Below are 54569 nucleotides of genomic sequence, written 5' to 3'. Positions count from 1 at the left end.
GCAGGCTTACTGCTTCAGTTCGGCGTAGTCGCCCTTGGCGTCCCACTTGTAGACGACATAGTCGATCGCCTTGATGTCGCCCTTGGCGTCGAAGGCCAGCTTGCCGAGCACGGTGTCCCATTCGCCGGCCTTGATCACGTCCATCACCTTTTTGGTGTCGGTGGTGCCGGCCTTGGCGACGGCCTGCGACCAGACCTGGAACGCCGCATAGGTGTAGAGCGTGTAGCCCTCGGGATCGATGTTCTTGGCCTTGAAGCGGTCGACGATCGCCTTGGCGGTCGGCTTGTTGCGCGGATCGGGACCGAAGGTGAACAGCGTGCCTTCCGCAGCCGGGCCGGTGATCGAGGCGAACTCCTTGTCGTTGATAGCGTCGCCCGCCATCAGCACCGTCTTAAGGCCCTGGTCGCGCATCTGGCGCACGATGAGGCCGGCTTCCTGGTGATAGCCGCCCACGTAAACCAGATCGATATTGTCGCGCTTCAGGCGCGAGACGATAGCATTAAAATCCTTGTCGCCCTTGTTGTAGCTCTCGAACATCTTCTCGGTAACGCCGGCCTTGTTCAGCGCCTTCCTGGTCTCGTCGGCGAGGCCTTTTCCATAGGTCGTCTTGTCGTTCAGGATCGCGATATTCTTGCCCTTGTAGTTCTTGGCAATGTACTCGCCGGCGACAAAACCCTGCTGGTCGTCGCGGCCGCAGACGCGTAGCACATTGGCGAGCTTGCGTTCGGTGAATAGCGGATTGGTCGAGCCCGGTGAGATCTGCAGCACATTGCCGTCGGCATAGGCTTCGGATGCCGGGATCGACGAGGACGAACAATAGTGACCGGCGACGAACGGAATGCGCGCGCTGGCGAATTTCTCGGCGATCGAGCGCGCCTGCTTGGGATCGCAGGCGTCATCACCGACCTGCAGCGCCAGCTTCTTGTTCAGCAGGCCGCCGGCGGCGTTGATATCGGCGACGGCGAGTTCGGCGCCATTCTTGAACTGGCGGCCGAAGGCGGATTCGCTGCCGGTCATCGATGATGCGACGGCGACAGGAATATCCTGTGCCAGTGCAACGGACGCAAACGCGATCGAAGCGCCCGCCGTCAGGCCGATGAGTTTGATGAATTTCATAGGAAGTCCCCGTGTTCCGTTCGAATGCAGACAAACGCGACGCCGTGACGGAATCGCGATTGGCGCATCATTCTACCTTCAGAATAGTGTCGATTGTTTGCATCGCTCTGCGTGTTCGATCGTCATGCGATGAAGGATATCGATCCGTCAGCCGTGCCGGCCGCCTTCGAGATAGGCGGAACGGATTTCCGGGGCTTTCAGTAATTCGCTGCCGGTGCCCGACAGGGTGATCAACCCGTTGACCATGACATAGCCGCGATGGGCCAAACGCAGCGCGTGATTGGCGTTCTGCTCGACGATCAGCACCGTCAATCCGTCCTGCTTGTTGAGCACGCGGATCGCATCGAAAATCTGCTTGGCGATCAGCGGTGCCAGACCCAGCGAGGGTTCGTCGAGCAGCAGCAGGCGCGGGCGACTCATCAGCGCGCGGCCGATGGCCAGCATCTGCTGTTCGCCGCCGGACAGTGTGCCGCCGCGCTGGGTCATGCGCTCCTTGAGCCGCGGAAACAGCGCCAACACCTTGTCTAGGCTTTCAGCGCGTTCGGCCGGCGTGCTCTCATTGACGTCGGCGCCCATCTGCAGATTTTCCGCCACGCTCATACGCGGGAAAATCCGGCGGCCTTCGGGTGATTGCGCGATGCGCATGCGCGCGATCTCGTGGGTCGGTAGGTCGGTGATGTCCGTCCCGTCATAGGTGATCACGCCCGAGCGCGCCCGCGGCTTGCCGAAGATCGTCATCATCAGTGTCGACTTGCCGGCGCCATTGGCACCAATCAGTGCGACGATCTCGCCGCGCTTGATGTCGAGATCGACGCCTTTCAGCGCTTCGATCTTGCCATAGGATGCGTGCAGGCCGGCGATGGCGAGCATGGGGGCAGCGCTCACGTCTCGCCCTCCATCACCGCAATGGCTTCCTCTTCATCCGCGCCGAGATAGGCGGCGATGACTTTGGGATTGTCGCGAATTTGCTGCGGCGTGCCGTCGGCGATCTTCACGCCGTAATCGAGTACGTTGATATGGTCGGAGATTTGCATCACGACGGACATGTCATGCTCGATGAGCAGGATCGATGTGCCATGTTCGGCGCGAATCTTCAGCAAGAGCTCATTGAGCGCGGCGCTCTCGCGCGCATTGAGGCCGGCAGCGGGTTCGTCGAGGCAGAGCAGGGCCGGCTCGGTACACATTGCACGGGCGATTTCGAGGCGGCGCTGGTCACCGTAAGGCAGGTTGCCGGCGGCATCATCGGCGCGCTCCAGCAGGCCGATCTGATCGAGCCAATAGCGCGCGAGGTCGATCGCAGCCTTCTCGGCGGCGCGATAGCTGGGCACGCCGAACAGGCCGAGAAGAGTGAAGCCAGAAGCGCGCATCAGCGTGTTGTGCTGCGCCACCATCAGGTTTTCCAGCGCGGTCATGCCGGGAAACAGCCGGATATTCTGGAAGGTGCGCGCGACCTTGGCGATCTTCGAGATGCGGAAGTCGTTCAGCCGCTCCAGCCGCCATTCACCGTCGCTGTGGCGCAGCTTGATAGTGCCGGATGTCGGCTTGTAGAAGCCGGTGATGCAATTGAAGACGGTGGTCTTGCCGGCACCGTTGGGGCCGATCAGCGCAGTGATCTTGCCGCGCTCGGCCGTGAATGAGAGATCGTTGACGGCGACGATGCCACCGAAGCGCATCGTCAGATTCTCGACGCTGAGAATGTCGTTGATATTCATCCGTGCCCCTCTTTGACGAGGTCGGACGAGATCACCGTGTTGCGTTCGAGAAAGACGGTGGGGGCGCGGTGGCCGATCAGGCCGCGCGGGCGCCAGATCATCAGCAGCACCATGGCGCCGCCGAATACCAGCATGCGGAATTGCTCGAGCCCGCGGAACAGTTCGAAGCCGCCGATCATCGCGAGGGCTGCGAGCGCCACGCCGAGTTGTGAGCCCATGCCGCCGAGCACGACGATGGCCAGCACCAGTGCGGATTCGTGGAAGGTGAAGGATTCCGGGCTGATGAAACCCTGACGGGTCGCAAAGAACGCGCCGGCGAAGCCGCCGAACATGGCGCCGGTGGCGAAGGCAGTGAGTTTGGTCGTCGTCGTATTGATGCCGAGCGCACGGCAGGCGACTTCATCCTCGCGCAGCGCTTCCCAGGCGCGGCCAATGGGCAGGCGGCGCAGTCGGATGGTGACCCAGTTGGTGAGCAGTGCAAGCGCGAGGATCAGATAGAACAGGAAGACGATGCGATGGGTCGGTGAGAACTCGATGCCAAGGCGCGCAGCGAGGCCGTCATCGCCGGGCGTCAGCGGAATGCCGAACATCGTGGGACGCGGAATGCCGGAGATGCCGTTGGGGCCGCCGGTGAGGGTCTGCCAGTTGATGATGACGAGGCGGATGATCTCGCCAAAGGCCAGTGTAACGATGGCGAGGTAGTCGCCGCGCAGCCGCAGTACTGGAAAGCCGAGCAGCACACCGAAGAATGCCGCGAGGATACCGGCGAGTGGCAGGCAGATCCAGAACGACAGGCCGAAATTGGTGGCCAGCAGCGCGTAGGAATAGGCGCCGACGGCATAGAAGGCGACATAGCCGAGATCGAGCAGGCCGGCGAGGCCGACCACCACATTGAGGCCCCAGCCGAGCATCACGTAAGTCAGCACGAGAATGCCGAGATCGAGGATGTAACGCTCGTCGTAGAAGATCACCGGGACGAGGAAGGTGAAGATCAACAGCGCCGGCACCAGCGCACGGCCAGCGAAGGAAAATACCTTCTGCGCCGATGGCGGCACGACGCGCACGGTGTCCACTGGACCCCACCAGCGGCGCAGCAACTCCATAACGATACTGCCGCCGAACACCACGGCGACCATGGCGGCGAGATCGCCGAAGCGCGTCCACCAGGTCAGCTGCCCGTCGGAGCCGGCCTCGGTGCGGATGCCGATCATCAACGAGAACAGCACCAGCGCCACCAGTGCGGAGATCACGGCCTTCTTCAGGATGAATGCGGCGTCCGGCCCGCGGGCAGTCTTAGCTTGTGATGTGTTTGCTGCCACTTGGATCCCGTCAGACTTTTTCGACTTCGGGACGGCCGAGCAGGCCGGTCGGCAGGAAGATCAGCACCACGATCAGAATCGAAAAGGCGGCGACGTCTTTGTATTCGGTCGAGAAGTAGGCGGCCCACAATGTCTCGATCAGGCCGATCAGCAAGCCGCCGAGCATGGCACCAGGCAGCGAGCCGATGCCGCCAAGTACGGCGGCGGTGAACGCCTTGATGCCGGCGACGAAGCCCATGAAAAAATCGACCAGGCCGTAATAGAGCAGGTACATCATGCCCGCGACCGCAGCCAAGGCTGCGCCGATCACGAAGGTCATGGAGATGGTGCGGTCCACATCGACGCCGAGCAGTGACGCCATGGTCTGGTCCTGCTCGCAGGCGCGCATGTCGCGGCCGAGGCGCGTGCGCGCGACCAGCCAGGTGAACAGCGCCAGCAGCACGATGGTGGTGATGACGACGATGATCTGGATGTTGGACAAGCGTACGGCGAAACCGTCGGCACCTTCGTGCAGCGTGTAGCCGCCGGTGATGATCGGCGGCACCGGCTTGACGCGGGCGCCCTGTGCGACCTGCGAGAAATTGGTCAGCACGAAAGACATGCCGATCGCCGACAACATAGGCGCAAGGCGGAAGGAGTGGCGCAGGGGACGATAGGCGATGCGCTCGATGGTCCAGCCATAGAGCGAGGTGATTGCCATCGAGACCAGAAGCACCAGCAGCAAGATCACCGGCACCGCGGTAAGGCCGATCGACACCAGGATGAGAAAAGTGATCAGCGCGATGAAGCCGCCGATCATGAAGATGTCGCCATGGGCGAAATTGATCATGCCGACGATGCCGTAGACCATCGTGTAGCCGATCGCGATCAGGCCGTAGATGGAGCCGAGCACGAGTCCGTTGATCAGTTGCTGGGCGAAATAATCCATGCGCTGCCGAATTCGAGTGAGGCGCCACCATGATCCGGCAGCCGGATCATTGCGTCGTTGTATCGTTTTCTAACAGCGGCCATTGGAGGCGGCAACAGGGGCCGGTGCGGCTAAAGTAGCCTGTACATGCTGTTTTTCGCGGCGATTGGCGTCCGTTCACTTGCGCCGCAGCGCACACAAATCCCCGCCTTATTTGCGGCTGTTCCGGTGTCACAGTTGCGCCGTGCAACGGCCTTGCAATCATCACGCGGGAACCGAAACGAAGATCGGGGCTGCACGTTGTCGGGCGTTGAATGGTTCAACACAGGAGATTGAAGATGTCCAATCAGAACCAGCAAAAGCCCGGTCAGCAGAAGCCAGGCCAGCAGAGCCAGAACCCCGGGCAGCAGGGCCAGAAGCCCGGTCAGCAGCAGGGCGGTGGAATGAAGCCCGACCATGAGCAGGACCCCGGCCGGCAGGGCCAGAGATAGGCGGTCAGGCAGACATCAATCGAGATTTGGGTCGTTCTCAGCGACCCATGTGGAAGGCCCCGCCGAAAGGCGGGGCTTTTCGTTTGGCAAGTCCCGATCGTATTCCACCGCCGTTATCCCGGCAATTTTCGAATTAAGGTTACCAATTGGTTTACGTTGTCCGTCTGATTGAACGGGCGTTACGTCGGCGCAGGCGTGCGACTCCTGCGAGTCGCCGGCAGAGCGGTGACGACGTGATGGATCAGAGCAGCGCAGACCAGACCGGAGCCCATCAGGGTGGAACTCTCCAGGCTGGCACGTTTCAGACCGGTACGTTTCAGACTTGGCGGATCAGCACGTTCACGGGCGCGCTGATCGCCTGCTATTTCATCCCGACCTGGACGATCTTCGCGTTCCGCATCATGGTCTCGCCGATCCAGGGCTTCTATGAGCGGCCCAATATTTCGCTGGCGCTGTTTCTCAGCGACTACATGCAATTTTCCAGCATGGGCACGGTGCGCTATGCGTGGCTGCTCGCCGTCGGCAAGCTGACGGTGGTGGCTTTCTTCACGGTATTCCTGGTGTTCATCACGCGCCCGAAAATCCGCAAGACGGGCGGCTGCGACGAGGCGTTGATGATGGCGCTTGGTATCGGTGGCGTGATCTCGTTCGCCAGTATGATGATGGCATCGAAAGTCGGCGAGATCGCCGCGATGCGGCTGCACATCACAGAATTGCTGCTGCTGCTGGGCACCGCGGTGCTGATGGCGATCGAGCCGCCGCTGCGTCGCGCGGCGGGGCAGGAGCTTGATCCCAGGCAGCCGGGCAAGGCAGCCAACGACGCGGAGCTTTTGCAGAAGGTTGCCTAAATAAAAGGTCGCCTAAATGGCCAGCCCGAGCTCCTTGATGATCGCGCCAGCTTCCTTGGTGGCATGATTGGCCGCCGGCACGCCGCAATAGATCGCCTGCTGCAGCAGGATTTCCTTGATGTCGTCAGGTGTGAAGCCGCCTTCGGTGAGCGCGGCGCGCACATGCATGCGGAATTCATCCCACTGGCCGAGTGCGAGCATGGTGCCGATCACCAATACGCGGCGCGTGCGGTCGTCGAAATGCGGCCGCGTCCAGATCTCGCCCCAGGCGTAGCGGCTGATCAGGTCGAGAAAATCCGCATTGAATGCGTTCTTGCCGGCGGCCGATTTGTCGACCCAGGCATTGCCGAGAACCTTGCGGCGTTTTGCGGTGCCTTCGGCGGCGCGCTGTTGCTCGTCCATCTAAGGTCTCCGTTCAGCGCTGTGTCAGGAAGCCGACTACGGCGTCAGTGAATGCGTAAGGCTGTTCGACGTTCGAGATGTGTGCGGCATCCAGGAGCGTCATGCTGGCGCCGGGGATGTTGCTGCGGATCAGTTCACCAGCCGCAACCGGCGTCGCATTGTCCTGACGGCCGGCGATCACCAGCGTTGGGCTCTTGATCTTGGGCAGCAGTGCGCGCTGATCGAGCGTGCTCAGCGCCTCGCAGGCAGCAAGATATCCTTCGACCGGTGAGGCGATCAGCATCGCCTTCATCTTCGCGGTGGTCTCGGGCTCGCGCTCGCGGAAGTCGGCGGTGAGCCAGCCGCCGATGACGGCGTCGGCCACCGCTTTGAGGCCACCCTCGCGCACCGCCTTGATGCGGTTGTGCCAGTTGGTCGGATCCGGATAGTAGCAGCTGGTATTGGCCAGGATGATCTTGTTGAACCGCTCAGGCGCGTGGGCGCCTAACCACTGGCCGACCATGCCGCCCATCGACAACCCGCACCAATGCACCTTGTCGATATTGAGATCGTCGAGGATCGCCAGCACGTCCTTGCCATAGCGCTCCATCGAGGTCGGGCCGTTCATGCCGGACTTGCCGTGGCCGCGCCGATCGTAGCGGATCACACGAAACAGCTTTGTCAGCGCCGGCATCTGCGGCTCCCACATCGCCATGGTGCAGCCGAGTGAATTCGACATCATCAGCGTTGGCCCGCTGTCGCGGCCCTCCACGGAGACATTCAGCAGGCAGCCGTCGGCGTCGATCATGGGCATGGTGTGTCTCCCGAGTTTCTTCTTAATTGAGTGAGGCGAGCTGGCGGTCGATCAGGGCTTGCGAGACGCCCTGATAATCCATCGGCTCGAACAGTTTGGCGATCGCGGCAGCGCTAAGCTGCGCGCTGACCTTGGGATCGGCCGTGAGAATATCGCGCAGATGTTTCTTCTCGGCGACGGCGCGCTTGGTTGCGGCCTCGACCAGATGATGGGCGTCGCTCTTGCCGAGCTTTTCGGCGAGTGCAAAGGTCACGGCTTCCGCCATAATGAGCCCGTTGGTTTCATCGAGATTGAGGCGCATTCGCTCGGTGTCGACCTCGAGTCCTTCGGCGATATCGACAATGGCGGCAAGAGCGCCCGATGTTACCAGCAGGAGCGTCGGCAGCGTCGGCCATTCCGCGTGCCACGGTCCGGCACTGCGCTCGTGATCCTGGATCTGCGCGGCAAAGATCGTTGCAGCCAGATTCGGAGCCATGGTCGCGGCGCCAAGCGCGGAGGCTGATGCCACGGGATTGCGCTTGTGCGGCATGGTGGAGGAGCCGCCGCGGCCTTCACCCGACGGTTCAAACGCTTCGCCGACATCGGTCTGCATCATCAGCGAGACGTCACGGGCGATCTTGCCGCAACTGCCGGACAGGATCGCCATCACTGAAGCCGCTTCGGCGATACGGTCGCGATGGGTGTGCCATGGCGCATCGGGCAGCGGCAGCTGCAATTCCTTGGCGAGCTGCTCTGCAACGACGAGGCCCTTGTCGCCGAGCGCAGCCAGCGTGCCGGCGGCGCCGCCAAATTGCAGTGCGAGACCTTCGGCGCGCAATCGCTTCAGGCGCAGGCGCGAGCGATGCAGTGCCGAGGCATATTCAGCGAGCTTCAGCCCGAATGGCATCGGCAGCGCGTGCTGCAGCCAGGTGCGGGCGACCACAGCGGTGTTGCGGTGCTTGATCGCCAGGGCTGCAAAGCCGGCAATGGCGCGGTCGAGATCCGCGAGCAGGGCGTCGATGGCCGCGCGCAGGCCGAGCATGGTTGCGCTGTCGATGACGTCCTGACTGGTGGCGCCCCAATGCACGTAGCGTGCGGCCTCGGCATCGGCTTTCGCCACTTTGGCGGTGAGCGTCTTGACCAGCGGGATGGCGAGATTGCCGGAACGCGTGGCTGCATCGGCGAGTGCAGCGAGATCGAACTGGTCGGCTTTGCAGGCGGCCTCGATGGCCGTCACGGCGCTGGCGGGAATCACCCCGACTGCGGCCTCGGCCCGCGCCAGTGCGGCTTCGAAGTCCAGCATATGCTGCAAATGGGCGGTATCATCGCAAACCGCACGCATCGCGCGGCTCGACAACAAGGGTGCCAGCAGAGGGGACAGGGATGTGCTCATCTGTGCGGGACCTAACCATTCCGGCGAGAGTCTGCCAATCCCCCGCAATCTTCTTGTCGCCGTCGCCTGTTGCACTGCGAATAGGCATCGCCCCATCTCGCCGGACGGTCTTTCCTTTGCGCCGTCCGTGCATTACTTGGGATTGAGGGTTCAATCCCTTGGGGATGACACCTCAATTCCGGACGGCGACAAATTCAGGAGACAGACCCATGGCCATGACGATGAGCGGTGAAGTCCAGCTTGCCGCGCCCCGCGAAGTGGTATGGGGGAAGCTCAACGACCCCGCAGTGCTGAAGGCCTGTATCCCAGGCTGCGAAGAGCTCGAGACCACAGAGGAGGGGGGCTTCCGCGCCACCGCCAAGATCAAGGTCGGCCCGGTCTCCGCCCGCTTCAAGGGCAAGGTCACGCTGAGCGATCTCGATCCGCCCAACGGCTACAAGATCACCGGTGAAGGCGAGGGCGGCGTGGCCGGCTTTGCCAAGGGCGGCGCTGTCGTCGGCCTGACCGACAAGGATGGCGGCACGCTCCTGACCTACAATGTGGAAGCCCAGATCGGCGGCAAGTTGGCCCAGCTCGGTCAGCGCCTGATCAACGGTTCAGCCAAGAAGATCGCCGACGAGTTCTTCGCAAACTTCGCCAAAGCCGTTCAAGGCTAAGGTGCGGAGCGTCTGATAGCGGCGATCAAGTGTGCTTGATACCGCAGAAAAACACACCAGAGACCGTCCCGACTTGAGGTTGCTCATTGCCGGGATGGGCCATATTATGCATTTGGAATGATTTTAATGACCGTGTCGCCACGCAATGGGACGCGGACCAAGAGAGTGCATATGGCCAAAATCTCGATGATCGTGAACGGCAATCCCGTCACCGGCAATATCGATCCGCGCACATTGCTGGTGCAGTTTCTGCGTGAGAATCTGCGGCTCACCGGCACCCATGTGGGTTGCGACACGTCGCAATGCGGCGCCTGCGTTGTGCATCTCGACGGCAAGGCCGTGAAGTCCTGCACCACGCTCGCTGTCATGGCCGACGGTCACGAGGTGAAGACCATCGAAGGCCTCGCAGCCGATGGAGCGCCGCTGCATCCGATGCAGGAAGCGTTTCGCGAGCATCACGGCCTGCAGTGCGGCTTTTGCACCCCCGGCATGATCATGACCGCGGTGGACCTCGTGCATCGCAAGGGACATGATCTCAGCGATCATCTGATCCGCGAAGAACTCGAAGGCAATCTCTGTCGCTGCACCGGTTATCAGAACATCGTGGCGTCGATTGCAGCCGGCGCCAAGGCGATGGCGAAGTCCGATCTCGCATAACGACGCACAACGATAATCGCGCACCGCGAATCAGGGATCCCCACCCATGTACGAATTCAAATATCATCGTCCGTCGACCGTGCGGCAGGCCGCCAATCTCCTCATCAAGAACGAAGACGCCAAGCTGATTGCCGGCGGTCACACGCTGGTGCCGGTCATGAAGCAGCGTTTGGCGGCACCGCCGCATATCATCGATCTCTCGCATATCGAGGGTGTCGACGGCATCGAGATGAAGGGCCGCTCGCTGGTGATCGGCGCGCTCGCCAAGCATGCCGCTGTCGCGTCATCGCCGATCGTTGGCGAAGCCATTCCGGCACTGGCCGAACTCGCCGGCCTGATCGGCGATCCCGCTGTGCGCCACAAGGGTACCATCGGTGGTTCGCTGGCCAATAACGATCCGACGGCGGACTATCCGGCAGCTGTAATGGCCCTCGGCGCCACCATCACCACCAACAAGCGCAAGCTGAAGCCGGAAGAATTTTTCCAGGGCTTGTTCACGACCGCGCTGGAGGCCGACGAGATCATTACCAAGGTCTCCTTCCCCGTGCCGAAGAAGGCCGCCTATATCAAGTTCCGCAACCAGGCCTCGCGCTACGCGCTGGTCGGGGTGTTCGTGGCGCGTCTGCCCTCGGGCGTGCGCGTCACCGTCACCGGTGCGGGCTCGGATGGTGTGTTCCGCGTCGAGGAGTTCGAGGCTGCATTGCAGAAGCGGTTCTCGCCAAAGGCGCTGGACGGGCTTACGGTGCCGGCCGAGGGCCTCAACAGCGATCTCCATGGCAGCGCCGAATATCGGGCGCATCTGATCGGCGTGCTGGCCAAGCGTGCGGTCGAAGCTGCCAACAACCGGGCCTGATATTTGTCAGGTCCGCACTTTTCCGGATTGGTTCTCTCATGACTAAGCCATCGGCGCTCCCCACTTCCGTCGATGGCATGCTGGAATTGCTGACATCGCGCGGCTATCTCGCCGAGCGTTCGCTGGCGACAGTCACCTATCTCTCGCTGAAAATGGGCCGGCCGCTGTTTCTCGAAGGCGAGGCCGGCGTCGGCAAGACCGAGATTGCCAAAGTGCTGTCGGCCGCGCTCGGCCGCAAGCTGATCCGGCTGCAGTGCTATGAAGGCCTCGACGTGTCTTCCGCTGTCTATGAGTGGAACAGCGCATCGCAAATGATTGCGATCCGGCTGGCGGAAGCTGCCGGCGATACCGACCGTGATCAGCTAGCCAGCGACATCTTCGCCGAGCGTTATCTTATCAAGCGTCCGCTGCTGCAGGCCCTGGAGCCGGACGTCAACGGCGCGCCGGTGCTCCTGATCGACGAGCTCGATCGCGCGGACGAGGCGTTCGAAGCCTATCTCCTCGAAATCCTCAGCGACTTTCAGGTGACCATTCCTGAACTCGGCACCGTGAAGGCGCCGGCGCCACCGATTGTCATCGTCACCTCGAACCGCACCCGTGAAATCCACGACGCGCTGAAGCGGCGTTGTCTCTATCACTGGGTCGACTATCCCAACGCCGAGCGCGAACTCGCCATCGTCAAGTCGCGGGTGCCGGGCATCTCCGCAAAGCTCTCGCAGCAGGTGGTGAGATTCGTGCAGGCACTGCGCGACCAGGATTTCTACAAATCGCCGGGCGTCGCCGAGACTCTGGACTGGGCGACCGCGCTGACCGAACTCGACGCCCGCTCGCTGACGCCTCAGGTGGTGGGCGATACGCTGGGCGCGCTGTTGAAGTATCAGGACGATATCCAGCGCATGCAGGGCGATGCGCTGGCGAAGGTGATCAAGGAAGCGACGAGCGACTAGTTGAAACTCGTCATTCCGGGGCGCGGGCGGCGATAGCCGAACGCGAACCCGGAATCCCAAAGTAGTTGAACACATCGAGGTTCCCCACCACTCCAATTGGAGTGGTTGAGGTTCGGTCGCGCAAGTGGCGCGCCCGTCCCGGAACGACGGAGTTAGGTTTGCCCATCGACCATCTCAACCCACCGACCGGCCAGATGGCAGACAATGTCATCGGTTTTGCGCGTGCGCTCCGCGCCGCCGGGCTTCCGGTCGGGCCGGGGGCGGTGATCGATGCGCTGAATGCCTTGCAGATGATCGAGATCGGCAAGCGCGCTGACGTGTTTACGACGTTGGAAGCGATCTTCGTCAAGCGCCACGAGCACGCGCTCGTGTTCGCCCAGGCCTTCGATCTGTTCTTCCGTGCGGCCGACGAATGGAAGCAGATGCTGGATTCGGTGCCGTTGCCCGACGATGCCAAACGCAAGCCGCCGCCGGCCTCGCGCCGCGTGCAGGAGGCGATGGCGCAGCCGGCGCAGGGCACAGAGCGAGAGGCGCCCCAGGAGCAGGAGATCAGGCTCTCGGTCTCCGACCGAGAGGTTTTGCAGAAGAAGGATTTTGCCCAGATGAGCGCGGCGGAGATCGCCGAGGTCACGCGCGCCATCGCGAATATGCGGCTGCCGCAAGCTGAATTGCGCACGCGCCGCACCCAGCCGGACAAGCACGGCGCGCGGCTCGATCTGCGGCGCACACTGCGTGGCAGCCTGCGCACGGGCGGCGACATCATCGACATCCGCAGGCTAGGCCTGATTGATAAGCCGGCGCCGATTGTCGCATTGCTCGATATCTCCGGCTCGATGAGTGAATATACCCGGCTGTTCCTGCACTTCCTTCATGCCATTACGGACGCCCGCAAGCGCGTCTCGGTTTTTCTGTTTGGCACCCGGCTGACCAATGTGACGCGGGCGCTGCGCTCGCGTGATCCCGATGAGGCGCTGGCCTCGTGCTCGGCCTCGGTGGAAGACTGGGCCGGCGGCACGCGCATTTCCGCGTCGCTGCATAATTTCAACAAGCTGTGGGGACGCCGCGTACTCGGCCAGGGCGCCATCGTGCTGTTGATCTCCGACGGGTTGGAGCGCGAGGCGGATTCGCAGCTGGCTTTCGAGATGGACCGGCTGCATCGCTCCTGCCGGCGGTTGATCTGGCTCAACCCGTTGTTGCGCTTCGACGGCTTCGAGCCGAAGGCGCAGGGCATCAAAATGATGCTCCCGCACGTTGACGAATTCCGCCCGGTGCATAATTTGAGTTCGATCGACGGACTGATCAAGGCGCTGTCATCGGCGCCCCCGGTCCATCACCGCAGCCTGATCCGGCCCGCAGCTTAAGAGAGGCTTCCATGCTCAATCGCGATGAAGACATCCTGCAGGCCGCCGAGGCGTGGCAGAAGGCCGGGCACGGCGTGGCGTTGGCCACCGTGGTTGAGACGTGGGGGTCGGCGCCGCGCCCCGCAGGCTCGAATCTCGTCATCAATGACGACGGCACCTTCCTGGGATCGGTCTCCGGCGGTTGCGTCGAAGGCGCCGTGGTGACCGAGGCGCTCGACGTGATTGCGAGTGGGGAGCCCAAATTGCTCGAATTCGGCGTGGCAGACGAGACCGCCTGGAATGTCGGCCTGTCCTGCGGCGGTACCATCCGCGTGTTCGTCGAGAAGGTGGGCCAGTCGTGAAAGCCGAGACACTTGCCACTCTGAACGCCGAGCGCGCCGCCCGGCGTCCTGTCATTTTGATCACCGATATATCCGACGGAACACAACGCCTCGTGAAGGCCGCCGATTTCGGCGCTGATCCGTTGCATGCCGAGCTCGAGAAGCAGCTCCGCATGGGCAAGAGCGCCATGGTCGAGTCCGACGGTAAGAAGCTGTTCCTCAATGTCTATGCGCCCACTGCACGGCTCGTGATCATCGGTGCCGTCCATATCAGCCAGGCGCTGGCGCCGCTGGCGCGGTCGCTGGATTACGATGTGACGGTGGTCGATCCGCGCACAGCCTTTGCCAGCCCCGAGCGTTTCCCGGACGTGAAGCTGATCGCCGAATGGCCGGATGAGGCGCTGCCGGGCCTCCACATCGATCACTACACAGCCTTCGTCGCCGTGACCCATGATCCGAAGATCGACGATCCCGCGTTGCTGCATGCGTTCGAGAAGAGCTGCTTCTATATCGGCGCGCTCGGCTCGCGGAAAACCCACGCGAAGCGCGGCGACCGGCTGAAGGCACAGGGTGTCAGCGAGGCTGACTTCGCGCGGATCAAGGCGCCGATCGGTCTCAATATCGGTGCTGTTTCGCCATCGGAGATCGCGGTCTCGATCATGGCCGAGATCACCGCCGAACTGCGCATGCCCAAGACGATACCCGCGGAATTGTCCAAAGTGAGCAACCCATGAAGTTCGGTCCCGCCAGTCCGGCGGATGCACTTGGCGGCGTGACCGTCCATACGCTGCGTCAGGGTTCGCTCGTTCTCAAGAAGGGCACCACTATCGGTCCCGATGAAGTCGCCGCGCTGACCGGCGCCGGCGTCAAGGACGTGGTCGTCGTACGTCTCGAAGAGGGCGACGTGTCCGAGGACGTCGCAGCCGCCAGCATCGCGCAGGCAGTGGCGGGCGAGGGCGTCAATGTTGAGCGCGCCTTCACGGGCCGCGCCAATCTGTTTGCGGGGGCGCCGGGCGTGCTGGTCGTCGATCGCGCCATCGTCGATCGCATCAATGCGGTCGATGAAGCGATCACCTTTGCAACGCTGGCGGCCTACAAGCCGGTGGTCGAAGGCGAGATGATCGCGACCGTCAAGCTGATCCCGTTCGGCGTCGCCGGTACGCTGCGCGACGCGGCCGTCCAGGCTGCCTCGGGCGGCGCAATGAGAATCGCGGCTTACACGGTCAAGAAAGTCGGCATCGTCTCGACGCTGTTGCCGGGGCTGTCGCCGAAGGTGATCGACAAGACACTGCGTGTGACCGAAGAGCGCCTTGCGCCTGCTGGTGCGAAGATCATCGCCGAGCGCCGCGTGCCGCACGACGAGAAAGTGCTGGCGAAAACAATCAAGGAATTGCTCGGGCTCGGCGCCGAGCTAGTGATCGTGTTCGGCGCCTCGGCCATTGCCGACCGCCGTGACGTCATTCCGTCGGCGATCGAGCAAATCGGCGGCGCCATCGAGCATTTCGGCATGCCGGTCGATCCCGGCAATCTGCTGCTGATCGGCAGGGCCGGCAACGTGCCGGTGCTGGGTGCGCCGGGCTGTGCGCGATCCCCAGTCGAGAACGGCTTCGATTGGGTGTTGATGCGGCTGCTGGCCGGTCTCAAGGTCACGCGTTCGGATCTCACAGGCATGGGCGTCGGCGGTTTGCTGATGGAAATCGTCACCCGGCCGCAACCGCGCGTGCCCGTCGGCAGCGATGGCAACAGAAACGTCGCCGCCGTTATTCTGGCCGCCGGTCGTTCGACCCGGATGGGGGGGCCGAACAAGTTGCTCGCCGAACTCAACGGCAAGGCATTGGTCCGGATAGTCGCCGAACAGGCGATCGCATCGAAAGCGTCGAGCGTAACGGTGGTGACAGGTCATCAGGCGCCGGAGGTCGAGAAGGCGCTGGCCGGACTCAAAGTCACGTTCGTCTACAACCCTGATTTTGCTGATGGCCTTGCCAGTTCGGTGAAAGCCGGCATCGCGGCGGTCCCGGCCGATGCCAATGGAGCCGTGGTCTGTCTCGGCGACATGCCGCTGATCGATGCCCGCTTGATCGACCGGTTGATCGAAGCCTTCGCGCCGGATCGCGGCAACCTCATCGTCGTCCCTGTAAGCGAGGGCCGTCGCGGTAATCCCGTGTTGTGGTCTCGGCGCTTCTTCAATGAGTTGATGACGTTGGACGGCGATATCGGCGCTCGGCACCTGATCATGAAGCACGCCGAAGCCGTTGCCGATGTGGCGGTCGAAGGTCACGGCGCCTTCCTCGATATCGATACACCGCAGGCGCTGGAAGACGCGCGGAGCGGCTAACGCATGGCGTATGCGGCGGGCCGCCGCATTGCACTTTCGTTCACCAAGTTGAAACGCCCTTCCTTTAGCGTCTGCCTCGATCGACCTCGGGGGAGGGGAAATTGTCACTGTTTGTTGCCGCGCGTCGTCGCGCGATTCTCGCCGTTGCCTTGTTGATGAGCGTCGGTGCCGTGGACGTGGCTTCGGCCGCTGGTGCCCTCGCCGTGGGCAAGTGCGGTGCCTATGGCCAGGCCTTCGACTATCAGGCGCAGGGGGCGGCGCTGGCGGCCGCTAAAAAGCAGTGCAAGGGCGAATGCACGATCGTAACGATGAACCGTGCCTGTGCAGCCTTCGCCGTGGATATGAAGAATCCCTGCGGCGCACACGGCTATGCCGTGGCGCCCCGTATTTCGAGTTCGCTGAACCAGGCGACCAAGAAATGCTATGACTACGGCGGTAAGGAATGTGTCATCCGCGCCTGGGCCTGCGACGCCAAGGGCTAGAGCTCCCCGACAAATATCTCGTTCAATGCGCCTGCGGCAGCTAGACTGCTGCAATGATTCAATTTTTCCGGACACTTCTGAAGTCTGCCGCCGACGCCGATCCGTCCGTTCGCGAATTTCGCAAGGCGCTGAGCCGCGAGATGCTGTTGACCGAACGGTTGCGGGTCAAGACGGTCATTGGCACCGTGGTGATCGTGACGCTGTCGCTGTCCATCGCCTATCTGCTGGCGCCATCGAGCTTCGCGCGCATATCCAACGGCCAGTTCGATCTTAAATCGTCTTTTATGATCACGGGCCCGCTGCTGCTGTTCGAGTTCTTCGTTCTTTACAAGGTCAATCAGCGCATCGCTGCAGGGCAGGATATTGCGCAGGGGCGGCGCTATCTGAGCGCACTCATCGAGACCAGCATTCCAACGGCTGCACTGCATCTCCATATGGGCTGGATGGGGCCGGCGGCGGCGTTGGCATTTGCGGCGCCTTTGTCCTATTTCATCTTCATCATTCTATCCACGCTTCGGCTCGATTTCTGGCTGTCGACATTTACCGGCTTTGTCGCGGCCGCCCAGATGCTCGCGCTGGCCATGCTGTATCATCCGGTGCAATTCGCCTCGGAACCGGCACCGGATTTTGCGTTTCAGCTTATCCGCAGCGCCATGGTCCTGCTCTGCGGTATTCTTGCAGGCGCCGTCGGCTTGCAACTCCGTCGCCAGTTCGAGGCGAGCATCGCGGCAACTTCGGCGCGCGATCGTGTCACCAATCTGTTCGGTCAGCATGTCTCGCCGCAGGTTGTGGAACGGTTGTTGGCGTCGGGAACGAGCTCCACGACCGAGATGCGTCACGTCGCGGTGATGTTCGTCGATATCCGTAACTTTACCGCAGCGACCCGTGTGCATTCGCCGCGCCAGGTGGTGGAGCGGCTCGACGAGACGTTTGCATTGCTGGTCGATGTGTTGGATCGCCATTCGGGGATCGTAAACAAGTTTCTCGGGGACGGATTTCTCGCGCTGTTCGGAGCGCCCATTGAGGATCCGAACGCGGCGCATTGCGCCGTACAAGCGGCACGCGAGATGCTCATAGCTGTCGAGCAAAGCAATCGGGACAGTGAATGGCCCCTGCGCATCGGCATCGGGCTTCATATTGGGGCCGTGATTGCCGGCAACGTTGGCTCCCCGCGCCGCAAGGAATACACCGTCATCGGCGATACCGTGAACTTCGCGGCTCGGCTTGAGGCGCTCAACAAACAGTTCGGCTCGCAACTGCTGATCTCTGCTTCCATACGCGATGCCTTGGGCGACACTTGCAGCGATGCGGAGCTGCTCGGCGATGTGCCGATCCGCGGCTATGACCTGCCGCAGGCGATCTGGCGATTGGGCTGAGTGCTGCGTCAGTTCTCGAAGAATGGCGCGCGGGGCGGTCGCATGACCATGCCGAAGCGCGCATAGACTCCCTGGCGCTCGAAATTGTCCCGCACATGTCCCGCGGCGAATGACCATTCGTAGGGACCGGTGCGCAAGCCAGTCAGATGGCCGCCGATCCGGGTCTGTTGGCTGAAATAGTCATTCGACAGTGCAGCCTCCGGGCCGATCCAGAACAAATCGAACAGGCGCCAGCCGGCTGCAATGCGCGTCGTATAGCCAGTATCGATGGTCGTGCCCGAGATGGCATATTGCAGCATCAGCTCGCGTGTCGGCTCCCACCAGACATCCATCGTGCCCCGCGCGCCGAGCATCGCGCGAAGCCGGGAGCGGCGCTGATCGTGGTAGAAATAGTCGGCTTCCATATCGAGGCCAGCCAATAGCTGAACTTCCAGATTGCCGGTTCGGATGAGGTAGCCCGGCAGGATCGCCGCGCGGCTGATCTGGGTGTAGTCGGAGCGCGTGCCTGTCGTGTAGCGCTCAAGGTTTTCCGACAGAAAGAAACGCAGAATGAAGCCGTCCTTGTTAAGGCCGGCGGGAGCCCATTGCAGCCCCAAATAGGCACCAAGGCTCCAATGCGACGCGTCCACGCCGCCGAAATACATCAGGCGGTCCGGCATGCCTCCGGAGAGAAAATCGAAGGCGCGCCGTTTTTTGATACGCGTGTCGAACAGGGGCGACCAGAAGCTCGATGAGTCGGATGCCGGCTCGATCGTGGCATCGATCTCGCCGACATCCTGAGCCAAGGCTACGCCGCAGGAGTGTGCGGCCGCCGCAACGCATAATGCGCGTAACGCCAGTCCCCAACGCATCGAGCCCCCACCCAACGCAACAGAAACGCAACAAAATAATACAACTTAAGGTAGATTATCTTGGGGATAAGCCGCCGTCCAGTGTGGATAAGTGAGAATCCGAAAAAATCTGCTTGGAGTGATCTAAACGCCGTCAGAGCTGTGGCGGCAGCAGGTTCTGAACCTTGGCGCCTTCGCGCTCCTCGATGATCTCGGCGATCCAGCGCCGATGGCAGTGTTCGTGGTCGCGCTCGTAGCAGAGGATGCAGACCGGTCCGGACTTCGTCACGAGCGCCGCCAGCTCATCCATCTCCTCCCGTGCCTGCGGTGTCTTGAGATGAGCCATATAGATCTTTTCGAGCGCTGCGAGCTTGCCGCTGCGTGCGGCTTCGCGGCCGTCCTTGGGCGTACCCAGTCCGCGCAGATGGATGTAGCCGATGCCGCGCTCGTCGAGGCCGGCGGCGAGTTGATTCTTGGAGAAGCCCGGCCGCCGCGATGCGGCAACGGCACGCACATCGACCAGCAGCTTGACGCCGGCATTTTGCAGTTCATCGAGCACGGCTTTCGCTGGCGTCTGCTCGTAACCGACGGTGAAGAGGCGAGGTATCTTGCGGGCCATGTGAGCACCCCGTGATCGACAGATGATTGGCACAATGTCGCGGCCAGCCGCGAGGCGTTGCTCCCATTTGCAACATGGCACATAGTCAACTCAACAAACTCCGCCAGTTCAATGGCCGATATCACCGGGGGAATGATGGCTCGCATGGTTGGTGCGTTAGGCGTAATCGCGCTCGCGCTTGTGTCGTTTCAGTCCACATCTCTGGCGCAAGGCGCATATCCGGATCGTCCGGTCAGAATTATCGTGCCGATCGCGCCCGGCGGCAGCTACGATCTGGTCGGGCGGCATCTCGCCGATGCGCTGGCGAAGCGAACGGGGCAGGCGTTCTTTGTCGAGAACAAGCCAGGAGCGGGCACCGTCGTGGGCACGCAGGCTGCGGCACAGAGCGAGGCCGACGGCTATACGCTGATGGTCGGCGGCCTTTCCAACATGGCCTTCAACTCCGCGCTTTACGCCAAGCTCGCCTATGACCCGCTGAAGGATTTCGTTCCGGTCGCGCTGGTCTACAAGTTTGGTTACATCATGGTTGGCCGCAAGGATCTGCCGCAGCAGACGCCGAAGGAGATCGTTGCCGCCGCATTGGACAAGCCGGGGTCGATCACTGTGGCGACGGCCGGCGTCGGGACCGGCCAGCAATTGGTGGCCGCGGCCTTCATGAAGTCTGCCGGCGTCAAGCTTCAGGAGGTGCCTTACCGGGGATCCCCACCGGCCTTCGCCGATCTGCTGGCAGGCCGCATCGACCTGTTCTTCGACTCGATCGCCGCCGGGCTGCCTTATGTGCAGACAGGGCAGGTGAGGGGAATCGCGGTGCTGTCGTCGAAGCGGAGCCCGCTGGTGCCTGACGTGCCGACCATGTCCGAAGCGGGCGTGCCCGGCCTCGATGTGGATTCATGGCTGGGCATTTTCGTGCCGGCCAAAACGCCGCCTGCAGTGATCGCAAAGCTCCGTCAGGATATTCGGGCTGTGTTGCCCGATCTGAAGGAGCGGTTCGAGAAGAGCGGCGGTGAGCCCTGGGATATGCTCGACGACAAGCTCGACGGCTTCGTCGCATCAGAACACGCGACCTGGACAAAACTGATCCGCGAGGCTGGCATCAAGCTCGATTGAGCAACGCGCGTGGGTGCTACGTCACCCGCTCGATCAGCGCCATGGCACCATGCGGTGCACGCACCTTGGCCTCGTGGATCACATAGGCGAACACGTCGCGTGGCTGTTTCTTGATCTTGGCATCGTCGACGCGCGGCAGGTCTGTTGGCTCGCCGCCGCCGGCCCAGGTCTCGAAACGTTTGGCCCAGGCGTCCAGCGCCTTCGGAGGATAAGCGGTCTTGATGCTGTCTTCACCCTTCTGCAAACGCAGATAGACGAAGTCGCCGGTGACATCGGCGATGGCCGGGTAGGTGGCGTGTTCGGAGAATACCACGGGGATCTTGAACTGCCGTAGCAGCGCAATGAAAGCCGGCACGCAGAAACTGTCGTGGCGGACCTCGACCACATGGCGCAGCTTGCGCCCACCGAGCTCGGTCGGCAGCAATTCGAGAAACTTCCCGAAATCGGCTTCGTCGAATTTCTTGGTCGGCGCGAATTGCCACAGAACGGGTCCGAGCTTGTCACCGAGTTCGAGCACGCCGGAATCGTAGAAGCGGCTCACGCTCTCGCCGGCTTCGGCGAGCACCCGGCGAGTGGTTGCGAAGCGGGGGCCCTTGAGCGAGAATACGAAATCTTCCGGCACTTCGCGCGCCCATTTGCGAAAGCTCTCCGGCTTCTGCGAGCCGTAGAAGGTCCCGTTGATCTCGATCGAGGTCAGCTTGGACGCGGCATAGCTGAGCTCCTTCGCCTGTGCGAGCTTCTCCGGATAGAACACCCCGCGCCACGGCGCGAAAGTCCAACCGCCGATGCCGATACGGATTTGTCCGGATTTTGCAACCATTGTGAGGCCGATCCTTTCAGTATTCGCCGTGTTACTCAGTGCCGCGCCGGCAGCACCGGCTTGGTCACGCCCTCCACGCCGGTCAGCACCAGCATGGTCAGCAGTGCATTTTGCGGCCCGATATACGCATCCACGGGCTTGTACCATTCATTGCGCGAATGCCAGTTGCCGCCCTGGCCGCCGCCGCCGATGGTCACCGCAGGAATGCCGAGCGACATCGCGAGATTGGAGTCCGTGCTGGAGCCGGCAAAGGTGACATGGGGCGCGCGGGTCAGCGCGGTTACGGCGCGCACGGTCGCCTGCACGAGGGGAGAGCCTTCTGCGACAACGCCCGCCGGACGGTCGCCAATCAGTTTGATCTCGACAGTGATCTTGTCCGATCCCCAGCGCTTATTTTCTTCACCCACTGCGTCCTTCACCTGATCGAGAAGCCTCGCTTCGAGCTTCAACAGTTCTTCGGTGGAGTTCGATCGCATGTCGATCGTCATGCGTGCTTCGGCAGCGATGGCGTTGACGGATGTGCCGCCACTCACCGTTCCGACCGTGAAGGTGGTTTTCGGATCCGCAGGTGTCTGCAGCTCCGAGATTTTCGCGACCGCGCGCCCCAGCGCATGGGTAGCGCTCGGCAAGCCGAATTCCTGAAAACTGTGACCGCCCGGACCCTTGAAGATCATCTCGTAGCGATGGCTTCCCGTTCCCTGGTTGACGATCCGCGTGACGCCGAGTCCGTCGATCGAGATGAAGCCGTCGATGTCCTTGTTGTCGCGAAACAGGGCTTTGACGCCGCGCAGATTGCCCAGCTCTTCTTCGCCGACGCTGGCGACGAACATGATGTCTCCGACCGTCGCGATCTGCTGCGTGTTGAGGGTCTGCATCAAAGACAACAGGGCCGCGAGCCCACGGGCATCGTCACCGATCCCTGGCGCCAGATAGACGCCGTCCTTTTCCTTCACCGTGACGTCGGTCCCCTCGGGAAAGACAGTGTCCTATGTGCGGAGATGACCAGCTTCGGCGTTCCGGCGGTGCCCTTGCGCCGGGCGATCACATTGCCCTCGGCGTCGATCACGGCGTCCTTGAAGCCCAGTTCCTGAAACCGTGACAGAATATAGTTGCCGCGCAGGTTCTCCTTGAACGGAGGCGCGGGAATTTCGGTGATCCGGATCTGCTCTTTCAGGGTGCGGGCATCGTCGGCCTTGATGGCATCGAGCGCAGCCATGACGCGCGAATCGGACAGCAGCGTCGTCGTGACGGTATCAATTGTCTGCGCGGTGACATGGCTGGCGCCGAAGGATGCCAGCGTCAGCAATGCAGCGAATAGGCATGGTCCGAGCGAGCGTCGCATGGCATCTCCGATTATCACGCGCGGAGACGATTGTGGTCGCGGTTCAGGCGGGGCTTCCGCCTCAGAAAACCGCGCGAACGCGCCGCTGTTGACCGGGGCAAGGTAGCGGGCACCCGCAGGACTGGCTATAGCTCGCCAGCAACAGAATGGTGCCAGGGGGCGGTGTTTGCGGCCGGAATGTGGCGTTGAACGCAGTCCCGGGACAACCCCTTGCGGAATGTCTCCAGCGTCCCTATTTTGTTTCCAACGGCGACGATGATGCTTCATAGCTCCGGCGCTGGAACGACCTTGAATAGCTCGGTGCGCCGGATGTACGTGCGCCTGTTGTTCGGGGTCGTTGGCATTTTTGGGCCACTTTTGGCCATTCCCCCCTCTGATGGCTTGTTCCGGCACCAGTTAAGGGCTCGCCGTTCCCTGTCCGCCTTGGCATGGTCCGGCGCGGCAGATATATGCTGGCGCCATGAACGAAGCCATCAGACCGGGGCCCGGACAGATATTGCAGGCGGGCGCTCCGCTGCAGCTGTCCGTCGTCGTCCCCACTTTCAACGAACGCGGCAATGTCGCCACCCTGGTGCAGCGGCTGGACGCGGCGCTGGTCGGCATTTCCTGGGAAGTCATTTTCGTCGACGACAATTCGCCGGACGGCACGGCCGACGCGGTACGTGAGCTGGCGCGGGGTGACTCGCGTGTCCGCTGCATCCGCCGCATCGGCCGGCGCGGCCTGTCAGGCGCCTGCATTGAGGGCATGCTGGCCTCCAGCGCGCCCTGCGCAGCGGTGATCGACGGAGACTTGCAGCACGATGAGACCCAGCTCGGCAAGATGCTCGGTCTGATCGAAAGTGGCGCTGCCGAACTGGTGATCGGCAGCCGCTATATCGAGGGCGGCAGTGCCGACAGTTTCAACCAGCAGCGCCTCGGCGCCAGTAAATTCGCCACTGCTGTCGCGCAACGCATATTGCGCGTGAAGATCGCGGATCCGATGAGCGGCTTCTTCATGATCCGCCGCGATCGCTTTGAACAACTGGCGCCGAAACTCTCAACGCAGGGCTTCAAGATCCTGCTCGATGTCGTCGCGACGGCAGAAGGCGATCTGTGCGTTATCGAGGTGCCCTACACATTCGGCTCGCGGCTGCATGGTGAAAGCAAGCTCGATTCCATGGTGGCGCTCGACTTCCTGGGCCTGGTGCTGGCGAAGCTGACCAACGATACGGTGTCGCTGCGCTTCCTGCTGTTTGCTATGGTCGGCTCGATCGGCCTGTTCGTGCATTTCGCCGTGTTGTTCGTCACGCTGGAAGTTTTCGATCCGCCATTCGCAGAGGCGCAGGCTATTGCGGCGTTTTGCGCGATGACCGGCAACTTCCTGCTCAACAATTTCCTGACCTATCGCGACCAGCGTTTGAAAGGTTTCGGCATCCTGCGTGGTCTGGCGATCTTCTATGTGGTCTGCAGCGTGGGTCTGCTCGCCAATGTCGGCGTGGCTTGGTCGGTCTTCGACCAGGAGCCGATCTGGTGGCTGGCGGGTGCTTCCGGCGCGCTGATGGGCGTGGTCTGGAACTACGCGATGTCGGGCCTGTTCGTGTGGCGGAAACGGTGACCGCTGGATGACCACGCAGGAACTGCGGCTGGTTCGCGGCACCGCGGCCGTGGTCGTCGGTCTGGTGCTGCTGCGGCTCGCGGCGGCCGCATGGACGCCGCTGACCTTCGATGAAGCCTATTACTGGATGTGGTCGAAGCATCTGGCCGGCGGTTACTACGATCACCCGCCGATGGTCGCGGTGGTGATCCGGCTCGGCACCATGATTGCCGGCGATACCGAATTCGGTGTACGCGTCGTCTCGGTCCTGCTGGCGTTGCCGATGAGCTGGGCGGTGTATCGCACGGCCGAACTGCTCTTCGGCGGTCGACGGACCGCGTCAACGGCGGTGATCCTGCTCAATGCGACCATGATCACGTCGGTCGGGTTAATGATCGTCACGCCGGACGCGCCGGTGCTCGTCGCCTCCAGTTTCGTGTTGTTGGCGCTGGCCCAGGTGCTGGCCACCGGGCAGGGCGCGTGGTGGCTCGCGGTGGGCGTGGCCGTCGGCGTAGCGCTGCTATCGAAATATACCGCACTGTTTTTCGGGCCGGCGATCCTGATCTGGCTCATTGTACCGAAGATGCGGCGCTGGCTGATCTCGCCATGGCCCTATCTCGGTGGCCTGGTCGCACTCGCGGTGTTCTCGCCGGTGCTGTTCTGGAATGCCGAACATGGCTGGGTGTCCTTCATCAAGCAACTCGGACGCGCCCGGATTGATCACTTCAATCCGGCCTTCATCGCCGAACTGATTCCGACCCAATTCGCCTTCGCGACACCGCTGGTATTCATTCTCGGCGTGATGGGCCTCTATGCCCTGGCCGTCCGCAGGCCCGGAGCGTGGCCGGCGCGGGTGCTGCTGAATGCGATGTTCTGGGTCATCGTGCTGTATTTCGGCTGGCATGCGCTGCACAGCCGCGTCGAGGCCAACTGGTTCGCGCCAGTCTATCCGACGCTGGCCATCATTGCTGCCGTCGCGGCAACCATCGTGCAATGGAAGCCGCGCGAGCAGCGCACGGTGGATTTTTGCCTGCGCTGGGCGGGGCCGACCGGCGTCGTCATGTTCACGGCACTGGTGGTGCAGGCCAATACGGGTCTGCTGTCCGGCTACAAGCGTGATGCGACAGTACGCAGCATCGGCGTGGGTTTTGTCGAACTGGCGGCCGACGTCGAGGCGGCTCGCATCCGTGTCGGGGCCACATGCGTGGTGGCGCCCGATTACGGCACCACGGGATGGCTGACCTTCTATCTGCCGAAGGGGACCTGTGTCTTCCAGCGCACCCAGCGGATTCGCTGGGTGAACATGCCGGAGCCGAGTGCAGAGCAGCTATCCGGCAAGCTTTTGCTGGTGGGTGAGCAAAATGCTGCGGCCAATCCGGAATGGCGGGCGGCTTTTGCGAATATCGAGAAAGTGGCTGACCTCAAACGCAAACGTGGCCCGCTGGTCGTGGAGAATGTCGAGCTGAATCTGCTGGAAGGCGCGAAAGGCGATGTACTGGACCGTTCGCCGCCACCCGAGATGTTACCGCGCTAGGAGGCGCGACCACCATGCGCTTGATAGCGCCATGGTGGTCGGCTGTCGCATTTATGGCGCAAAGTGATAATTCACGCCGATCTTGCCGAGCTGCATGGTCTGGGCAATATCGGCATTCAGATAATAAGGGCCGACCATCGGAGGGGCATTGATCACGCCTTCGAGGCTCGCATTGTCGTGGCCGAAGCCGATGTAGTTGTACTCCGCCTTGACGGACCAGTTTGGTGCGAAGGCGTATTCCACGCCGGCACCGACCACGTAACCGGTGTGAAGGCGGGATCCGTCGAGATTTGCGTATTGCGGGCCCGACGACAGCGATATGGCGTGATGATCCCCAGCGACGGCGACACCGCCCTTGAGATAGGTCAGCCAGCGCTCGTTGGTCACCATACCGATACGTGCGGTGGCCATTGCGAGCCATTCGGTGCGCGAGCGCATCTCGAGATTGTTATCAAAGTTGGTGCGGGTGCCGCCGCCGATATTGCCGCCGACCAGTTCACCTTCAACACCCATGACGATCACCCCGAGCTGCACATTGGCGCCGATCTGGCCGCCGCCGAAGCCTCCGGTCATCGAGAACTTCCCATCGGGCGTGTAGTCGCGCCAGTCGCTGTGTCCCGATCCGTAGCCTGCCTGCGCACCGAGATAGAGCCCGGTCCAATTGAATCCTGACTGTGCGTATTGCAGCGGCGGGATCGGTTTGGCGGCACCGGGAGCGCCGAACTGGTAATTCGCGCCGAGCTTGATGAGATGCAGCGTCTGCTTGGTCGAAGCCGTGGAGGCGATCGGCCCGGTGGAGGCCCGCGCGCCGCTGAAATCGAACTCGTGGTCGGGGAAGTTGACGAAGTTATACTCGCCGCGCAGCGACCAGTTGTTGGCAAGCGCATATTCCATGCCGGCGCCGACGATCCAACCCCGCCGTGTCTCGCTGCCGGACAGTGTAAGCCGGTCCGGCCCCGGCACCGAAACCTGAACGTCGTAGCCGTGATCTTCATTGGCCCAGGCGAAGCCGCCCTTGGCGTAAGTGAGCCAGCGGCCATTGGCGAAGCCAACGCGTCCCGTCACGGTCGACAGCCAGTTGATTTGCGACGTCTGGGACAGGGTGGCCTGGTTCAGAATGCTCACCGTGCGATTGCCCTTGATGCCGCTAAAGCTGATGTCGGCCTCGATGCCGAGCAGCAGATTGCCGATCTGTTGATTGTAGCCGGCCTGAATGCCGCCCAGCGCGCCGTCGGTCCGGATATTCAGGATCTGCCATTCGGTCCCGCCGAGACCGTAACCGGCATGAACGCCGGCATAAAAGCCGGTCCAGTTATAGGCAGGATCGATGGCGGAGGCCTTGGTATAGGCGCGGGCCGGCACGTCTGCGGCGATGGCGGCATTGCCAAGGCTGAGGATGCCGATGGTGCCGAGGAGAAGCTGTTTCATGTCGTTTCCTTGCAGTGCGCTGGCGGCCCTCGAGGAATCGGAGCTGCTTCGCGCGTCATTTCGGCAGCGACCATGTATAAAAATACCGCTCTCGTCGTGGTCGTAAGCGCGTGACTTGTGCTGGATCGCGCTCTTGGCGTCGCATTGTGAGCGGCTGTCGCCGCTCGGTCTCACCTGGAAGTACTACTGGGGAACGCGATCTTGGGACCACACGACGACCACCGGCCAACGACTTATGGGTCACCATCGGGGCGCAGTGCGCCGCTATGGTTTCGAAAGACGATAAATTATCGTCGTCGGCGTTGAACCAAAGTCAGGGGTCCGGACGACCTATCTCCGCACACATTGAAATGGGCGGTGATTGGGAACATGGAAAACACAAATCTCGCATTCAGCAGCCACTCCGACTTTGGATCCGACCGCGCCAAGGTGCACAGCATCGAAAAGCCGGACCCCGTGAACCTCACCGAGGTCGGCGGCCTGCGCGGAGCGCGGATCGCCAGCGTGATCAACCAGATCAATGAGAGCTTTGCCGATCAGCAGTTCTCGACCCGGGTGGTCGCCGAGAAACTCGGCCTGTCCGTCCGCTACGTTCAGGATTTGCTGCAGGGTTCCGGCCTCAGCATCACCGATCGCATCATGGAACTGAGGCTTGAAAAGGCCCGCAGCATGCTGACCGGCGATCGGCAGTGCAGCCTGAAGATCAGTGAAGTCGCGGCCGCCTGCGGCTTCAACGAACTATCCTATTTCCACCGCAGCTTCCGTCGTCGCTTCGGCGCGTCGCCGGCTAAATTCCGTATCCAGTCAATGAATGGCTGACGCGCGCTTGCGCTTGAAATAGTCCAGCGTCCCGCGGCTGATGACGTGATCCTCAGGGGTCACCTCGTCGGCCGCGATGTCGTCTGCTTTGGCCAGGCGGGTATAGAGTGGGCCGAAATCCTGATAGCTGTCCTGCAGTAGTTTCTCAAAGCTCTCGATGACGAAATAGCTCTGCTGGAAATCGTCGATGATGTAGTTCGTCCGCATCACGCGTTCGAGATCGAACGTGATCCGGTTCGGCGAGGCGTCTTCCAGCGCGAAGACCGACTCTGTTGCTGACGACAGAATGCCGGCGCCGAAGATGCGCAACCCGTCCGCGCTCTTCATCAGTCCGAACTCCACCGTGTACCAGTATAATCGTGCCAGGTTTTTCAACTGGCCGAGCGCCATCGCGCGCTGGCCGCCTTTTCCATAGGCCTCTATGAAGTCGGCATAGACCGGGTTCGCCAATAGCGGAACGTGCCCGAAGACGTCATGGAAGATGTCCGGTTCCTGCAGATAGTCCATTTCGTGTTCGGGGCGGATGAAGGCGCCGGCCGGGAAGCGGCGATTGGCAAGATGATCGAAGAAGATCTCGTCGGGCACCAGTTCGGCGACCGGCACGACCTGCCAGCCCGTCAGCGGCGTTAGACGGGCACTCAGTTTCTCCAGATCGGGAATGCCGGATTCGGACAGCTGCAGCGTGTTCAGCGCAACGAGGAATTCGTTGCAAGCCCGGCCTTTAAGGACGGTCTGTGCGCGGGCGAACAGGCGGTCCCAGCGATCGTGCTCGGCGGCGGAGTAGGAACCCCAGTCCTGGTCCAGCGTGAAGTCAGGGCGTTTCGGGGCGCTGAGGTAGCGGCTCTTCTCGGTCGACTGGTTCAGCTCGGTCATGACGCTCTCCGACTCCGACGGTCCGATCAGAACATAAGGTTCCGCTGCCGAATAGTTCCGTCAAAAGAAGCAACTTCTCGCATCCGCCCGTCCGACGATAGCAATCCACCATCGTCCAGATCTTATTTGCAAGGGCGTTTCCTTGTCGGAAACCCGTCTCGATGACATTTTCAATGACAACAAACGTGGTCCCACATCGCTGAAATGATTGCAAAATCTCGGCGAAACCTCGCGGGCACCACGGGCAAAACACTCTCATCATCGATCATAAGGAATACGACCGTGCGGTCCGTCATGTCTTCTCGACTCGTCTCAGGTGCTTTCGCGGCAGTGCTGCTGGTTTCCGGCGCGACGGGGGCGCTCGCTGACAGCTGGCCGAGCCGGACGATCAAGCTGATCGTTCCGTTCCCGCCGGGCGGCGCTGCGGACATCACGGCGCGGGTCTATGCCGACAAGCTCGGCGAGGCGCTGAAGCAAACCATTGTGGTCGAGAACAAGGCTGGTGCCGGTACGGCTATTGCTGCCGACGCGGTCGCCAAGGCGGATCCGGATGGCTACACGCTGTCGCTGGCGCCCGCAGGGCAGCTCACGATCCTGCCGCATATCAACAAGACCATCTCTTACGACCCCTTCAAGAGCTTCACGCCGGTGGCGATGCTCACGTCGGTGCCTTACGTGCTCGCGGCCAGCCCGGATACGCCGGTGTCATCAGTGAAGGAGCTCGTCGCTGCGGCCAAACGTGAGCCCGGCAAGTTCACCTACTCGTCGTGCGGGCCCGGCACGCTCTGCCATCTGAGCGGCGAGCTGTTCAAGAGCCTGACCGAGACGGATCTGCTGCATGTGCCGTTCAAGGGCAGCGCTCCCGCCGTGAATGCGCTGCTCGGAAATCAGGTGAACCTGTCTTTCGACACGCTGACGGTGCTGGCGCCGCAGATCCGCGACGGCAAGGTCAAGGGTCTCGTGATCACCAGCCGCGAGCGCTCGTCGCAGCTTCCCGATGTGCCGACGCCGGCGGAAGCTGGCGTGGCTGACTTCGTCGTCGACTCCTGGTTCGGCCTCGTCGTGCCTGCAGGGACGCCCGATGCCATTGTTGATCGCCTGAACGCCGAAGTGGTGCGCATCGGCGCGCTGCCGGATGTTCGCGAGCGTCTCGAAAAGCAGGGCCTCAGCATCACGACCTCGACCCAGGCGGCTTTCGCCAAGACGATCAAGGACGATTACGCCCGCTGGGGACGCGTCGTCGATGCGTCTGGCGCGAAGCTTTTCTGACCACTAGCCATATTGCCTGACACATCGGTCGGGCCAAGCTGAAACCAAGAAAGGCCGGGTTGAATTTTCAACCCGGCCTTTTGCTTGTCGATTATCTGCTGAAGCCTGTGTTCAGGCAGCGGCCTTCGGCTTCTCGATCGGATGCGGAACGCGGAAGCCGACGGCAAGACGGTTCCAGACATTGATGGCACCGATCGCTACGGTGATCTTGAGGCATTCCTCTTCCGAGAAATGCGCGCGCAGAGCCTCATAATCGGCATCGGGTGCGCGAGTCTGCGCGATCAGCGTGACGGCATCGACCCAGCCGAGGAGGGCACGCTCGCGCGGCGTATAGACCGTGGATTCGTGCCAGACCGACATCATGTTGATCCACTGCTCGCTAAGACCGTCGTGGCGGGATTCCTTCACATGCATGTTGACGCAGAAGGCGCAGCCATTGATGATCGACGAGCGGAGCTTGATGAGGTGGACGATCGCAGGCTCGAGGCCGCTTTCCTTGACGACGTATTGATCAAGGGCGGCGACGGCTTTGTAGGCGTCGGGGGCGGCCTTGGTGATGTTGAGACGGGCTTGCATGGTCTTTCTCCTGGTGTGCGGTTTCAGGTTTCAGTTGGCGTTACGGCGGCGTTCATTGAGTTCCAGAAAGGCGCAGCCACGAGCGGCAATGGCGCCGTCGGTGTCCTTGGCGCGGAGATCGCCGAGCACATCGGCGATGCTCACCTTGGCCAGCTCGTCGCGATAGACGCGCTCGGCACGCAACATCGCGGCATTGATGCCGCAGGGCGCCGTGGGTTTGCCGGGCAGGGGATTGGGGCCGCGCTGGCGGATTTCACTGCAGCGGAAGGCGGGCGCATCGCCCTCAACGGCAAGGACGACATCAAGCAGGGTGATCTGGTCTGGCGTCCGGGCAAGGCGATAGCCGCCGGTCGGGCCGGGCTGTGCGATGAGCAGGCCGGCGCCCGAAAGCGCCTGCAGGTGTTTCAGGAGATAGCTGGTGGATACGCCATGGAATTCGGCGAGGGCGCCGGCGGACAACACGCCGTTCGATTGCAGGCCTGCGAGCATCGCCACGCTGTGGATCGCCTGCTCAACCCCGTCGCTCATCTTCATGGCTTTATTCCATCTCTATCGTGGATAATTATTATCCGCGATTAAGGATGTCGTCAAGTGCCCGGTCCTGAGGTGGTTCGCAGGTGGGCAGCGCAACAGAATCTAAATCCCGATGCCGGTATCACCCGACCTAGGTACTGTGATCCGAAGCCGGGGGCCGGGTCAGTTCAGGGAACTCGACATGGCATTGCGTGACTTGCTGGCGCCGCAGGCGCGGCGGACGACTTTCGTTGCAGCAGCCATTCTCGGAGCCGGCCTCGCCGCGACATTCGCCATTCGCGAATTCTCGGAGCGTCTGATTGCGGCCGATATGCAGCGTCGCTTCGCAGTCGACGCGGTTGATATTTCCAATGCGATCAGCGAACGGCTGCGCACCCACGCCGAAGTACTGGTCAGCATGCAGGGGTTGTACGCCTCGATCGGCCGTGTCGATCGCGCCCAGTTCCGACGCTACATCGATGTGCTCGATCTCGGCCGCCGCTATCCCGGCTTCCAGGCCTTGCAGTCGCTGCGTCATGTGACGCCGGATCATCTCGATGCCTTCGTTGCGGAAGTTCGTGCCGACAAGAGCATCGAGCATTCCGGACAGCCGGATTTCGCCGTGCGTCCGCCGGGGCCACGATCAATCTACAACGTGGTCGAATTCGTCGAGCCGATGCGTGGCAACGAAAACGCGCTGGGCTTCGATGCCGGTGCCAATCCTGCGCAACTGGACTCGCTGCGGCGTTCCGCGGAGACCGGCCGGATTGTCGCGACGCCGCCGGTCAAACTGGTGCAGGACACCTCGGGCGGGCTCGGCTTCATCATCCGCGCGCCGATCTACCGGGCCGGCGAGCCCACGCAGACCGTCTCGCAGCGAAACGCAGCGCTCCACGGTTTCGTTGCATCGGTCTATCGCACCAATGACCTGATGCGCGGCATCCTCGATCCGCGGACGTTGCAGCAGATGCATATCCAGGTGGTTGATCGCGGTTATGCCAAGCCGACGCAGGAAGGCGTCATGATTGGCGAGCCGGAAGATACGACCGTCACTCCGACCCTCATGTATGACAGTCTTGAACCCAATCTCGGTCTCGTCACGCAGATGGTGATGTCGGCGGGGATCTCGGCGGATCGTTCGCTGGTTGTCGGCGAGCGCGTCTGGCGCGTCCTGTTCACCGCCAATCCCGGCTCGATCTACGAGGTCAGCCATACAGTGCCGAACGTCGTCCTCGCTAGCGGCAGCGCCATCAGCCTCCTGATGATGCTGCTCGCCGTGATCACGATGCGGTCGCGCCGGTTGTCCGGCAATCTCAGCACGCTCGATGCCGAGCAGCGCGCGCTGGTCGACAATCCGTTGGCAGGCATCCTGTTTACGTCCGGCCATCGCATCCTGCGCGGCAATCGGCGGATTGCCGAACTCTGCGGCCGCAGCTCCGCCGATACGCTTCCCGGCAACACGATCGACGAACTGGTTGCGACGAAGGTGGACGGGGAGGCGTTCGATGCCGCGTTGAATCGCATTCGTGACAGCGCCATGGCGACGGAAGTCGAACTGCATCTGTGCCGCAGCGATGGCTCCACGCTGCTGGTCGATGCCTATGGCAAGCCGCTGGCTAGCGGCGATATCCTCTGGGTGATCCAGGACAAGACCGACGCGCTCGCTGTCGAGGCGGAGCGGCGCGCGCATGCGCACGCTATGGAGGAGGCCAACGAACGGCTGACGACCTCGCTGCAACTGGCGGAAATTCGCGCCAAGGAAATCGTCCTGCTCACTGAACTCTCGGGCGTGCTGCAGTCGTGTCAGTCGCGCGAAGAGATTTTTGCGGCGGTTCAGACCTATGCAGGTTACCTGTTCACGGAGGAGGCGGGCGCGCTGTACTATCTGAACAACGCACGCAACGCAGTTCAGCGCGGCGCCCATTGGGGCGCACTACAGGCCGATGCGGTGTCGTTTCCGGTCGATGACTGCTGGGCGCTGCGTCGTGGCACGACATTCCCGATTTCAGAGGCGAGTCAGGGACTGGTCTGCAATCATGCCGGTCCGTGCGGTGCCACCGGTACGGGATTTATTTGTCAGCCGCTGATCGCGCAGAACAACCTGCTTGGTCTGCTGTATCGCGAGCATACTTCTGTGTTCGGTGAGGGGGCGGATCAATTGGCGACGATGCTGGCCGAACAAGTGTCGCTGGCGATGGCCAATCTCGAACTCCGCGAGCTGCTGCGTCAGCAGGCAGTGCGCGATCCGCTGACGGATCTTCACAACCGCCGCTACCTCGAAGATGCCCTGGTGCGCGAGACCACGCGTAGCCAGCAAGACGGCAAGCCGCTCGCGCTGGCGATGCTCGACATCGATCACTTCAAGGGCATCAATGATAGCCACGGCCATGAGGCCGGTGATGCCGTGTTGCGCGGCCTCGGCAGGATATTGCGCGAGACGACGCGCGCCTCGGATATCATCGGCCGGTTCGGCGGCGAGGAGTTCCTGATGCTGATGCCGGGCGTCACGGTCGAGGTTGCCGCGCAGCGGGCGCAGCAGGTGCTCGATGCCGTGCATCGCATGCAGGTGACGCTGCCAACGGCCATGCTCGACGGCGTCACGCTGTCGATCGGTCTGGCAGTGATGCCGGTGCACGTCGCCGAGGGCGATGACCTGCTCGCGGCCGCCGACGCCGCGCTTTACGAGGCGAAGCGCGAGGGCCGCAACCGCGTCGTGGTCAGTCATCGCCGTGCGAAGGCCGACACCGCGGCCTGAGCTCGTGGGTCATTACAGGATGGGTAGAACGTAGGCGCATCGCGCCGAAACGATACTCGTCGCACATCGTGACAACGAGCGATGAATGTCGCGAAGACGCTCTACGATTCTATGACTCCTGAACGTCCAGGCATGCTTTGTCGGTTTAAGGCAGCGCGATCGGTCAATCCAACGTATTGCGAAGCCGAATGCCGCTGACATGCAGCGATGTCTCCCACAAGGGCGCCAGCGTCTTCAGGGACGGCAGGACACGCAATTCGACGCCGGCGGCTTCCAGTGCCTTTTCGATGTTGTCGATCCGCTCCATGTTCAGCGGCATGGACGGCGTGCGCGAGGCCCATATGCCCGAATCGTCCAGCGATTCAAACCCGTCCGGCGAAAGCTCGTAGCGATAGATGGTGGTGTGGGAGAGCCTGTCCAGCCAGCCGATCTCGATATGAGCGACCATGCGGCAGGTGGTCATCTTCTTGTAGGCGGTGAGGTATTCCGGCGTTGTCGTCGCTGTCGGCCAGACAAAAATGCGCGGGCAGTCGCGTGGGAACAGATACATCGGCGCATGCCAGTCATCGATCGCCCAGACCAGGGGGCCGTTGAGCCACTCCTGTCCGTGGGCGCGAGGCGTCGCAACCTCCACCTGCCGCGGCATGAAGACTTCGATGTTGTTCTCTTCGCTGAAATGAAACAGGCGCATGGCGCACTCATGTGCGTCCGTGCTCAGCGCGTCAATGACCGTCATGCGTGTTCTGGCCGTTCACGAAGCTGCGCATGATGAATTTGTTGCTTTGTCATGTCGGATCGGCCGGTCCCGGAACGTCTTTCAGACGGAACACGTTGAAATTCACTAAGGGAGGATCATGTCATGACCGGTTCCAGCCTGACGCCTGCGCCCGAACTCGCGAAGAAGGCCAGTTTTCGCTATCCCAATGAGAGCCGTGAATACCGCGATGCGCGTAATGCGTTGCTTGTCGAGGAGATCGAACTGCGGCGTCAGATCGAACGCGTCGCGGAGCTGCGTCGTGCGCTGCCAGATGGCGGCGAGGTGACCAAGGACTACGACTTCATCGGCGAGAAGGGCCCCGTGAGTTTCGCGGGCCTGTTCGGCGACAAGCAGACGCTCGTCGTCTACTCCTACATGTATGGGCCGCAGCGCGAGAAGCCCTGCCCGATGTGCACATCGTTGCTGTCGGCTTGGGACGGCGAGGTGCCTGACATTACGCAGCGCGTGGCGCTGGCCGTTGTGGCGCGCTCGCCGATCGAGAGGCTGGTCGCTTTCAAGAAGCAGCGTGGCTGGCATTACTTGCCGCTGTTTTCGGACACCTCCGGCGCGTTCAGCCGCGACTATCACGGGCTGACCAAGGACGGTGGCGACGATGCTGCCTTCAACGTCTTCACCCGCCGCAGCGGAAAGATTCGCCATTTCTGGAGCGGCGAGATGGATGGATCTACGGCCGATCCCGGCCAGGACCCGCGCGGGGCGCCGGATCTGATGCCGCTCTGGACGATTCTGGACGTTACGCCGGAAGGGCGGGGCACCGACTGGTATCCGAAGCTGAACTACTGAGGTCGTGATCATTTGACGCCTTAGCCGGCACAAATTGATCTTTTTGATTACCTAAATACCGCAAAAGGAAATGTGGTTCCCCGCGCACCAGCCTCGCACTAGGCCAATGGCCTAATCACAGCGCGCCAATAGTTCGGGCCGGGCGTGACCCAAAACCCCAGCGCGCCTGAGACCGGCCTGCGAGAGCCCACAAAGCTCTCGCAGGTTCCCCGAATTCGTCCTGTCGGTTACTCAAAAAGGCCATGATTGGCAGGCCTTTAGGTAGGCAATCGGTGGGGGACCTCCAATTAATTCGCATTTAACTAAAACTCGCCTTAATGGCGTTTCGCATCCCTGCGCGGTGCTTTTCGAGACCTGTGTGTCTCGTCAGGCACAACGGGTAGGGAGCTTAGTAAACGTGTGTTGGACGTCAGGCGTATGAGCAGCAGTAAACGTGCGTTGAACCATTCTGCACCCTCACGCCGAGGCCAGCATCAAGTGTCGAAATCCAGTTCACGCATGTTCGTGACCGGCGCTGCTCTTGCCGCCGTCGCATTGACCGGTGGATGGACGCTCGCCGGCAAGCTTTTCCAGAACGGCGTGCAGCCTGCGATGGTCTCCGCCAATCTCGGCAATGATGCAGGCATTGGCCAGTCGTCCTTCGCTGAGCGCTTCGACAGCCGTTTCTCGCGCACCGAACACCGTACTTCCTTCTCAGAGCGTTTCGAGCCGGCCGTTAATGCGCCGCTCGCTGCCGCGCAGACCGAGCCCAAGCGTCAGGTCGCCTGGTTCGACCCGACCTATTCGATGGGCGCCGCGCCCGAGCGCTTCGTCAAGCGCAACCCGGCTTCCGAAGCTGTTGTCCCTGCACCAGCCGCGAAGCCGCAGGAAGTCGCACTGATGCAGCCGGCACCGACGGTGCGCCAGCTCGTCGACAGCATTCCGATGCCGGCCGCACGGCCCTCCGATGCCCGTACGCCGTCCGCGCCGCAGCAGGCAACACAAGCGCCGTCGCAGCCGGTCGCACAGGCCAGCGCCGCCAGGGGCGGCGCCTATGGCCACGACTCGCTGGTTCAGAAGGCGCGGCTGGCGCTGGCCGCACAGCCCAAGTCCGGCAATTTCAACGTCTTCGAGAAACTGTTCGGCGGCAACGCTCCGCAGTCCGGCCCCGTGCTCGCTTATGCGGGCTCCGACGGCGGCGTGCTGAGCAATGGCACCGATGCGGCGGCCAGCAACGAACCCACCCTGAGCGATCGCACCACCGCAGTTTACGACATCTCCGCGCGTAAAGTGTACATGCCCGACGGCACCAAGCTGGAAGCGCATTCCGGCCTTGGCAGCCGTCTCGACAATCCCGCTTATGCCCATGAGAAGATGCGCGGCGTGACGCCGCCACACATCTATGATCTGAAGCCGCGCGAGGCGCTGTTCCATGGCGTCGCCGCGCTGCGCCTGACGCCGGTGGGCGGCGAGGGCGCGATCCATGGTCGCACGGGTCTGCTCGCGCATACCTATATGCTCGGCCCCAATGGCGATTCCAACGGCTGCGTTTCGTTCCGGGACTACAACAAGTTCCTGCAGGCCTATCGCAACGGCGAAGTGAAGCGCCTCATCGTGGTTGCCAAACTTGACTGATCGATGTGACTGACGTGTCGCCGATGAAGGCGATGCGTGTTCAGTCACTATGAGCCGACCTTTGGATCGATCTTCCGTGCGCTGGCGACATCTGCTGCGCCGCCCGTACTGTCACCCATTTCAAGCCGTGTCATGCCGCGCAGATAGAGCGCCTTGGCGTATTTCGGATTGATGCGCAGCGCCGCATTGAAATCGGCCATGGCGCGGTCGTTGTCGCCCTTGTCGGACCACACGCTGCCACGATTGGTCAGCGCCGCCACATAGGTCGGTGCGATGCGGATTGCCTCGTTGTAGTCGGCGATGGCACGATCGTTGTCCCCCTTCAGGCTGAAGGCGAAGCCGCGGTTGAACACCGGGCAGGGGTCGTTCGGATTGATCCGGATTGCTTCGCCGAAATCGGCGATGGCGCGCGCATGATCGCCCTTCACGAGCCAGGCGCCGCCGCGATTGCTGTAGGCGCCGCCTTCCTGCGGATTGAGACGGATCGCCATGTCGTAGTCGGCAATAGCGCGGTCGTTATCGTCCTTGGCGTACCAGGCGACACCGCGATTGACATAGGCATCGGTATTGTTGGGATCGAGACCGAGCGCCACGCTGAAGTCGCTGATGGCGCGGTCGTTGTCGCCGCGGGCGAGCCAGAGATTGCCGCGCATGAAATAGGCGCGGGCATAATCCGGGTTCAGGCGAATGGCTTCATCGAAAGCGGCCATGGCAGGGCCGCTCTCGTGCCGTTCATTATATTCGAAGGCACGGTTGAAATGCAGCTCAGCAAGCTGGCGGCCGCGGTAGTTGCCTGACGCGATGGCGCGGTCGCAGGCCGCGATCGCCAGGACGCCGGAGGCATCGGTACATTGCTGTGCATCGTCGGCGGCAGCTTGCGCGATCGGCATTGCTGCGCTCGCCAGCATGGCAGCGAACAGGACGCGGATGGCGCAACGGTTCAGGCTTGGAAAGTGGCGCATGGCTCGACCTCTCGCGTGTGACAGGCGTTGGTCACACCGCGAGGAGGAAGGGTTCAATGGTGGGAGAGGCTACCGGAAATCGATGCTGCGCAGCACGATACCGGGCGGCTTGCCCTCAAATTCGGCGTTCGCGAATTTGCGCGCTGCGCAGGCCTCGATGCGATCACGCAGCCGGGCGAATTGCTCCTCACGTTGTTCGGGCTTGGTGCGTGTCGCCTTTTCAAGCTCGTCCATCGCGCTGGTGCTGATCGCGCAGGTAACTTCGGTCGTGTCATTCATCATCGAGAACAGGACGACCATTCGATTATATTCGAAGTTCTGGAAAACGCTATGTGTGAGCACCATCATCTTCTTCCCGTGTCAGGCCTTGCGCTTCGGTACGACAGGATTGAGTTCAGCGATCTTGCGCAGGCATTCGGCCTCGGTGGGATGTGGGCCCGTAACAAAGGTTCCGCTGATCTTGGTGCTGTACCAGCCGGACTCGACGCCGAGGCGGAGAGATTCTGCGACTTGAACGTGACGGTGCAAGAGGTTCTGCATGAGGATGCTTTCGGTTGAGCGCTGGCTGCTGCGGGATCGCTGCGACCTGCGTAATGATGGGATCAGTCGTTGGCGGCAAGCCGCGTGAAGTCGTCCAGCACGATCGCGATCAGATCGCGGTGCTGGGTATCCTGTGCGCTGAGCGATGCGCCGTAGAGATTGAGGACGTAGCGCGCCTTCGCTGCAGCCTCAGGCCATGTGGTGGCCGGCGTGGTCAGTAACTGCTCTTCGAGTGCCAGCTGCCGCTCACGCAGTGCTGTGGCATTGGATTCGACTTCGGCGAGACTGCGTCGGATATCGGTGGCCTTCTGTGCCGCCATGCCGCGGCGGCTATCCAGCTCGACGGGAGTGTCGGTCATGGTGCGCTCGCATCGATGCGCTGCGCATCTGCCAGCTCAAGCGACCCAATGGAGATCATCTCCATGGAACTTGCATGGGGTGGTGCACCGGGCACGATGATCATGGTCGCCGTGCGCCGATAGCTGGGGAAGGACAGTCCCTCGATCATCTCCTCATCGGTGATGACGTCATACGACCCTGCCGGGATCAAACGACCAAGGCCCTTCAACTGGAAAGGATGCTTGAAAGTAACGGTCTCACGGCGCGATCTCGTGGTCACGCGCGCATGTCGCTGCTGAGATCCGGCATGTGTTCAGCGTGCGCCTATTCACAGACATTAGCCATCGATTTCTTTGAGCGATCCGGTGTTTCGTCGAATTTCGCTATGATTGTCTTGTTATTGGACGTTTTGTCGCCATTTCGAGGATGTATCTGACATCGATGACATTCTAGCCGACGCTTGCGCTGGGTTTTTCTCGCAAGGTCGTCGCGCAATGTGCAACGCTTGCGATGTCTCGCTTTTGAAATCAACGATTTACCGGGATGAGGTGTTTTGCATGAAGATTCGTGTTGGCTACGAGATGATCTATGATTTCCCGCAGCCGACGCCTGTCATGATCGTGATGGGAACGCATTTCACGCGTGCCTCGGACGTCGTGGTACCGGATTATCTCACCACGAGCCCGGCTGTGCCGATCACGCCCTATCGCGATGGCTTTGGCAACTGGTGCAGCCGCATTGTCGCGCCGACGGGCCGCATCACGTTCAAAGCCGACGGGATCGTCAACGATAGCGGCAAGCCGGATATCATCGTGCCGTCCGCTGTGCAGCACGCAGTGGAGGATCTGCCGGCCGAGACGATCGTCTATCTGCTCGGCAGCCGTTACTGCGAGACGGATCGACTGTCGGACGTCGCCTGGCAGCTGTTTGAGAAGACTGTGCCTGGGTGGGCGCGCGTGCAGGCAATCTGCGATTTCGTGCATAACCATATCCAGTTCGGTTACGAGCACGCACGCGCGACCAAGACCGCCTGGGACGCTTACAACGAGGGGAAGGGCGTTTGCCGCGACTATGCACATCTGGCCATCACCTTCTGCCGCTGCATGAATATTCCAGCGCGCTACTGCACCGGCTATCTCGGTGACATCGGCATGCCGAAGCCGTGGGCCGACGGCGATTTCGCCGGCTGGTTTGAAGCCTATATCGGTGGCCGCTGGTATACGTTTGACGCCCGCAACAACATCCCGCGCATCGGCCGCGTGTTGATCGCGCAGGGCCGCGATGCCGCGGATGTGCCGATCACGCAAACTTTTGGGCCGAATACGCTGGTGAGTTTCAAGGTGTGGACGGACGAGATCGAAGAAAGCACGCAGGCGGTCAACTGACTCGCTTTGTCGGCTCTGTCGTTACACTCGCTTAAGCCTGCATTTTCAGCAGCATGTGAGCGGCCAGGAAGGAACCGGGCGCGCCGTTGAGAATTTCACCTGTCATAACTTCATCAGGACAGGACCGATGGCAAACACTCTGACAAGCCTGACGACCGCCGTGGCGTTGATTGCGGGTTCCAGCGCTGCGGCTTTGGGCAGCGGCACGGAGGCGCAGCGCGAAGCCTGCACGCCCGATGCGTTTCGCCTCTGTACATCCGCGATGCCGGACGAGGGGCGCGTGGAAAACTGTCTGCGCAGCGCAGGACCGCGATTGAGCCGCGCTTGCTATGATGTGTTCTTTCCGCAGATCGAGCACGATCAGGCTCAGATGATGCGTGGGCAAGCTCCGTCACGCGAACGCATGAAGCCATCAGCGGCGGATCGCATGCAGACACCGTCTATGCCGCAGATGCCGGCGGCCGGCGGTGATGATGATTGAGGCAAGGAGAGATCTGGCCTCGCGATAAAAAGCAAAGGCGGTGCTGATTGCACCGCCCTTGGCCTATGTCGGATAGACTGTTGAGCAGAGCGCGTGGGTTACCTGAAGCCGCCGGTGGCGTGCAGCGTTTCGCCCGTCACGTAAGATGCAGCATCCGAAGCCAGGAATGCCACAACGGAGGCGATTTCCTCGACCTTGCCGATGCGGCCCATGGGCGTGACGGATTCGATCCACTTGCGCATGTCGCCTTCATGGAATCCGGCTGATACCACGCCCTCGGTCGCGATCATGCCGGGATTGACGGCGTTGACGCGGATCTTGCGCGGCGCAAGCTCCTTTGCCAGTACCGATGTGATCGCATCGACCGAGGCCTTGGTCGCGGTGTAGACCGCCGAGCCCGGTGGGGTGATCGTCGAGACGCCCGATGAGATGTTGATGATGCTGCCGCCATTGGCGTTGAAGTGTCTGGCCGCTTCCTGCGAGGCGAGCAGCAGCCCAAGCACATTCAGATCGAAATGTCTGTGGAAGTGCTCCGGCGTAATGCTATCGAGCGGCGCGAATTCGTAGACGCCCGCATTGTTGACGAGAACGTCGATCGGCCCGAACGCCTTGACGGTCTCGGCCACCACGGATTTGGCGCCGTCCGGCTCGGCGAGATTGCCGTGCACGGCGATGGCCTTGCCGCCCTTGGCAGTGATCTTCGCGACAACCTCGTCGGCGCCCTTCTTGCTGGATGCGTAATTGACGGCGACGGCAGCGCCCTCGGCGGCGAGCTGAATAGCAATTTCAGCGCCGATGCCCTTGGAGCCGCCGGTCACCAGCGCAACTTTGCCTTCGAATGTCTTGGTCATGGTCGTGGTCCCTCTTGGATGCTTCAATAGTTCGGAAGTATAGGACTATTGAACCAGCGCAAGGGGCGCCTATATCTTTTTCATGGTTCAGTTCGTTCACCCCGCGACCAAGGACATCACGCTGGCCGGCGTGCTCTCGGCGCTGGCTGATCCCATTCGGCTGCAGATCGTCCGGGGCTTGCTGCAGGAGAGCGGCTGCCTGTCCTGCACGGCGGCGTCGCCATGTCCGACCATCGCCAAGTCCACTTTGTCGAACCATTTTCGCGTGTTGCGCGAGGCCGGCCTGATCCAGACAAGCAAAAAGGGCGTGGAGCATCAAAACGCCGTGCGCGCGGCCGATATCGAAGCGCGGTTTCCCGGGCTGTTGATGGCGATCTTGCAGTCGTCGGTGGCGGAGGCGGGGGCGTAAGGTTGGCGCTAAAAGCACAACCTATGTCAACGAGTAGCCCGCATGAGCGAAGCGACATGCGGGATTGACCAATTATAAGATCCTCTCCGGATAGCGCTTCGCTTATCCGGGTTACTCTTGTTGCGTTCGGCAAGATGGTGTCGAGCGAAGTGACGCGCTGGCGAGAGGCGGTGAGGCACGGGGGCGTGAAGCTGAAATGAGGCACGAGGCCGGGGTAGCACCCAAACGACAGGAAGCCCGGCATCGATGCCGGGCTTTTCGCTGTCGCGACGATAGGGGCGCAACAGAGTTCGAAGTCGTAGGGCGCAATAGCGCAGCGTATTGCGCAGCTCCGCGTGCTCGGCGGATCAGGCTTCGCTAATCCGCCCTACGGGCCTATCTCACCGTGATATTGAAAGCGCCGTTGCGCATTTGACCATTGGGATAGAATGCCTCGAGCCTGACGCTGTCCGATCCGGTGTAGCCGCGCTGCGAAACGTATTTGATGATGACGCCGGGGACGCGCCGCCAATTGCAGTCGCTCCGCGGATTGATGGGGCGGAAATACGGAAAGATCGACGCATTGCTGATGATCAGGCGTCCGTATTCGGGCTGCTGAGTCACCCGAATGACGGGGCGTCCCGCATTGCTGCAGTCCGGATTGACCATCGCAATCTGACTAAGCTCGATCGTCGCACCACTCAATGCGACCCTTGAGGCTTGCGCCTGAGCCCCGGCGCAGGACAGAAGAAGGCTCATGGCGACGATAACAGCGCGGTGCATTCCCAATTTCCCGGCAGGAGCGGCTCGAATAATTCGGCGGTATCCTATTCGGGAACGGACTTTATGCAATTAGTAATTGTATCGGTCGCAGCAATAAGTGATGCGGAATCTCCGAGCGACTCGATGCAAACAAAAACCCCGGCATCGCTGCCGGGGTTCTGCGTTTGATAGTTCGCTTGAACAGCGTGGACTTAGAAGTCCATGCCGCCCATGCCGCCGCCCGGAGGCATGCCGCCGCCGCCTGCGCCGCCCTTCTTGGGCAGTTCGGCAACCATGGCTTCCGTGGTGATCAGCAGGCCCGCAACCGAAGCTGCGTTCTGGATCGCTGCACGGACAACCTTGGTCGGATCGATGATGCCCTTCTTGAGCATGTCGCCGTAGGTGCCGGTCTGCGAGTCGAAGCCGTAGCTGTAGGTCGCGGTCTCGAGGACCTTGCCGACGATGACCGAACCGTCTTCGCCTGCGTTGATGGCGATCTGGCGAGCCGGAGCCGACAGGGCCTTGCGGACGATCTCGACGCCGGTCTTCTGGTCGTCGTTTGCGGTCTTGATCTTCTTCAGCTGTTCCGAAGCGCGGAGCAGAGCGACGCCGCCGCCGGGGACGATGCCTTCTTCAACCGCAGCGCGGGTCGCATGCATCGCGTCATCAACGCGGTCCTTGCGCTCCTTCACTTCGACTTCGGTCGCGCCGCCGACGCGGATGACGGCAACGCCGCCAGCCAGCTTGGCGAGACGCTCCTGCAGCTTCTCACGGTCGTAGTCCGAAGTGGTTTCTTCGATCTGCGCCTTGATCTGCGCCACGCGTGCTTCGATGTCGGCCTTCTTGCCGGCGCCGTTCACGATGGTGGAGTTTTCCTTGTCGATCATCACCTTCTTGGCGCGGCCGAGCATGGCGAGCGTGACGTTCTCGAGCTTGATGCCGAGATCTTCCGAGATCGCCTGGCCGCCGGTCAGGATCGCGATGTCCTGCAGCATGGCCTTGCGGCGATCGCCGAAGCCCGGTGCCTTGACGGCAGCGACCTTGAGGCCGCCACGCAGACGGTTGACGACGAGGGTGGCGAGAGCTTCGCCTTCGACGTCTTCCGCGACGATGACGAGCGGCTTGCCGGTCTGCACGACGGCTTCGAGCAGCGGCAGCATCTCGTTCAGCGAGGAGAGCTTCTTCTCGTTGATCAGGATGTAGGCGTCGTCGAATTCAACGCGCATCTTGTCGGCGTTGGTGACGAAGTAGGGCGAGATGTAGCCGCGGTCGAACTGCATGCCTTCGACGACGTCGAGTTCGGTTTCGAGCGACTTGGCTTCTTCAACCGTGATGACACCTTCGTTGCCAACCTTCTTCATCGCGTCTGCGAGGAACTTGCCGATTTCCGCGTCGCCATTGGCCGAAATGGTGCCGACCTGGGCGATTTCGTCGTTCGAGGTGACCTTCTTGGAGTTCTTGACGAGGTCAGCAACCACGGCTTCCACAGCCAGGTCGATGCCGCGCTTCAGATCCATGGGGTTCATGCCGGCAGCAACCGACTTGGCGCCTTCACGGACGATCGCCTGGGCGAGCACGGTAGCAGTGGTGGTGCCGTCGCCGGCTGCGTCGGCCGACTTCGAGGCCACTTCGCGCACCATCTGGGCGCCCATGTTCTCGAACTTGTCGTCGAGCTCGATTTCCTTGGCGACGGTGACGCCGTCCTTGGTGATGCGGGGCGCGCCGAACGACTTGTCGATGACGACGTTGCGGCCCTTCGGACCGAGCGTCACCTTCACGGCGTTGGCGAGAATGTCGACGCCGCGCAGCATCTTGTCGCGGGCATCAACGCCGAATTTCACTTCTTTAGCTGACATGTTTTGCTTCCTTGAAAATCAGGATGGGTGGGGAAAAGGCGCTTAAGCGGCCTTCTTCTTGGCGGGAGCGGCACCTTCGAGGACGCCCATGATGTCGCTTTCCTTCATGATCAGCAGGTCCTGACCATCGATCTTGACCTCGGTGCCCGACCACTTGCCGAACAGCACGCGCTCGCCGACCTTCAGATCGATCGGGATCAGCTTGCCGGCTTCGTCGCGGCCGCCCGGGCCGACGGAGACGATCTCGCCCTGGGAGGGCTTCTCTTTGGCGCTATCCGGAATGATGATGCCGCCAGCGGACTTCTCTTCGGCGTCGATACGCTTGACCACAACGCGATCGTGAAGCGGACGGAATTTCATGCAGTCCTCCTAAGTTTCTGTAGATGCTTGAGAAATTTAAATTGGCAGTCTGAGCCAACAAGTGCCAGCGCAGCTGGTCCGGACATAGGCCGAACGTTCCTCACCGGCAAGGGTCTGTATCAAATATTTTGGCACTCAAATATGACGGGTGCCAGAATTGGTTAAGACCCTCCGATACCGGTTCTCGAATCCGTTAGCATCCACGGTAAGTGGCTGCTAACATTCGGCTTTCAACCCATTATTAAACTTTTAAGCTTGTGATGAGGACGTTGCTTGCGTCACATTTCATGCATCGTGTTGTCATGGGCGAAGTGGAAGCCGGTTCGCTGCAGTCAGCACGGTCACAGGAGAGCAGAGCGAAGTTCGACGCCAAACCGGAATCCACTTAGCCGAATGCGCTCTGTCCATGGAGGTTGAACATGGTCTCGAGAAATGCAGCTTCTGACGATTTCAGGAAGCAGGTGCTTGGCTACGGACTGACGACGGCGCAGATTCTCTACCGCATGCCGGACCATCCATCGCTGCTGCAGACCTATGTCTGGCAGAACTACGATCTGTTTCCGAAGTTTCCCGCGCTGAAGGATTTCCTGGATTTCTGGCAGGAGAAGCTCGATGGCCCGCTCTTTGCGGTAACCGTCGCGCATTCGAAACTGATCAAGCCGGCCGAGCTTCGTGCCGTGGATGGCGTCTTCCGGTTGCACTAGTCCGCGCCTCTCAACGCGCCGGATGAATTGCCGCTGTGCTGAACTACAGCTAGGTTCCCGGACGCGCTGGCCGTTTGTTCGGCATTGCGCCGGGTGGGAAACACGACATGGCGAAGCTGAAGCGAACGTCAAAGAGCGCAGCGAAAGCGGCCGCGACGAAGAAGCCTGCGACACAGGCGGTAGCGAAAGCGGCAAAGAAGTTCGCGGTTGGCAAGCCGGCCAAGGCGAGTACAAAAGCTGTCGCCAAGGCCGCGGCGAAACCCGGCCCGCGCCGCAAGCAGCGCGTCGCGATCAGCCACTATCAGGAAGAAGCATTTCTCGGCGACGGCCTGCGTGCCTACGCGAAGTATCGCGATCTCGGTGTCGCCGCTGCGACTGGCGGTTTGGCGCACGCGCATGTCATCCGGCTGATTGGACCTTGCGATCCGAAAGAGGTCTCCAAGCTTCACTATCACGATGCCGAGTTTCAGCTGGTCTACGTGCTGAATGGCTGGGTGAAGGCCTATATGGAAGGCGAGGGCGAGATGACCATGCGTCAGGGGTCATGCTGGACTCAGCCGCCACGCATCAGGCACCTGATCCGCGATTACTCCGACAATTGCGAACTGCTGGAAGTGATCCTTCCGGCAGAGTTCAGGACGGTGGAAGTCCGGTAGTTCGCGTGCGGAAATGCGACGTGTGCCTTGTTCGCGCGTCGCAGTGGCGTTGAATCAGCTATGCTGAGCCCGTCGCTGCCCTGGCCCTCAACGAGTATCTCATGACTGCATCCGTTCCGGTTTTCGACGGTCACAACGATGTGCTGCTGCGGCTGTACAAATCGCAATCGCACGATCCGGTATCCGACTTCCTGATCGGGGAAGCCGCCGGTCACATCGACCTGCCGAAGGCGAAGGCCGGCGCGTTCGTCGGCGGGCTGTTCGCGCTGTATTCGCCGGCGGCTCAGGCGTCATCGGGATTCATGGCGCAGATGACGGGCGGACGCTACGCCGTGCCGCTTCCCGAGCCGCTGACGATGGACGAGGCGCGCAATTCCGTCGTCGCCGAACTGGCCATCCTGCTGCAGCTCGAACGCGCTTCCGCAGGCGCGGTGGCGATCTGCGCCACCACCGCCGAAATCCGGTCCGCCATTGAGCGCAAGGCGCTGGCCGTGGTGGTCCATCTGGAAGGCGCGGAGGCCATCGACGCCGAGCTCAGATTCCTCGACGTTCTCTATGCGGCGGGGTTGCGGTCGATCGGGCCGGTGTGGAGCCGGACCAACATCTTCGGCCATGGCGTGCCGTTTCACTTCCCGTCCGGGCCGGATCTCGGCGACGGTCTCACCGCGGCCGGCGAGCGGTTGATCGGCGCCTGCAATGACCTGAAGATTCTGGTCGACCTGTCGCACATCACCGAGAAGGGTTTTTGGGACGTGGCGCGGCTGTCGAAGGCGCCGCTGGTGGCGACCCATTCCAATGCCCATGCGCTGTGCCCGTCGCCGCGCAATCTCACCGACAGGCAGCTCGCCGCGATCCGCGACACCGGCGGCATGGTCGGCCTGAATTTCGCGACCTGCTTCCTGCGCCCCGACGGCAGCATGCGGCCCGACACCGGCATCGAGCTGATGGTGCAGCAGATCGACTATCTGCTGGAGAAGCTGGGCGAGGATCATGTCGGGCTGGGATCGGATTTCGACGGCGCGGTAGTGCCCGAGGCCATCGACTCCGCCGCGGGCCTGCAGGTGCTGTTCGTGGCCTTGCGCGCCAAGGGCTATTCCGAGACGCTGCTCGGCAAGCTCGGCGCGGGCAACTGGCTTGATCTGCTGCAGCGGACGATCGGCTGACCGGCGCTGGCGGCGTATCTCAGGTGAGCATGCCGACGATCGCGCCCATCAGGCAGGTCGTCAGCGTCCCCGAGACGATCGACTTCACGCCGAGCGCGTTGATTTCGTTACGACGTTCCGGCGCCATGGTGCCCAGGCCTCCGATCATAATTCCGAGGCTGGCAAAATTTGCAAATCCGCACAGCGCATAAAGCATGATGAGGCGCGAGCGCGCATCCAGCGCATCGGGACCGAGCTTCGCCAATTGAACATAGGCGATCAACTCGTTGAGGATCGTCTTGACGCCCATCAGCGAGCCCGCGGTCAGCGCCTGGTCCCACGGCAGGCCCATCAGCCAGCACACCGGTGCCATCACGTAACCCAGCATGCGTTGCACGGACAGCGTGTTGCCTCCCACGGTCGGCATCATCATGAGGATCGCGTTCATGAGATACATCAGCGCCACGAAGACCAGCAGCAGGGCGATGATGTTGACGAGTAGTTCGATGCCTGCACTCGTGCCCTTGACGATCGCATCTATCGTGCTCGTGGCCGATGCGTCCGGATTGGCGAGCAATCCACCTGTGCGACGATCCTCCGTCTCAGGCACCATGATCAGGCTGACAAGGATCGCAGCTGGCGCCGAGAGCACGGAAGCAATCACGAAATGCGCCGACGCATCAGGGATCAGCGGCGCCATGAAAGTGGCGTAGAGCACCAGCACGGTACCGGCGATCCCCGCCATGCCGCCCGTCATCACCAGAAACAGTTCGCTGCGCGTGAGCTGCGCGAGGTAAGGGCGAATAAACAACGGGGCTTCGACCATGCCCAGAAAGATGTTCGCGGCCGTTGACAGCCCGACCGCGCCGCCGATGCCGAGTGTGCGTTCAAGCAGCCACGCCATGCCGCGCACGATCGGCGGCAGGATACGCCAGTAGAACAACAGGCTGGTCAGCACGCTGATGACCAGCACCACGGGGAGTGCCTGCAGTGCGAGCACGAAATCCGCGCCGGGATTCTTGAGATCGAACGGTAGTGCGCCGCCGCCGAGATAACCGAACACGAAGGAGGTGCCGGCGCGCGACGCTGCGGCGATGGTGCTGACAGCATCGTTGATGCTGCTGAAGGCGCGCGTCACGACGGGAAGCTTCAGCAGGATCACGGCAGCGACGATCGTCAATGCGAGACCGATCGCGGCCTGTCTCAGCGACACCTTGCTGCGGTTTTCACCGAGCGCCCAGGCGATCCCCAAAAGTGCGATGACGCCGAACGCCGATTGTAGCTGAAGCATAAATCCCCCGAAACCGCGGCGATGATGCCGCGGCTTCCCATGTCATGCAATCGCAATGCCGCTGAGGCGGATTACGTTTTAGCCGCGTCCGACGAACGGCATCTTCGTCGCCATGACCGTCATGGTCAGCACATTGGCGTCGAGCGGCAGGCCGGCCATATAGGCGACGGCGTCGCCGACGGCTTTGGCGTCCATGCGTGGCTCCTGCTTCGAGGTGCCGTCGGGCTGCAGCACGCCAGGGCCGTTGACCATGCGGTCGGTCATGGGGGTGGCGGCGTTGCCGATATCGACCTGGCCGACGGCGATGTCATAGGCGCGGCCGTCGAGATTGCTGGCCTTGGTCAAGCCGGTGATGGCGTGTTTGGTCGAGGTATAGGCGGCGGAGAACGGGCGCGGCGCATGCGCCGAGATCGAGCCGTTATTGATGATGCGGCCGCCGCGGGGCGTCTGATCCTTCATGATGCGGAAGGCGTGCTGCGTGCACAGGAACGGCGCGGTGAGATTGGTGTTCACCACGGCCTGCCACTGTTCGAGACCGAGGTCTTCGAACGGGATCGCGGGCGCGCCCATGCCGGCATTGTTGAACAGCACGTCGAGCCGGCCGAACTCCTGCATGGTCCTGGCGAACAGCGCGGCGATGGAGGCGGGATCGGCCATGTCAGCAGACACCGGAAGGCTCTTGCCGCCATTGGCCGCGCCAAGCTTCTGGGTCTCTTGCAGCAGTTCGAGCCGGCGACCGGCGAGCACGACGGTGAAACCGGCATTCATCAACGCGAGCGATGCGGCACGGCCGACGCCGGTGCCAGCTCCGGTCACGAGTGCGATCTTGTTGGTCATCTGTTTCGTCCCTGTTTTCTTTTTACGAGAGGTCTTTTTGAGTGAGGTCCCGGACCATGAAACGTGCGTTGTCGCCGTAGCTTTGCAGTTTCTGATCCAATTCGGAATCGCGCATGATGGTGAAATCGTGCCGCTGCCAAAAATGAACTGAATTGTTGACGGCAACAAGCGTCATGTTGGGCAGTTGCATCAGCCTGGCGCGTGCCGCCATCATATCGACGGCCACGGTCGCCGCGCCGGATCTGCGGGTTTCGGGCAGCAATGCGAGATCGTGAATGTAGAAGGTCGAGGGCGCTGCGGGCATTGTCAGCAGGCTGTTCAGCGATGGCGGCTCCCTGAATTGCCAGGGATGGCTGACGAGATAACCCTTGATCCCGTCCTGGGCTTCGAGCACGGCGCAACCGTTTGGATCGAGCGCCAGGCGGTTCGCGAACACGACCTCATCTTCGGGGAAATCGGGATGAACGGCATCGGCGATGGCGAGGACGGATGGCAGGTCTGCCTCCGTCATGATGCGCCATTTCATCGGAACTGCGGTCATTGCGGCCGCGCTCAATTGTCTTTCTTGTAGGGTGGGCGCGGAATGTTTTGATGTGCCGCGCGCAGTGCTGCCGACCAGCGCGAGCGCAGGTCGTGAAAATAGGGCTCGCCGGCTTCAATACGGTGATTGAGATCGGCGTCGCAGACATCGGTGCGCACCACCAGCACATCGATCGGCAGGCCGACGCCGATATTGGAGCGCATGGTCGAGTCCATCGAGATCAGGCCGGTCTTGAGCGCCTCGTACAATTCTACGTCGTAATGCATTGCGCGGTCGAGCACCGGCTTGCCGTATTTGTGCTCTCCGATCTGCAGATAGGGCGTGTCCACCGTGCATTCGATGAAATTGCCGGCCGGGTAGATCATGAACAGCCGCATCTTGGCGCCCTTGATCTGGCCGCCGAACAGGAACGAGACGTCGAAATTGATATCCTCGGCCTCCAGCGCCTTGCCCTCGGTGGCGTTGACGTGCCGGATGGCGCGGCCGATGCGCTGCGCAGCCTGAAACATCGTAGGTGCGTTCAGCAGGGTCTCCAGCTCACCGGTGGTCGGGTTCTCTAGCCCCTCGCTCAGGGTGGAGAGCACCGATTGGCTGATGGCGAGATTGCCTGCGGAGGCCACCGCCATGATGCGGTCGCCGGGCTGGTTGAAAATGTGCAGCTTGCGGAAGGTCGAAATGTTGTCGAGTCCGGCATTGGTGCGCGTGTCCGCGATCATCACCAGGCCGTCCTTGACGAGAATTCCGCAGCAATAGGTCATCGTCGGTCCCTTGGTCAGGGAAGCGTCTTACGCGGTGGGTATCGACCGGGCAACCTCGGAAAACCAGTTTGAGGTTGTTCAGGACTGGCTCTGCGATTGGGACTGGCCGCGGCCATTGGCCTGATCGACCTTGACGGCGACGGTCAGGGTTTCCGTGCCGCCGCCATAGCGGGTGCCGCGGACGGGGGCTGCGCCGAGGTAATCCAGGCCGATGGCAACGCGGGCATGGGCGTCGGTGGTGCAGATGGCATTCGCAGGGTCGAAGCCGACCCAGCCGAGATCCGGCACATAGGCCTCGGCCCAGGCATGGCCGGCCTGCTGGTTGGTCTCGCCATCGGCACGCCAGAAATGGCCGGAGACGAAGCGGGCAGGGACGCCGGCCGAGCGGGCACAGGCGATGAAGATATGCGCGTAATCCTGGCAGACGCCACGCTTGCCGATGAAGGCCTCGCTCGCCGAAGTACCGGTGCTGGTTGGATCGACGTCGAAGGTCATGTGCTCGTTGATGGCCATCATCAACGCGTGCAGGAAGCCAAGTACGTCGGTCTCCGCGCTTGGTGACAGATCCTTGGCAAAGGTCTGCATCGCTGCGCTGAGGTCGGTGAGATCGGTCTGACGCAGGAAGAAGCTCGGCGGAAAGCGCTCGTCGGTGCCCTTGAGCACGCCACCGGTATCCTGGGTGTCGATCAGGCCTTCGACGGTCACGGTGAGGTCGGCGATCGGCCCATGGGTCAGCACATGGGTGACGTTGCCGAACGCGTCCTCATGCAAATCCAGGCGCGAATCCGTGGAGACATCGATCTGCCACTCGGCGACATACTGGCCGTCATGGCTGCCCGGCGTCATCCGCAAAATCTGGATCACGCCCGAAGCTGGCGGTTCGTAGCGATAGGTGGTCGAATGGGCGATACGCAGGCGCATGGCAACGTGTCCGAATCTGCAGATGAGCCGGGACGCTAGCTCAAATCAGGTATTGTTTGGCAATGATGTCGCCCAGACGGCTGTTATCTGCAATGAATTCCTGGATGAATTCATGCAACCCATGCTGGAAAATATCCTGCATGTTGCTGTGTTCGAGGCGGTTTCGGACGCCGCGGGCGTGGCGCTGCGCTGCGCCCTGACGGCCATAGGACACGCCGATCTGGTCGAGATTGCGCACCAGATTGCCGTAGCAGCTCGCCAGCGAGCGCGGCAGCGTGTCATTGAGGATCAGCAGATCCGCGATCAGCCAGGGCTTCAGCGTCTCGCGATAGACCCAGTGATAGGCCGTCAGTGCGGAGACCGAACGCAGGATCGAGGTCCATTGATAGTAGTCGAGCGGGCCGCCGACATGTTCGTCTTCGGGCAGCAGTAGATGATATTTCACATCGAGAATGCGCGCGGTGTTGTCGGCGCGTTCCAGATGCAGGCCGAGCCGTGAGAACCAGTAGGCATCGTTGCGCAGCATGGTGCGGTAGGCCGAGCCGTCGAAGCGCAGCGATGTCTCCTGCACGAAGCGGAGGAAGTTCGCCAGTTGCTCGCGTGTCTTGGCGCCGCCGCTCCAGGCGGATTGCAGCTCCAGCCATGCGCTGTTGATCGTGTCCCACATCTCGCCGGTCAGCGCGGTGCGGACCGAGCGCGAGTTCAGGCGTGCGGCTTCGATGCAATTGCGGATCGAGGAGGGATTGGCCGTCGAGAACGAGAGATATTCGACGACGTTGGTCTCGTTGGCTTCCTCGTAGATTTCGTAGAAGGCTGCGCTGACGCCTGCGGTTAGTAGCGCCGAATCCCATTCGTTGGTCTGGCCGATATAGGTATTCGGCAGCGCGGTGACGCGCAGTGTCGCCTCGATCGTGCGCGCGAGATATTCGGCGCGTTCGACATAGCGGGCTAGCCAGTAAAGGTTCTCGGCGGTGCGCGACAGCATGCGGGAATTACCTAAGCTCGTCATTCCGGGGCGCGCGCGCATCTTTGCGCGCACGAACCCGGAATCTCGAAATGAGATTCACTGATCGGGATTCCGGGTTCGTGTCCGGCAAGTGCCGGCCACGCCCCGGAATGACGACGAGAAAAGCAGCAGCCGTGGCGGTCATCTCACTCATCCAAAATCCACGTATCCTTCGTGCCGCCGCCCTGGCTGGAATTCACCACCAGCGAGCCTTCCTTCAGTGCGACGCGGGTCAGACCGCCTGCGACGATGGAGACGTTCTTGCTGCCGGTGAGCACGAAGGGGCGAAGATCGACATGCCGCGGCGCGAGGCCTGACTCGGTGCAGGTCGGGCAGGTCGACAGCGCCAGCGTCGGCTGGGCGATGAAGCCTTCCGGCTCGCGCTTCAGCTTGTCGCGGAAAGCTTCAATCGTTGCTTTTGTAGCAGCAGGGCCGATCAGCATGCCGTAGCCGCCGGAGCCGTGGACTTCCTTGACGACGAGTTCGCTTAAGTGATCGAGCACATAAGCAAGATCGCCAGGTTCGCGGCAGCGCCAGGTCGGCACATTCTTCAGGATCGGTTCTTCGCCGAGATAGAACTTCACTACTTCCGGCATGTAGCTGTAGATCGCCTTGTCGTCGGCGATGCCGGTGCCGACCGCATTGGCCAGCGTGACATTGCCGGCCATATAGGCCGACATCAGTCCGGGCACGCCGAGCGCTGAATCCGGGCGGAAGGTGAGGGGATCGAGGAAATCGTCATCGACGCGGCGATAGATCACGTCGACGCGTTTGAGACCTTCGGTGGTGCGCATGAAGACCTCATCGTTCTTGACGATGAGGTCGCGGCCCTCGACCAGTTCGACGCCGAGCTTGTCGGCCAGGAACGAATGTTCGTAGTAAGCCGAGTTGTAGACGCCGGGTGTCATCAGCGCGACGGTGGGCTCTGTCGAGGCCGAGCGCGGTGCCACGGAGCGCAGGCAGGACAGTAGTTCGTCTGGATATTTCTCGACCGGCGCGACGCGATGTCGCGCGAACAGGTCGGGGAACAGCCGCATCATGATCTCGCGGTTCTCCAGCATGTAGGAGACGCCGGAGGGCGTGCGGGCATTGTCTTCGAGAACGAAGAATTCGTCCGGATTGGTGCGGACAATGTCGATCCCGGCGATGTGGACATAGACATCGTGGGGGACGTCCTGGCCGTTCATCTCGGGGCGGAACACCGGGTTCTGGAAGATCAGGTCATCGGGGATCAGGCCGGCGCGGAGAATTTCGCGGCCATGATAGATGTCCTTGAGGAACATGTTGATGGCGCGGGTGCGCTGCTTCAGGCCCTTTTCCAGCAGGGTCCATTCCTTGCCAGAAATGATCCGCGGAATGACGTCAAAGGGGATCAGCCGTTCGGTGGATTCGGAGTCGCCGTAAACCGCGAAGGTGATGCCGATCCGGCGGAACAGCAGCTCCGCTTCCTGGCGGCGATGTTCCAAAGCGTCCGGAGGCGTCTCCTTGAGCCAGCGGGAGAGTTCTTCATAGGCCGGGCGGAGTTCGCCTTGGGGCCCGTTCATTTCGTCGAACGCGACTGCCATGTACCCTGACTGTTGTTTCGAGGCCGTACGGAGATTGCACGACT

At 61.9% G+C, this 54569-nt stretch carries 60 protein-coding genes; 26 read left to right on the top strand and 34 right to left on the bottom strand.

Going from position 1 to position 54569, the window contains the following annotated elements:
• Nucleotides 1-6: 6 nt before the first annotated feature.
• The 5 genes from SFY93_RS23980 to SFY93_RS23960 all read right to left on the bottom strand — a co-directional run bounded on the left by SFY93_RS23980 (nucleotide 7) and on the right by SFY93_RS23960 (nucleotide 5075).
• Complete coding sequence (locus tag SFY93_RS23980; protein WP_320444867.1) at nucleotides 7-1116, bottom strand: branched-chain amino acid ABC transporter substrate-binding protein; 1110 nt, start codon at nucleotides 1114-1116, stop codon at nucleotides 7-9.
• 147 nt (nucleotides 1117-1263) lie between these two features.
• Complete coding sequence (locus tag SFY93_RS23975; RefSeq protein WP_320447839.1) at nucleotides 1264-1986, bottom strand: ABC transporter ATP-binding protein; 723 nt, start codon at nucleotides 1984-1986, stop codon at nucleotides 1264-1266.
• 11 nt (nucleotides 1987-1997) lie between these two features.
• Nucleotides 1998-2828: an ABC transporter ATP-binding protein gene (locus tag SFY93_RS23970; protein ID WP_089264997.1), complete on the bottom strand. Its 831-nt coding sequence runs from the start codon at nucleotides 2826-2828 to the stop codon at nucleotides 1998-2000.
• Entirely contained in the window at nucleotides 2825-4147 is a 1323-nt protein-coding gene (livM, locus tag SFY93_RS23965) for a high-affinity branched-chain amino acid ABC transporter permease LivM (RefSeq protein ID WP_320444866.1), read from the bottom strand. The genes SFY93_RS23970 and livM overlap by 4 nt, the downstream gene beginning before the upstream one ends.
• Nucleotides 4148-4157: 10 nt before the next feature.
• Nucleotides 4158-5075, bottom strand: coding sequence for an ABC transporter permease subunit (locus SFY93_RS23960; protein WP_089264995.1), 918 nt, complete (start codon nucleotides 5073-5075; stop codon nucleotides 4158-4160).
• A 317-nt stretch (nucleotides 5076-5392) separates the two neighbouring features.
• On the opposite strand from SFY93_RS23960, the gene SFY93_RS23955 reads away from it, so the two are divergent.
• A complete protein-coding gene (locus SFY93_RS23955) occupies nucleotides 5393-5545 on the top strand; it encodes a hypothetical protein (protein ID WP_170849538.1) in 153 nt (50 codons plus the stop codon).
• 236 nt (nucleotides 5546-5781) lie between these two features.
• Nucleotides 5782-6393: a hypothetical protein gene (locus tag SFY93_RS23950; protein WP_320444865.1), complete on the top strand. Its 612-nt coding sequence runs from the start codon at nucleotides 5782-5784 to the stop codon at nucleotides 6391-6393.
• A 12-nt stretch (nucleotides 6394-6405) separates the two neighbouring features.
• Here the strand turns inward: SFY93_RS23950 and SFY93_RS23945 are convergent, their stop codons facing one another.
• Genes SFY93_RS23945 through SFY93_RS23935 form a run of 3 tightly spaced genes read right to left on the bottom strand, consistent with a single transcriptional unit; the run spans nucleotide 6406 to nucleotide 8960 of the window.
• Nucleotides 6406-6795, bottom strand: a complete 390-nt coding sequence (locus SFY93_RS23945; RefSeq protein ID WP_120292724.1) for a carboxymuconolactone decarboxylase family protein — start codon at nucleotides 6793-6795, stop codon at nucleotides 6406-6408.
• A 13-nt stretch (nucleotides 6796-6808) separates the two neighbouring features.
• On the bottom strand, nucleotides 6809-7588 hold the full coding sequence (gene pcaD / locus SFY93_RS23940; protein ID WP_175365821.1) for a 3-oxoadipate enol-lactonase: 780 nt from the start codon (nucleotides 7586-7588) through the stop codon (nucleotides 6809-6811).
• A 22-nt stretch (nucleotides 7589-7610) separates the two neighbouring features.
• A complete protein-coding gene (locus tag SFY93_RS23935; RefSeq protein ID WP_320444864.1) occupies nucleotides 7611-8960 on the bottom strand; it encodes a 3-carboxy-cis,cis-muconate cycloisomerase in 1350 nt (449 codons plus the stop codon).
• A gap of 209 nt (nucleotides 8961-9169) precedes the next feature.
• On the opposite strand from SFY93_RS23935, the gene SFY93_RS23930 reads away from it, so the two are divergent.
• The 10 genes from SFY93_RS23930 to SFY93_RS23885 all read left to right on the top strand — a co-directional run bounded on the left by SFY93_RS23930 (nucleotide 9170) and on the right by SFY93_RS23885 (nucleotide 17947).
• Nucleotides 9170-9616: an SRPBCC family protein gene (locus SFY93_RS23930; RefSeq protein WP_089264991.1), complete on the top strand. Its 447-nt coding sequence runs from the start codon at nucleotides 9170-9172 to the stop codon at nucleotides 9614-9616.
• A gap of 171 nt (nucleotides 9617-9787) precedes the next feature.
• Nucleotides 9788-10273 carry a (2Fe-2S)-binding protein gene (locus tag SFY93_RS23925; protein WP_089264990.1) on the top strand — a complete coding sequence of 162 codons (486 nt, stop codon included), beginning with the start codon at nucleotides 9788-9790 and terminating at the stop codon, nucleotides 10271-10273.
• A 46-nt stretch (nucleotides 10274-10319) separates the two neighbouring features.
• A complete protein-coding gene (locus tag SFY93_RS23920) occupies nucleotides 10320-11126 on the top strand; it encodes an FAD binding domain-containing protein (RefSeq protein ID WP_120292718.1) in 807 nt (268 codons plus the stop codon).
• A gap of 38 nt (nucleotides 11127-11164) precedes the next feature.
• Nucleotides 11165-12073: an AAA family ATPase gene (locus SFY93_RS23915; protein ID WP_320444863.1), complete on the top strand. Its 909-nt coding sequence runs from the start codon at nucleotides 11165-11167 to the stop codon at nucleotides 12071-12073.
• Nucleotides 12074-12267: 194 nt separating this feature from the next.
• Nucleotides 12268-13434, top strand: a complete 1167-nt coding sequence (locus tag SFY93_RS23910; protein ID WP_175365834.1) for a vWA domain-containing protein — start codon at nucleotides 12268-12270, stop codon at nucleotides 13432-13434.
• 11 nt (nucleotides 13435-13445) lie between these two features.
• Nucleotides 13446-13775 (top strand): XdhC family protein, encoded by a 330-nt coding sequence (locus tag SFY93_RS23905; protein WP_068736040.1) that lies wholly within the window; start codon nucleotides 13446-13448, stop codon nucleotides 13773-13775.
• Nucleotides 13772-14488 (top strand): XdhC family protein, encoded by a 717-nt coding sequence (locus SFY93_RS23900; protein ID WP_320444862.1) that lies wholly within the window; start codon nucleotides 13772-13774, stop codon nucleotides 14486-14488. Before SFY93_RS23905 ends, SFY93_RS23900 begins: the two co-directional genes overlap by 4 nt.
• Entirely contained in the window at nucleotides 14485-16089 is a 1605-nt protein-coding gene (locus SFY93_RS23895; RefSeq protein ID WP_320444861.1) for an NTP transferase domain-containing protein, read from the top strand. The genes SFY93_RS23900 and SFY93_RS23895 overlap by 4 nt, the downstream gene beginning before the upstream one ends.
• A 101-nt stretch (nucleotides 16090-16190) precedes the next feature.
• Complete coding sequence (locus SFY93_RS23890) at nucleotides 16191-16571, top strand: DUF4189 domain-containing protein (protein WP_414716963.1); 381 nt, start codon at nucleotides 16191-16193, stop codon at nucleotides 16569-16571.
• A 53-nt stretch (nucleotides 16572-16624) separates the two neighbouring features.
• Nucleotides 16625-17947: an adenylate/guanylate cyclase domain-containing protein gene (locus SFY93_RS23885; protein WP_320444860.1), complete on the top strand. Its 1323-nt coding sequence runs from the start codon at nucleotides 16625-16627 to the stop codon at nucleotides 17945-17947.
• Nucleotides 17948-17955: 8 nt separating this feature from the next.
• Here SFY93_RS23885 and bcsS read toward each other — a convergent pair whose 3' ends face one another.
• Together bcsS and SFY93_RS23875 are read right to left on the bottom strand one after the other, a co-directional pair.
• Nucleotides 17956-18732, bottom strand: coding sequence for a cellulose biosynthesis protein BcsS (gene bcsS / locus SFY93_RS23880; RefSeq protein WP_320444859.1), 777 nt, complete (start codon nucleotides 18730-18732; stop codon nucleotides 17956-17958).
• A gap of 199 nt (nucleotides 18733-18931) precedes the next feature.
• A complete protein-coding gene (locus tag SFY93_RS23875) occupies nucleotides 18932-19396 on the bottom strand; it encodes a DUF488 domain-containing protein (protein ID WP_184518298.1) in 465 nt (154 codons plus the stop codon).
• A gap of 144 nt (nucleotides 19397-19540) precedes the next feature.
• Here SFY93_RS23875 and SFY93_RS23870 point away from each other — a divergent pair, with 144 nt between their 5' ends.
• Nucleotides 19541-20503 carry a Bug family tripartite tricarboxylate transporter substrate binding protein gene (locus tag SFY93_RS23870; protein ID WP_320444858.1) on the top strand — a complete coding sequence of 321 codons (963 nt, stop codon included), beginning with the start codon at nucleotides 19541-19543 and terminating at the stop codon, nucleotides 20501-20503.
• Nucleotides 20504-20519: 16 nt separating this feature from the next.
• On the opposite strand, the gene SFY93_RS23865 is transcribed toward SFY93_RS23870, so the two are convergent.
• From SFY93_RS23865 to SFY93_RS23855, 3 genes are read right to left on the bottom strand one after another with little or no spacing between them, the layout of a single operon-like run.
• On the bottom strand, nucleotides 20520-21323 hold the full coding sequence (locus SFY93_RS23865) for a DUF72 domain-containing protein (protein WP_320444857.1): 804 nt from the start codon (nucleotides 21321-21323) through the stop codon (nucleotides 20520-20522).
• A 35-nt stretch (nucleotides 21324-21358) separates the two neighbouring features.
• Nucleotides 21359-22276, bottom strand: coding sequence for a M20/M25/M40 family metallo-hydrolase (locus SFY93_RS23860; RefSeq protein ID WP_320444856.1), 918 nt, complete (start codon nucleotides 22274-22276; stop codon nucleotides 21359-21361).
• Entirely contained in the window at nucleotides 22273-22665 is a 393-nt protein-coding gene (locus SFY93_RS23855) for a zinc-binding metallopeptidase family protein (RefSeq protein WP_320444855.1), read from the bottom strand. The genes SFY93_RS23860 and SFY93_RS23855 overlap by 4 nt, the downstream gene beginning before the upstream one ends.
• A 460-nt stretch (nucleotides 22666-23125) precedes the next feature.
• On the opposite strand from SFY93_RS23855, the gene SFY93_RS23850 reads away from it, so the two are divergent.
• Complete coding sequence (locus SFY93_RS23850; protein WP_320444854.1) at nucleotides 23126-24259, top strand: glycosyltransferase; 1134 nt, start codon at nucleotides 23126-23128, stop codon at nucleotides 24257-24259.
• A 7-nt stretch (nucleotides 24260-24266) separates the two neighbouring features.
• Nucleotides 24267-25772, top strand: a complete 1506-nt coding sequence (locus SFY93_RS23845; protein WP_320444853.1) for a glycosyltransferase family 39 protein — start codon at nucleotides 24267-24269, stop codon at nucleotides 25770-25772.
• 51 nt (nucleotides 25773-25823) lie between these two features.
• Here the strand turns inward: SFY93_RS23845 and SFY93_RS23840 are convergent, their stop codons facing one another.
• Entirely contained in the window at nucleotides 25824-27200 is a 1377-nt protein-coding gene (locus tag SFY93_RS23840) for an outer membrane protein (RefSeq protein WP_320444852.1), read from the bottom strand.
• Nucleotides 27201-27569: 369 nt separating this feature from the next.
• Here SFY93_RS23840 and SFY93_RS23835 point away from each other — a divergent pair, with 369 nt between their 5' ends.
• Entirely contained in the window at nucleotides 27570-28019 is a 450-nt protein-coding gene (locus SFY93_RS23835) for a helix-turn-helix transcriptional regulator (RefSeq protein WP_068736063.1), read from the top strand.
• On the opposite strand, the gene phhA is transcribed toward SFY93_RS23835, so the two are convergent.
• A complete protein-coding gene (phhA, locus tag SFY93_RS23830) occupies nucleotides 28005-28892 on the bottom strand; it encodes a phenylalanine 4-monooxygenase (protein WP_320444851.1) in 888 nt (295 codons plus the stop codon). The genes SFY93_RS23835 and phhA overlap by 15 nt on opposite strands.
• Before the next feature lie 294 nt (nucleotides 28893-29186).
• On the opposite strand from phhA, the gene SFY93_RS23825 reads away from it, so the two are divergent.
• Nucleotides 29187-30161 carry a Bug family tripartite tricarboxylate transporter substrate binding protein gene (locus SFY93_RS23825; protein ID WP_320444850.1) on the top strand — a complete coding sequence of 325 codons (975 nt, stop codon included), beginning with the start codon at nucleotides 29187-29189 and terminating at the stop codon, nucleotides 30159-30161.
• Between the two features lie 111 nt (nucleotides 30162-30272).
• On the opposite strand, the gene SFY93_RS23820 is transcribed toward SFY93_RS23825, so the two are convergent.
• Both SFY93_RS23820 and SFY93_RS23815 read right to left on the bottom strand, forming a co-directional pair.
• A complete protein-coding gene (locus tag SFY93_RS23820) occupies nucleotides 30273-30737 on the bottom strand; it encodes a carboxymuconolactone decarboxylase family protein (RefSeq protein WP_320444849.1) in 465 nt (154 codons plus the stop codon).
• A 30-nt stretch (nucleotides 30738-30767) separates the two neighbouring features.
• On the bottom strand, nucleotides 30768-31271 hold the full coding sequence (locus tag SFY93_RS23815) for an RrF2 family transcriptional regulator (protein WP_089264972.1): 504 nt from the start codon (nucleotides 31269-31271) through the stop codon (nucleotides 30768-30770).
• A 181-nt stretch (nucleotides 31272-31452) separates the two neighbouring features.
• On the opposite strand from SFY93_RS23815, the gene SFY93_RS23810 reads away from it, so the two are divergent.
• Nucleotides 31453-34005, top strand: a complete 2553-nt coding sequence (locus SFY93_RS23810; RefSeq protein ID WP_320444848.1) for a sensor domain-containing diguanylate cyclase — start codon at nucleotides 31453-31455, stop codon at nucleotides 34003-34005.
• A gap of 163 nt (nucleotides 34006-34168) precedes the next feature.
• Here the strand turns inward: SFY93_RS23810 and SFY93_RS23805 are convergent, their stop codons facing one another.
• Nucleotides 34169-34696 (bottom strand): DUF6886 family protein, encoded by a 528-nt coding sequence (locus tag SFY93_RS23805; protein WP_320447837.1) that lies wholly within the window; start codon nucleotides 34694-34696, stop codon nucleotides 34169-34171.
• A gap of 168 nt (nucleotides 34697-34864) precedes the next feature.
• On the opposite strand from SFY93_RS23805, the gene SFY93_RS23800 reads away from it, so the two are divergent.
• Together SFY93_RS23800 and SFY93_RS23795 are read left to right on the top strand one after the other, a co-directional pair.
• Nucleotides 34865-35566 (top strand): DUF899 family protein, encoded by a 702-nt coding sequence (locus SFY93_RS23800; protein WP_320444847.1) that lies wholly within the window; start codon nucleotides 34865-34867, stop codon nucleotides 35564-35566.
• A gap of 477 nt (nucleotides 35567-36043) precedes the next feature.
• Nucleotides 36044-37180 carry a DUF2778 domain-containing protein gene (locus tag SFY93_RS23795; RefSeq protein WP_320444846.1) on the top strand — a complete coding sequence of 379 codons (1137 nt, stop codon included), beginning with the start codon at nucleotides 36044-36046 and terminating at the stop codon, nucleotides 37178-37180.
• 47 nt (nucleotides 37181-37227) lie between these two features.
• Here SFY93_RS23795 and SFY93_RS23790 read toward each other — a convergent pair whose 3' ends face one another.
• From SFY93_RS23790 to SFY93_RS23770, 5 genes are all read right to left on the bottom strand, one after another.
• Nucleotides 37228-38142: a tetratricopeptide repeat protein gene (locus SFY93_RS23790; protein ID WP_320444845.1), complete on the bottom strand. Its 915-nt coding sequence runs from the start codon at nucleotides 38140-38142 to the stop codon at nucleotides 37228-37230.
• 69 nt (nucleotides 38143-38211) lie between these two features.
• Complete coding sequence (locus SFY93_RS23785) at nucleotides 38212-38487, bottom strand: DUF1488 family protein (protein ID WP_320447836.1); 276 nt, start codon at nucleotides 38485-38487, stop codon at nucleotides 38212-38214.
• A gap of 15 nt (nucleotides 38488-38502) precedes the next feature.
• Nucleotides 38503-38682: a hypothetical protein gene (locus SFY93_RS23780; protein WP_068736084.1), complete on the bottom strand. Its 180-nt coding sequence runs from the start codon at nucleotides 38680-38682 to the stop codon at nucleotides 38503-38505.
• A 62-nt stretch (nucleotides 38683-38744) separates the two neighbouring features.
• A complete protein-coding gene (locus tag SFY93_RS23775; protein ID WP_309948724.1) occupies nucleotides 38745-39041 on the bottom strand; it encodes a hypothetical protein in 297 nt (98 codons plus the stop codon).
• Nucleotides 39038-39301, bottom strand: coding sequence for a hypothetical protein (locus SFY93_RS23770; RefSeq protein ID WP_320444844.1), 264 nt, complete (start codon nucleotides 39299-39301; stop codon nucleotides 39038-39040). The genes SFY93_RS23775 and SFY93_RS23770 overlap by 4 nt, the downstream gene beginning before the upstream one ends.
• Before the next feature lie 277 nt (nucleotides 39302-39578).
• Between SFY93_RS23770 and SFY93_RS23765 the strand changes: the two genes are divergently transcribed.
• Together SFY93_RS23765 and SFY93_RS23760 are read left to right on the top strand one after the other, a co-directional pair.
• Nucleotides 39579-40406 carry a transglutaminase domain-containing protein gene (locus tag SFY93_RS23765; RefSeq protein ID WP_320444843.1) on the top strand — a complete coding sequence of 276 codons (828 nt, stop codon included), beginning with the start codon at nucleotides 39579-39581 and terminating at the stop codon, nucleotides 40404-40406.
• Between the two features lie 55 nt (nucleotides 40407-40461).
• On the top strand, nucleotides 40462-40887 hold the full coding sequence (locus SFY93_RS23760) for a hypothetical protein (protein WP_320444842.1): 426 nt from the start codon (nucleotides 40462-40464) through the stop codon (nucleotides 40885-40887).
• 98 nt (nucleotides 40888-40985) lie between these two features.
• Here the strand turns inward: SFY93_RS23760 and SFY93_RS23755 are convergent, their stop codons facing one another.
• Nucleotides 40986-41738 carry an SDR family NAD(P)-dependent oxidoreductase gene (locus SFY93_RS23755; RefSeq protein ID WP_231080087.1) on the bottom strand — a complete coding sequence of 251 codons (753 nt, stop codon included), beginning with the start codon at nucleotides 41736-41738 and terminating at the stop codon, nucleotides 40986-40988.
• Between the two features lie 82 nt (nucleotides 41739-41820).
• Between SFY93_RS23755 and SFY93_RS23750 the strand changes: the two genes are divergently transcribed.
• Nucleotides 41821-42147: an ArsR/SmtB family transcription factor gene (locus SFY93_RS23750; RefSeq protein WP_092146851.1), complete on the top strand. Its 327-nt coding sequence runs from the start codon at nucleotides 41821-41823 to the stop codon at nucleotides 42145-42147.
• Between the two features lie 375 nt (nucleotides 42148-42522).
• On the opposite strand, the gene SFY93_RS23745 is transcribed toward SFY93_RS23750, so the two are convergent.
• From SFY93_RS23745 to SFY93_RS23735, 3 genes are all read right to left on the bottom strand, one after another.
• Nucleotides 42523-42909: a hypothetical protein gene (locus SFY93_RS23745; RefSeq protein WP_309948721.1), complete on the bottom strand. Its 387-nt coding sequence runs from the start codon at nucleotides 42907-42909 to the stop codon at nucleotides 42523-42525.
• Between the two features lie 191 nt (nucleotides 42910-43100).
• Nucleotides 43101-44744, bottom strand: a complete 1644-nt coding sequence (gene groL / locus SFY93_RS23740) for a chaperonin GroEL (protein ID WP_089264961.1) — start codon at nucleotides 44742-44744, stop codon at nucleotides 43101-43103.
• Nucleotides 44745-44786: 42 nt separating this feature from the next.
• Nucleotides 44787-45104, bottom strand: a complete 318-nt coding sequence (locus SFY93_RS23735; RefSeq protein WP_089264960.1) for a co-chaperone GroES — start codon at nucleotides 45102-45104, stop codon at nucleotides 44787-44789.
• Nucleotides 45105-45523: 419 nt separating this feature from the next.
• Between SFY93_RS23735 and SFY93_RS23730 the strand changes: the two genes are divergently transcribed.
• The 3 genes from SFY93_RS23730 (at nucleotide 45524) to SFY93_RS23720 (ending at nucleotide 47627) form a co-directional block, all read left to right on the top strand.
• Complete coding sequence (locus SFY93_RS23730) at nucleotides 45524-45808, top strand: usg protein (protein WP_068736319.1); 285 nt, start codon at nucleotides 45524-45526, stop codon at nucleotides 45806-45808.
• Nucleotides 45809-45915: 107 nt separating this feature from the next.
• Nucleotides 45916-46464 carry a cupin domain-containing protein gene (locus SFY93_RS23725; RefSeq protein ID WP_320444841.1) on the top strand — a complete coding sequence of 183 codons (549 nt, stop codon included), beginning with the start codon at nucleotides 45916-45918 and terminating at the stop codon, nucleotides 46462-46464.
• 101 nt (nucleotides 46465-46565) lie between these two features.
• Nucleotides 46566-47627 (top strand): dipeptidase, encoded by a 1062-nt coding sequence (locus tag SFY93_RS23720; protein ID WP_320444840.1) that lies wholly within the window; start codon nucleotides 46566-46568, stop codon nucleotides 47625-47627.
• Nucleotides 47628-47646: 19 nt separating this feature from the next.
• Here the strand turns inward: SFY93_RS23720 and SFY93_RS23715 are convergent, their stop codons facing one another.
• The 7 genes from SFY93_RS23715 to SFY93_RS23685 all read right to left on the bottom strand — a co-directional run bounded on the left by SFY93_RS23715 (nucleotide 47647) and on the right by SFY93_RS23685 (nucleotide 54525).
• Nucleotides 47647-48897, bottom strand: coding sequence for a NupC/NupG family nucleoside CNT transporter (locus SFY93_RS23715; RefSeq protein WP_320444839.1), 1251 nt, complete (start codon nucleotides 48895-48897; stop codon nucleotides 47647-47649).
• A 78-nt stretch (nucleotides 48898-48975) separates the two neighbouring features.
• Nucleotides 48976-49734, bottom strand: coding sequence for an SDR family oxidoreductase (locus SFY93_RS23710; protein WP_068736102.1), 759 nt, complete (start codon nucleotides 49732-49734; stop codon nucleotides 48976-48978).
• A gap of 22 nt (nucleotides 49735-49756) precedes the next feature.
• On the bottom strand, nucleotides 49757-50275 hold the full coding sequence (locus SFY93_RS23705) for a GNAT family N-acetyltransferase (protein WP_320444838.1): 519 nt from the start codon (nucleotides 50273-50275) through the stop codon (nucleotides 49757-49759).
• Nucleotides 50276-50286: 11 nt separating this feature from the next.
• Nucleotides 50287-51033 (bottom strand): proteasome-type protease, encoded by a 747-nt coding sequence (locus SFY93_RS23700; protein ID WP_093756417.1) that lies wholly within the window; start codon nucleotides 51031-51033, stop codon nucleotides 50287-50289.
• Between the two features lie 78 nt (nucleotides 51034-51111).
• Entirely contained in the window at nucleotides 51112-51954 is an 843-nt protein-coding gene (locus tag SFY93_RS23695) for a transglutaminase family protein (protein ID WP_093756416.1), read from the bottom strand.
• Between the two features lie 40 nt (nucleotides 51955-51994).
• On the bottom strand, nucleotides 51995-52939 hold the full coding sequence (locus SFY93_RS23690) for an alpha-E domain-containing protein (protein ID WP_068736110.1): 945 nt from the start codon (nucleotides 52937-52939) through the stop codon (nucleotides 51995-51997).
• Nucleotides 52940-53106: 167 nt separating this feature from the next.
• The gene (locus SFY93_RS23685; protein ID WP_089264954.1) at nucleotides 53107-54525 is read right to left on the bottom strand and encodes a circularly permuted type 2 ATP-grasp protein; all 1419 of its coding nucleotides are present in this window, start codon (nucleotides 54523-54525) and stop codon (nucleotides 53107-53109) included.
• Nucleotides 54526-54569: the final 44 nt, after the last annotated feature.

It is taken from the genome of Tardiphaga sp. 42S5 (assembly GCF_034044155.1).
Taxonomy (GTDB): domain Bacteria; phylum Pseudomonadota; class Alphaproteobacteria; order Rhizobiales; family Xanthobacteraceae; genus Tardiphaga; species Tardiphaga robiniae.
This window is presented reverse-complemented; position numbering and strand designations above follow the sequence as displayed.

Excerpts from the sequence above, each read along its gene's own strand:
- SFY93_RS23750 (WP_092146851.1), top strand. The coding sequence starts at position 41,821 with ATGGTTCAGTTCGTTCACCCCGCGACCAAGGACATCACGCTGGCCGGC.
- groL (WP_089264961.1), bottom strand. The coding sequence starts at position 44,744 with ATGTCAGCTAAAGAAGTGAAATTCGGCGTTGATGCCCGCGACAAGATG.
- SFY93_RS23925 (WP_089264990.1), top strand. The coding sequence starts at position 9,788 with ATGGCCAAAATCTCGATGATCGTGAACGGCAATCCCGTCACCGGCAAT.
- SFY93_RS23905 (WP_068736040.1), top strand. The coding sequence starts at position 13,446 with ATGCTCAATCGCGATGAAGACATCCTGCAGGCCGCCGAGGCGTGGCAG.
- SFY93_RS23810 (WP_320444848.1), top strand. The coding sequence starts at position 31,453 with ATGGCATTGCGTGACTTGCTGGCGCCGCAGGCGCGGCGGACGACTTTC.
- SFY93_RS23875 (WP_184518298.1), bottom strand. The coding sequence starts at position 19,396 with ATGGCCCGCAAGATACCTCGCCTCTTCACCGTCGGTTACGAGCAGACG.
- SFY93_RS23725 (WP_320444841.1), top strand. The coding sequence starts at position 45,916 with ATGGCGAAGCTGAAGCGAACGTCAAAGAGCGCAGCGAAAGCGGCCGCG.
- SFY93_RS23775 (WP_309948724.1), bottom strand. The coding sequence starts at position 39,041 with ATGACCGACACTCCCGTCGAGCTGGATAGCCGCCGCGGCATGGCGGCA.
- SFY93_RS23915 (WP_320444863.1), top strand. The coding sequence starts at position 11,165 with ATGACTAAGCCATCGGCGCTCCCCACTTCCGTCGATGGCATGCTGGAA.
- SFY93_RS23805 (WP_320447837.1), bottom strand. The coding sequence starts at position 34,696 with ATGCGCCTGTTTCATTTCAGCGAAGAGAACAACATCGAAGTCTTCATG.
- SFY93_RS23705 (WP_320444838.1), bottom strand. The coding sequence starts at position 50,275 with ATGACCGCAGTTCCGATGAAATGGCGCATCATGACGGAGGCAGACCTG.
- SFY93_RS23755 (WP_231080087.1), bottom strand. The coding sequence starts at position 41,738 with ATGACCAAGACATTCGAAGGCAAAGTTGCGCTGGTGACCGGCGGCTCC.
- SFY93_RS23745 (WP_309948721.1), bottom strand. The coding sequence starts at position 42,909 with ATGCACCGCGCTGTTATCGTCGCCATGAGCCTTCTTCTGTCCTGCGCC.
- SFY93_RS23720 (WP_320444840.1), top strand. The coding sequence starts at position 46,566 with ATGACTGCATCCGTTCCGGTTTTCGACGGTCACAACGATGTGCTGCTG.
- SFY93_RS23765 (WP_320444843.1), top strand. The coding sequence starts at position 39,579 with ATGAAGATTCGTGTTGGCTACGAGATGATCTATGATTTCCCGCAGCCG.
- SFY93_RS23930 (WP_089264991.1), top strand. The coding sequence starts at position 9,170 with ATGGCCATGACGATGAGCGGTGAAGTCCAGCTTGCCGCGCCCCGCGAA.
- SFY93_RS23980 (WP_320444867.1), bottom strand. The coding sequence starts at position 1,116 with ATGAAATTCATCAAACTCATCGGCCTGACGGCGGGCGCTTCGATCGCG.
- SFY93_RS23870 (WP_320444858.1), top strand. The coding sequence starts at position 19,541 with ATGGTTGGTGCGTTAGGCGTAATCGCGCTCGCGCTTGTGTCGTTTCAG.
- SFY93_RS23780 (WP_068736084.1), bottom strand. The coding sequence starts at position 38,682 with ATGCAGAACCTCTTGCACCGTCACGTTCAAGTCGCAGAATCTCTCCGC.
- SFY93_RS23840 (WP_320444852.1), bottom strand. The coding sequence starts at position 27,200 with ATGAAACAGCTTCTCCTCGGCACCATCGGCATCCTCAGCCTTGGCAAT.
- SFY93_RS23845 (WP_320444853.1), top strand. The coding sequence starts at position 24,267 with ATGACCACGCAGGAACTGCGGCTGGTTCGCGGCACCGCGGCCGTGGTC.
- SFY93_RS23790 (WP_320444845.1), bottom strand. The coding sequence starts at position 38,142 with ATGCGCCACTTTCCAAGCCTGAACCGTTGCGCCATCCGCGTCCTGTTC.
- SFY93_RS23920 (WP_120292718.1), top strand. The coding sequence starts at position 10,320 with ATGTACGAATTCAAATATCATCGTCCGTCGACCGTGCGGCAGGCCGCC.
- SFY93_RS23690 (WP_068736110.1), bottom strand. The coding sequence starts at position 52,939 with ATGCTGTCGCGCACCGCCGAGAACCTTTACTGGCTAGCCCGCTATGTC.
- SFY93_RS23910 (WP_175365834.1), top strand. The coding sequence starts at position 12,268 with ATGGCAGACAATGTCATCGGTTTTGCGCGTGCGCTCCGCGCCGCCGGG.
- SFY93_RS23730 (WP_068736319.1), top strand. The coding sequence starts at position 45,524 with ATGGTCTCGAGAAATGCAGCTTCTGACGATTTCAGGAAGCAGGTGCTT.
- SFY93_RS23700 (WP_093756417.1), bottom strand. The coding sequence starts at position 51,033 with ATGACCTATTGCTGCGGAATTCTCGTCAAGGACGGCCTGGTGATGATC.
- phhA (WP_320444851.1), bottom strand. The coding sequence starts at position 28,892 with ATGACCGAGCTGAACCAGTCGACCGAGAAGAGCCGCTACCTCAGCGCC.
- SFY93_RS23855 (WP_320444855.1), bottom strand. The coding sequence starts at position 22,665 with ATGCGACGCTCGCTCGGACCATGCCTATTCGCTGCATTGCTGACGCTG.
- SFY93_RS23835 (WP_068736063.1), top strand. The coding sequence starts at position 27,570 with ATGGAAAACACAAATCTCGCATTCAGCAGCCACTCCGACTTTGGATCC.
- SFY93_RS23970 (WP_089264997.1), bottom strand. The coding sequence starts at position 2,828 with ATGAATATCAACGACATTCTCAGCGTCGAGAATCTGACGATGCGCTTC.
- SFY93_RS23785 (WP_320447836.1), bottom strand. The coding sequence starts at position 38,487 with ATGGTGCTCACACATAGCGTTTTCCAGAACTTCGAATATAATCGAATG.
- SFY93_RS23825 (WP_320444850.1), top strand. The coding sequence starts at position 29,187 with ATGTCTTCTCGACTCGTCTCAGGTGCTTTCGCGGCAGTGCTGCTGGTT.
- SFY93_RS23885 (WP_320444860.1), top strand. The coding sequence starts at position 16,625 with ATGATTCAATTTTTCCGGACACTTCTGAAGTCTGCCGCCGACGCCGAT.
- SFY93_RS23850 (WP_320444854.1), top strand. The coding sequence starts at position 23,126 with ATGAACGAAGCCATCAGACCGGGGCCCGGACAGATATTGCAGGCGGGC.
- SFY93_RS23950 (WP_320444865.1), top strand. The coding sequence starts at position 5,782 with ATGGATCAGAGCAGCGCAGACCAGACCGGAGCCCATCAGGGTGGAACT.
- SFY93_RS23935 (WP_320444864.1), bottom strand. The coding sequence starts at position 8,960 with ATGAGCACATCCCTGTCCCCTCTGCTGGCACCCTTGTTGTCGAGCCGC.
- SFY93_RS23945 (WP_120292724.1), bottom strand. The coding sequence starts at position 6,795 with ATGGACGAGCAACAGCGCGCCGCCGAAGGCACCGCAAAACGCCGCAAG.
- SFY93_RS23975 (WP_320447839.1), bottom strand. The coding sequence starts at position 1,986 with ATGCTCGCCATCGCCGGCCTGCACGCATCCTATGGCAAGATCGAAGCG.
- SFY93_RS23820 (WP_320444849.1), bottom strand. The coding sequence starts at position 30,737 with ATGCAAGCCCGTCTCAACATCACCAAGGCCGCCCCCGACGCCTACAAA.
- SFY93_RS23695 (WP_093756416.1), bottom strand. The coding sequence starts at position 51,954 with ATGCGCCTGCGTATCGCCCATTCGACCACCTATCGCTACGAACCGCCA.
- SFY93_RS23815 (WP_089264972.1), bottom strand. The coding sequence starts at position 31,271 with ATGAAGATGAGCGACGGGGTTGAGCAGGCGATCCACAGCGTGGCGATG.
- SFY93_RS23685 (WP_089264954.1), bottom strand. The coding sequence starts at position 54,525 with ATGGCAGTCGCGTTCGACGAAATGAACGGGCCCCAAGGCGAACTCCGC.
- SFY93_RS23895 (WP_320444861.1), top strand. The coding sequence starts at position 14,485 with ATGAAGTTCGGTCCCGCCAGTCCGGCGGATGCACTTGGCGGCGTGACC.
- SFY93_RS23865 (WP_320444857.1), bottom strand. The coding sequence starts at position 21,323 with ATGGTTGCAAAATCCGGACAAATCCGTATCGGCATCGGCGGTTGGACT.
- SFY93_RS23960 (WP_089264995.1), bottom strand. The coding sequence starts at position 5,075 with ATGGATTATTTCGCCCAGCAACTGATCAACGGACTCGTGCTCGGCTCC.
- pcaD (WP_175365821.1), bottom strand. The coding sequence starts at position 7,588 with ATGCCCATGATCGACGCCGACGGCTGCCTGCTGAATGTCTCCGTGGAG.
- SFY93_RS23955 (WP_170849538.1), top strand. The coding sequence starts at position 5,393 with ATGTCCAATCAGAACCAGCAAAAGCCCGGTCAGCAGAAGCCAGGCCAG.
- SFY93_RS23735 (WP_089264960.1), bottom strand. The coding sequence starts at position 45,104 with ATGAAATTCCGTCCGCTTCACGATCGCGTTGTGGTCAAGCGTATCGAC.
- SFY93_RS23715 (WP_320444839.1), bottom strand. The coding sequence starts at position 48,897 with ATGCTTCAGCTACAATCGGCGTTCGGCGTCATCGCACTTTTGGGGATC.
- SFY93_RS23710 (WP_068736102.1), bottom strand. The coding sequence starts at position 49,734 with ATGACCAACAAGATCGCACTCGTGACCGGAGCTGGCACCGGCGTCGGC.
- SFY93_RS23800 (WP_320444847.1), top strand. The coding sequence starts at position 34,865 with ATGACCGGTTCCAGCCTGACGCCTGCGCCCGAACTCGCGAAGAAGGCC.